Source organism: Seonamhaeicola sp. ABD4_175 (assembly GCF_056160885.1).
Genome location: NZ_JBSWYC010000004.1, coordinates 115,343 through 173,013 on the forward strand (window position 1 = coordinate 115,343; position 57,671 = coordinate 173,013).

The following is a 57,671-nucleotide window of genomic DNA, read 5'->3' on the forward strand; positions in this document are numbered from 1 at the left end:
CATTTCATCATACTTTGGGGTTTTATTTAGGTGTGTTCTAACGGTATAAATAGTATCACCAATAAAAACAGGTTTTATAAAGCGTAATTTATCATACCCATAACTAAATGTATTCACATTATTATTGGCCATTAAGCCTAAACCTAAACTAAAAACCATGGCTCCTGCAACTAGTCTTTTCCCAAATAGACCTTGTTCTTCGGCAAATTTTTGATCACCTACGTATGGGTGCATATCTAAAACTAGGCCATTAAACATCATAGCTTCGCCTTCTGATATTGTTCTACTTATTGATCGGTCTTTTTGCCCTATTATAAAATCTTCATACAACCAAGTTTCTGTATTATATAAAGGAATGTCTTTATGCTGCTCTAAAGGTGTGTTTTCTGGCATAACTATAATTTTTAATTTATTTTAAATACAAATGCGTGCTCACATGGTTTGGTATCTGGTAATTGAATACTAAGTGCATCTATGGTCTGCCTATGCTCTAATTTACCTTTATGACCTATTAATTCTACGGTTTTAATGTTTCCGTTATACTTACTAGTACTTAGGGATTTTATCGGTAAAACTCCAGATTCTGGCCAACCTAAAGCAATGGCGTATAATTGTCCATTACGAGTAGTAAATCGAATATCTTCATCACCGAAACCATCAAACTGCATATCGGCTAAATGGCCTGTTTTTGTTTCGGTTGGCCCCTCTCCATATATTAACCATGGACGGCTTTCGTAGATGGCTTCTCCATTTAGTTTTAACCATTTACCCATTGCTCTTAGGCGTTGTTTCTGTTCTTCTGGAATGGTACCATTAGGATGTGGGGCTACATTTAATAGTAGATTTCCGTTTTTGCTTACAATGTCAACCAAATCGTCTATTAAATTATTGGTTGGATAGCATTTTAAGTCTTTATGCCAAATCCATTTTTGTTTGGAAATAGAATTATCCGTTAACCAAGGTTCTGGATATATATCAGGCATTCTATTACGTTCTAAGTCAACCGTACCTGTTCCTAGAGGAAAATCTGGCCGCTTAAATGTTAACACAAATTCTTGTTCTTTTTTGGCAGCCTCATTGTATGCATACGCCATCATCTGTTTACGTATATCTTCTGAAAGTATTTGAATACGATTATCAAACCAAAGTAAATCTGGCGAATACCCATCTACTACCTCTTTTACTTTTTCAAGCCATACATGTTCAAATGCTTTACTAGGTATTGGGTTTACGGTGTACCAATTACTTCCTTTTTCTAATTGCCATGCGGTTTTTGGTACTTTTTCACCGTATAATGAAGCATACTTAGAATCTGCGCAATCTGTATTCTCATCCCAAGTTGGAAACCACCCCCATAACCAAGAATGGTGTAAGCTTACCATGTATTTTAATCCGCGTTTACGAATGGCCTTTTCTAATTCGGCCGTTATATCACGTTTAGGCCCCATATCAACAGAGTTCCAAGGATTCACATTAGAATTCCACATAGAGAAACCATCGGCATGTTCACCAGCAGGACCTGCAAATCGAGCACCTGATTCTACAAACAAATCTGCCCATTCATCTGCATTAAATTTTTCTGCTTTGAAAAGTGGCACTAAATCCTTGTATCCAAATTCTTTTTGGTCGCCATAAGTTTCCTTATGAGATTTATAATTTGGATGCGATTGATTATACATGTTTGTACCATACCAATCGGATGCAGTTTCTGGAACAGAGTAAACACCCCAATGGGTATAAATACCAAATTTGGCATCTTTAAACCATTCTGGGCATTCATACTGCTGTAAAGATTCCCATGTTGGTTTAAATGTATTATAAGAGTTCTGAGAATAGATACTTTGGCCAAGGTTAAAAAACATCAGCATCATTAAAGTTAATAAGCGTGCTTTCATTGTTTAGTTTTTAAAGTTTTATAATAGTCTCATATCCTGCCATTTTTCTTGAATAGAACTTTCTGGGTCTGTTCTTTGAAATTTTGCTACATAAGCCTGCCACTCCTCCTCACGCGGTAGTTTTTGCCATTTAGGACCAATTTCATCTAAATTAAAATCTGGTTTAGTATCCATTACCAAAATGGCTTGAGTCCCAGAAAGATAAATTTCCATATCTTTTACACCAACTGTTTTCATATTGTTGGTAATTTCAGGCCATGCTTTACCCATGCTGTGGACTTCTTTATACTCTTCTATAAGCGCTTCATCTTCTTGCAATAACAAGGTCCAGACAAAGCGCTTTTTATCCCCAACACTTCTTTTTAATTGTCCTTCACGGGCATTAAAAATTTCTTTTTGTTCGAATTTATAAATTCTTTCCAAAGGCGCGTTTTCAAATGAAAATGATGTGTTTTCTTTCTGAAAAACGTCTTGAAAATCTATTTCTGAAATTATGCTTTTTAATGCACTATCTATACTTAAACTATGCAGTATTGGTATAGTATCTATAAGTAAAAAAAAGTCTTTTCCTTTTTGATAAATTTCAAATGAAAGTATACCAACTTCAGTTAATTTTTCTTGAATTTTTTCTGAATTCAATGTATTACTGAATTGCGCCATGGCTTCTTTATCAGAAGTGATTAAATAGGTAAATCTTCTGAACTGATTTTTCATTTAATTAGGCTTTTATTTTTACTTTATATCCTTTAATTCCGAAGAATAATAAATACACATAACATATTAATGGCATTATAAAGGCGTATTTAATGCCTGCTGTATCTGAAATGTAGCCCATTAAAGGCGGTACAATAGCACCACCAACAATACCTAGCAGGAATACTGAAGAGCCCGTTTTGGTGTATTCCTTTAAATCTTTCATACTTAAACTAAAAATAATTGGGTAAATAATTGATGTAAAGAACCCAACAATTGATAAGCATGTTAATGAAAAATAGCCATTGGTAACTATAGCTAATGTTACCATTATAAACGCACTTATACTACAAAATACTAATACGTTTTGTGGCTTAAATTTCTTTAAAATATAGACTCCTAAAAGTCTTCCTAAAAGCACTAAGCCCATAAATGCTGTAATAAACTGCGCCGCTTTTTGCTCTGTTAATTCTGGCAAATTAAACCATTTGGCATATCTAATAATAAAACTAACAATACCTACCTCTGCGCCAACATAAAAGAATTCTGCGCCAACACCATATAGGGTGTGCTTAAACTTCAAAATATCTTTTAATGGTTTTTTACTTCCGCCCTGTTCTTCTTTAATTACTGGTAATTTTGTAAAAACTACAATTAAAGCAATAATTACTAAAATGGCTCCTAGCACAATGTAGGGTGGTTTTACTAAATCTGCTTCACCAGATAAAAAGGTTTCTAATTGGCTTGGTGTAAAAGCATCAATTGTGGTTTGTGGCACATCTTCTTCATGTAAAAGTAACAATGCGGCCAATGATGGCGCTACTGTAGCGCCTACTGAACCAATAGCAGCTGCCATACTTAAACGGCTTGAAGCGCCTTCGGGATTTCCTAATTTAGTAATATATGGTGATGCCGTTACTTCTAAAATAGCAAAACCAGCTGCCATTACAAACAACGCCAATAAGAAAAATGAATATACGCGTGTTTCGGCTGCTGGATAAAACAAAAATGCACCTATAGCTGCTATTAATAGCCCTACAATCATTCCCATTTTATAGCCTTTTTTCTGAATGTACCATCCTGCAGGTAACGCCATTACAAAGTAGGCACCAAAAAAGGCAGATTGTACTAATGAAGATTGAAAATCTGTGAGCTGGCAAGCTCTTTTTAAATGTGGAATTAATACATCGTTTATATTTCTACTTAAATTCCAAAAAAACATTAATGCCATTACTATAATTAGTGGCACCAGAAATTGTGAATAGTTGGCTTTTTTATCTTGCATTTAGTTTGAGTTTTAGTTTAGTTTTAAGTTTATTTGTAACAGTAACTTGCTACAGAATCATAAATTTTTATTAATGATGTAATGCTGAAACGAGTTTAGCATGACACTGCTTTCAATTTTATAATTCTATAATTGCTTTTATTAAATCTTTTTGTTCATAAAGTTTTTCAAATTCTGTGGGCACATCATCAAAATGTATTCTATGTGTTATAAATGACGAAGCATCTATTTTACCAGCTTCTATTAACCTGATAATTCTACCAAAATCTTCACTCATGGCCGCTCTACTAGCTTTAAGCGTTAATTCTTTTTTATGGAACGAAGGATCGTGAAAAACAACATCTCCCATAAACAACCCTATAAAGACTATTGTTCCTCCTGCGGCTGCATATTTAAAGGTATTCATCATTGAGGTTTTATTACCCGTGGCATCTAAAATTACGGTTGGTAAATCTCCTTTTAAAAGTGCCTCTAACTCTTCCTCTACATTTCCTAAAGCATTTATGGTATCTTTTACTTTAGTTATGTCCTTACACTTTTGTAGTTTAGCATCATCAACATCCATTGCAATCACTCGAGCACCCGTTAATTGAGCAAATTGAATGGTGCCTAAACCAATAGGCCCAACGCCAATTACCAAAACAATATCGTCTTCTTTAATATCGGCTCTATCAACGGCATGACAACCTATTGCTAAAGGTTCTATCATAGCCAATTGATCATCTGATAGCGAATTAGTAGCATGTAAAAATTTAGCCGGATACACAAAATACTCTTGCATTCCGCCATCAACATGCACACCTAAAACTTGTAAATGTTCGCCGCAGTTTGTCTTTCCTCTTCTAACTGCTTGACCAATAATATCATTATAATAAGGCTCTACAGAGCATTTATCGCCTACAGAAACATTTGTAACATCATCTGCTACGGCAACTACTTCAACGGCTAATTCATGCCCTAAAATTCTTGGGTAGTTAAAAAACGGTTGTTGTCCTTTAAACGCGTGTAAATCTGTTCCACAAACACCAATTTTATTTACTTTAACCAAAGCATTTCCTGATGTTAAAGTATCATTTGGTTTCGCAACATCTAGTTGCTTCCAAGTGCCCGGTTCTTTTAATTGTATTGCTTTCATTTAGTTTGAAGTTTTAATACAAGCTGTTACTTCGTTAAATAATTCTTCAGTAAGTTTTCCTGCATTCCAATCATCTACTGTTGCTTTAATTTGCTCTGGTGTTCTTGCTCCCATTACAACTCTATCGGCTTCTTTTATTGAAAATAAATAGCGTTGTGCTAATGTTGCTAATGGCATATTATGCTTGTCTGCTACTGCTTTAACTCTTGTTGCATTTTCTAAATCCAATTGAGTTATCCATTCTCCATCTACACCTTCAGTTTTATATTTTTCAAAACGATTTCCTAAAAGCGAAAAGTGCAAAGCAGAAGCTGCATAATATGCTATTCCTTCGTCATGATAACTTTGAATTTCGCCATTAAAAGCTGAAAGATTACAAGCATCCATATGCAAAAACCCAGAGACAACATCAAAATTTTCTTTAGTGATGAATGGTTTAAATGCCTCAGACGGATTTCCACCTACACCTAATGAACTTACTAAACCTTGGGCTTTAAATGCTTTTAAAGTATTCAAAACTTCGTCTATATTTTCCATTGGTACTAACTGTGGCTCATGTAAAAAAAGCAGATCAATTTTATCTAACCCTAAAGTTTTTAAACTGTTATCTAAACTACGCTTCATGCCATCGGTACTATAATCTAGTTTCACTTCAAAAGCATCCTTACCTTTTAACCGCCCAATTTTAGTGCTTACAAAAGGTTTAGCGCCTTTCCATTCTCTTAATGCCATTCCTACATAATATTCTGCATTGGCATAAGAAGGCGCAGTATCTAGAGCGGAAATTCCATTTTCAAAAGCATATAATAAAGCATCTATAGAATCACGCTGATCTACTTTTCCCCAAACGCCTCCTAAGCCTGATGTACCGTAAACTAAACGGGTTTGATTATTAAAAGCTGGACTTATTGCGTGGTCTCCTGTTATGTATGTTGGTTTCATAATTTACTTTCATTTGAGTGAGATACAAAATCCCACTTTGTGGGTTAAAAGTTTACGGTTGCACCGCCATCAACTGGTAAAATAACGCCGGTGATATATTTAGCGCCTTTTGAACTTAAAAATACTGCTGCATTACCAATATCTTCTGTGGTTCCAAAATGATCCATGGCAATTCTATTGGTTATTTGTTGTTTTCGTGCTTGATCTTTGTTAACTGCATTTAAAAACATATTAGACGTTATCCAGCCTGGAGCTATAGCGTTTACACGTACATTATCTTTGGCGTATTCAGTAGTTAAGCTGTTAACAAGACCTGTTAAAGCCGTTTTAGATGCGCTGTAAGCTATAACTCTATCTATACCAAACAAACCAGCCATTGAACCTATCATAATTATAGATCCGCTTTTACGTTCTATCATTTTTTTTGCGCATTCTCGGGTAAGCGCAAATACGCTTATTAAGTTGGTTTGAATGACGCGCTCAAAATCTTCATCTGTGGTGTCTTGAGCCCAAGCTTTATGGTGAATTCCAGCATTGTTTACTAAAATATCAATACCACCAATATTGTTTTCAATATCTTCAACTAAGACTGGGATTGATGCTCTATCTGTAATATCATTTACTCTATAAAAAGCATTATCTCCAAGTTCTTTAATTGCCTCTTGTAGCACAGCTTCTCTTCTACCCGTTATAACCACTTTTGCCCCTGCTTGAACAAATGCTTTGGCAATACCTAGACCAATGCCTGTACCTCCACCGGTTACAAGAGCTAGTTTATTTTTTAAAGAAAAAACGTTTAGACTCATTACAGCTTAATTTCGGTTAATGTATCATCAATAAAATTGAAGCCCCAACCCGGTAAATTATGAGGTTTAGCATAACCATCTTGAATCACCATAGGATTATCAATTAATGGGTCTACCCAATCAAACGATTCTGCGCCAACACCGTTAGAAATAGTGCATAACAATGGCACATCATAATCTTTATAATAGTGTGGTAATACAGGTAAATTGAAGCTTTGTGCTAATGCGGCACTTTCACGCCATTTTTCAACACCACCAATTCTTAAAATATCTGGTTGCCAAATATCTAAAGCATTTCTACTAGCCAATTCTCTTAATGGTAAGGTATCATATTCACGTTCTCCCATAGCTAAAGAAATTCCGGCCTGATTTTTTAATATTTCAAAGGCTTGAAAATTTTGATGATTAACAGGTTCTTCAAACCAATTGATATTTAATTCTTTTGCTTGACGTGATAATTTCATGGCCGATGGTAAATCCATACCCTGGTTAGCATCCATCATAATATCTACCTTATCACCTACAGCTTCACGAACTAAGCGCAAACGCTCAACATCTGTACTTACTTTTGACGAACCTACTTTTATTTTAACGGCTTTAAAACCTCTGTTGGCGTAATCGGTTACTTCTTCAATAAGTTCATCAATGGTGTAAGAAATCCATCCGCCACTACCATAAATGGATACTTTTTCTTTACACACTCCTAATATCTCGTGTACTGGTTGCCCTAAAGTTTTTCCCCAGGCGTCCCACATAGCAATATTTACAGCGGCTTGTGCCCAACGGTTAATGCCTTGGTTTCCAAAATATTCTCCTAAATGGTCTAGTTTATCATACACCAAGCCCATTTCATTGGTTTTATGCCCAATAATATGTGGTATAGCATCTTTTAATGCGCCTACTATGGCGTTAGGAGAATATTGAAATGATAATAAATAAGATTCTCCAACAACCCCATTTTCTAACTTAATTCTTAATACTAAAAATGAAATTTCAGTTAAGGTATGTGTAGCGTCTGATATTGGTTTTTTTAAAGTTGTTGCCGCTTTGTAAATTTTGGCGTCACTTATTTTTAGGTCTTTCATTTTAAATTATTTAAATAATTCTTTTTATTTAGTTTTACTTCTTATTCTTAAATTTTATCCAGTCTAATTCGATAACATCATCTCTATCAGTTTTAAACAGACAAACAATGTTGATTATACCTTTAGGCTTATATTTAGTTTTAGTTTCAATTATTTCCCATTGATTTTTAGTGTTTTTAATAGGGATTTTGGCAATTAACTTTCCATTAACTGAGTTCTCTCTAAGTTCAATAATTGCAGAATTAGTATTGCTCAAAACTTTAAGTGCTACACTATGTGTATTATTATCAAATTTAACTGTGTTATAAGTAACTGAAGCGTTAGGTTTTACCTTAGTTATTTTCCATTCTGGAATACCCACTTTTTTGGTAAAATCTACCTGAGCATTATTAATTTTACTATAACGATCTAATTGTATTGTTTTTAAAGCTGGTTGAATACCAACCCCTCGCAAGGTTGGTTTGACCTTTTTAATTGTTCCGTCCGCATTAAAAAATAAAGAGTCTACCGCAACTGACCTTAAGTTTCCTGCTTTTGAGATGTGGTTATAATGATAAAAAAAATACCATTGACCTTTATATTTAACTATAGAATGATGATTGGTCCACTGATCTTCAAACCTATCCATAATAGTGCCCTTAAATTCAAAAGGGCCTAATGGGTTGTCTCCGATGGCATAAGCTATTTCTTCTGTACTCTTATTAACATCGTAATTAAGCGGAAAGGTTAGGTAATATATTCCATTTCTTTTTAACATAAATGGACCTTCTTTATATTCTTGAGGTAAATTTTCAATAGCCATAACTTTACCTTTTACAGACTTCATATCATCAGAAAGTTTCACCACTTTTAATGAGTTGCCTTTTCCACCACCCCAATACATATATGCTTGTCCGTCATCATCTATAAAAGGGTTTGGGTCTATACCTTTTAAACCTTTTATGTAATTAGGTTCAATTTTAAACGGACCTTCTGGTTTCGTTGCTATAGCTAATCCAATCTGACGAAAACCACTATTATCAGCAGGTACATTAGGAAAATAATAATAGTAAGCTCCGTCTTTATAAGTAATACAAGGAGCCCACATTCCATATCCATTTTTTAACCCCCAAGGAACATCATTTTGAGCAACAATTACGCCGTGGTTTTTAAAATCCACCATGTCTTCAGTAGAAAATGCATGATAATCGGTCATTACATGACCGTGGCTTTCTTTTAGAGCACCAATTTTTTCCCATGTTGAATCTTTTACCACATCATGAGATGGATATATATATAATTTATTATTATATACTCTTGCCGTTGGGTCGGCAGTATATATGTCTGTAATAATTGGGTTTTGCGCCCACATGTAAAATGAAAGGCTGAAGAAACAAGTAAGTGCTATTAAGTTTTTCACTAAAATTGTATTTATACAAATATCATAAATTAATAAGTGTAAATTATACATGATTTTACAGTAGTTGTACACTATTTTGACATTTTCAACTTGCTATTTTATATATTGTTAAAATTTAATATATTTATTATTCTAAAAATGTTGAATGAAAGCACAGTTAAAAGAAGTTACTGCAACTCCTGGAAGTTCTTTAAAAGTAAAAGTATTTGAAGAAAAAGCCTTTGAACCGCTTTGGCATTTTCATCCGCAATATGAGCTTACCTATATGATACAAAGTACAGGTATTAGGTATGTAGGTGATTCTATGGAGACTTTTGAAAGTGGAGATTTAGTATTGGTGGGTAAAAATTTGCCGCATTCATGGAAAACTATAGATTCTAAAAGTGAAAATGTTAAATGTGTAATTGTACAATGGGATGAATCACTTTTAAAAGATTGGCTACATAAACCAGAATTCATTGGCGTAAAGCAATTATTAAAACAATCGTTTCGAGGAGTTTCTTTTGATTATCATACGGCTAGGGCTTTAGAGCCTTTGTTTTTAAAACTTAGTTACCAAGATTCTTTAGAAAAACTAATTACTTTTTTACAGATTTTAAATATATTAACCACAAAGGCAAAAACTACTTTATTGGCAGGACAAGGTTTTGAAAAAAACCTTTCTTCTAAAGAAAGCCATAGAGTTAATTTAATAAATAGCTATATACGTGATAATATTCATAACAGCCATTCTTTAGAAGAATTATCTGGTTTACTGTCTATTAGTAAAGAAGCGTTTTGTAGGTTTTTTAAAAAGACTTTTGATAAAACGTTTTCAAGTTACTTAAACGAATATAAAGTGGCCATTGCCAGTAAACTTCTTATTGAAACAGATTTATCTGTATCTGAAGTTGGTTATAGCTCTGGGTTTAATAACCTTTCTTTTTTCCACAGACAATTTCAAAAACACATGGGTATGTCTCCTTCAAAATACCGAAAAGCCTATAGGCGTATTCCTATTGCTTCAGTTTAAATACTCTAGTAGATACTTTTTCAGGTGTTGGAAAATCTTCAGGAATTGCAATGGTTACTTCTCCTGTAGCTGCCCACTCTGTTCCTCTTAACAAGGTTGTAATAAAGCCTACACATTCAAATGCTTTGGTATCATGCCCCAATGTGGTGTGAAATACGCGCCCTTTGTGATAATCAATAGTCATAAGCATAGGTTCTGCTCTATTAGATTTTGTACTTATGGCCGTACCAAGAATGGTAACATTTTCAGCAGGACCTCTAAGTTTAGCATAACACTCATCAAAGGCATGCATCCAAGTTTTAGGTAAACCATTGGTTATTGGGTGTTCAGTATTGTACATACTCACTAAAAATTCTTCAGCTTTACCATGCGCTCCGCCATAACCTTCAGAAATAGAATCTTTAACAACTTCACCCGCTTCATTTACATATAAATATGGGCCATGTTTTTTGTTTCTATCCCAACCACCAATACCTATGGCTTTATTGTACGCTTTCCATTCTGGAAAACAATTATCGGCGGCATGCACAGTTACAAATCCACCACCGTTTTTTAAATAAGTTTCAAACGCTTTTTTTGTAGCGTCGGGCCAAGGTGCTGTACGCCATCCAAAATTTGAAATGACCACATCATATTTTGAAAAATTTGGTTTAAAATTGGGATCTGTTTTAGCTTTTTCAGTTTCAACACCTTCACCTGCTTTTGCTAAAGGTAAGTACTTTGCCTCTCTGGTACTTTTCCATAAAAACTCAGTTCTTGCAATATCAACTTTAAACAGGTTGGTTTCTTCTAAATACTGCTTCATCATAATGGTAGATTTTGGCCATACCGCATGATTGTTTTGACCATCAATTATTAAGACTTTAATTTTTTTCTTAGGCAAAGCGTTGCAAGCTGTATTTATTGAAATTAATACAATTAGTAAAATAACGTGTTTAAGTTTCATTTGTTTAGTTTAATTTTTGTGTTGCTAATTTAGTTTAAGTTTTTGTAACCTAATATTGTTTTTTGGTTTGAAATGTGCAACAAATGATTAATACCGTAGCAGTTTTATTGATGCCCTATTGGGGATATTTTTACACAATGTTAACCACTAGCCTTCTCTTCAAATTCGGGGCAATCCAATCGTATTTCAGTGGTTTTTAATTCTTTTTGAAGTAGGTTACAGTAATCTGTTCCGTTATTTTTTTGATAAAATGTGCATCCATAACAAGTACGTTGTACGGTCAAAATACCACTTCTATTTAGTTTATAAATAAGTTGGCTTATTGTATTAAACAGACTTTTCAATTCGTTTTCATTGAATTTGTCTATCTGCTTTTTGAGAGGTTCAGCAAAATCATTTGTTTCTGTTACCAATTTTTTTCCCATTTCGGTCAGCTGTAGTGAGTAGCTTCGGCTATCCGAAGATGAAAAGTCTTTTGAAACCATTCCTTTTTTGTCCAAAACCCTAACCGCATCGCTAATAGTTGGCTTGGTAACATTAAACTCTTTGGCTAAATGACTTACATTACACAATTCCTGTTTGTGGAATGCTATGAAAATTAGTATTTGAATTTGAATTGGGCTTAAGCCTACCAATTTAGCTTTTTCCCACAACAACACCTTAAACACTTCTGAAATTCGTTCCAATCCTGTAACGATTTTGCTAGACGTATCTATTTCCTGTTGTTTTGGGTTAAATAAGCTGTTATCCATAAAAAAAGTCCCGTTTGTTTAACGGGACAAAGTTAGTAATCCTAATTAGATTAATCGCAATTTTCCATTTCAATGATTTGAAAGCCCACATTTTCAATAGATGAAATTATCTGTTTGGTAGCTTTTTCTATATGACAAAACCTGCATTCTTTTGCTGTTAGATCCTTTGTGGTGAACGGTTTTGCTTTTAGATATTGCTTTCCGAAACCAAAAATGGTTTCTTCATCAGTAATTTCATTTGGTACGAGAATGTCAAAATGCATTACTTTGCCGTCTTCTCGCTGAACGTAAGTATCCCAAACTGAAACTTTCATTTTATTGTTTTTAACGGTGTAAGGCAACGATAAATCACCACTTGCAATACCATACACTTCGTAAACGCCCAACATTGGCATATTCTCTTTGCTCGTGTTCACTTTCATAAATGCTGTAACACCATCATAGTTAAAATTTGATTGATTATTCATTCTGTAATTTGGAACAATGACTTTTATGGTATTTGCCATTGTGGTTACAGGAAATCCTGGTGAATCCATATACATGGGCATTCCTGGGTTGGTTGGTGGCAATACTACGGTTTTGTCTGTTTTTTTAAATTGTTTTACCGAAAGTCCACCTGTGACTCTTTCATCTTTGGTCAAGACCACCCAATGTGGATGCCAAACAAGGCCGTCATTATTAAAAATTCTGTCGTTGTTCTCATCCCAAAGTGGTGTATCGTCAAAATCGGGATGCGATGTCAGTGCAAGTGCAACAATACCATCGGTTTTACCAAAACCTACGTCTGTTGGGTTTAAACTAGTAGGGAACACATAACCCAAAACTGGCGCACCATCTAATTGTCCTGCTTTTTCAGGCGTTGTTTTTCCTGCCGTTCCGTTGACGTCCATTTCCCAAATGGTTATTCCCAAGTCAGATTTGTTCGTTACACGAACTTCTTTTATGGCGAAGTCGTCATTTTTATATCTGTTTTCCTGTGCACACGCCTTTGTAGTGCTCAAAAGTATTGTTGCCGAAAATAATAATAGTATTGTTTTCATAATTTTAGATTTTTTAAGTTAGGATTCCAATATAAAATAAGGAATCCTAACTATGTGGTTTAAAAAATTAGCCTTTTACATCTGTCATTGATGCACCAAAGTTGATGTGAAGGGTATTTCCATTTGGTGTTACCAAAGCCGGAACAGATTCCACACCTGCGTTTTCAGCTTCGGAAATTCTAGACCTGTCCTCGCCAATGTGAACGACTTCCACGTTGTTAGCTCCAATTAAGTTTACTATGTCCTGTTCTGCACTTACACAAACTGGACAACCTGCGTGATAAAAAATTGATTTGCTCATTTTCTGATTAAATTTAAATTGTTAATGCATTATTGCTTAGCAAATATAGTGAGGATTCCTAACTATTCAAATTAAATTTAAGATTTTTCATAGACCCAACTTTACTTTCAGAATAAAATGCAGCACTAACGCTTTTGTAATTATTGACTTATAAAAATCTGTTTGTATTCGGCCACTTTTGAAAATTCTTGAGGTTTTTCAGTTTGGTGCCCTTGCTAAATTAAGTGTTAAACCCCAATAAAAATTAAACGTTAACCATACTAGAACAATATAAACTACTAAAAATCAATATTTTATTTGTTTGCTTATGTTTTAATTGTATATTTAAACTCTTCCTTATTAATTAATACCATAGCACTTTTATTGATGCCCCTATTGGGGATATTTTTACTCGATTTTGAACGTATAAATACCTTATAGAATTCATGGTATAGTTTCCTTGAATTTTATGGTTTCTGTGTGTGCTAATAAAGGTTCTTTTTGGAGTATTAAACCTACCTATTTTTAAAGTGAAATTTAACTAAATAACAGCTTATGAAAGATTACAAACCAAAAAAGAGCATACTTATGAAACCATTCATTGTATCTATCTTGTTTTTATTAATGCAAAACATTCATGCTCAAGACATCAATATTAAAAAATCTTTACATGGATTTGACGCATATGTCTCTAAAGTTCTTAAAGATTGGAATGAACCCGGAGCTGGTGTAGCCATAGTATATAAGAATAAAGTTATTTACAAAAAAGGTTTTGGTTACAGGGACTATGGGAATAAATTGCCAGTAACAGAAAACACTTTATTCCAAATTGCATCAAACACTAAACTTTTTACAACTGTTGCCGCCGGATTATTAGTTGAAAAAGGCCTTTTTACCTGGGATAAACCCATGAAAGAATCTGTACCGGAATTGGAATTTTATAATAATCAATTAAATAATCAGGTTACTTTAAGAGATATGTTAGGTCATAAAACAGGTATTTCAAGACATGATATGATTTGGTTTCAATCAGACTTTACACGAAAAGAACTTTTTGAAAAAATTAAGTTTTTGGAGCCATCAAAACCTTTACGCCAAAGCTTTATTTATAACAATTTGATGTACTCGGCTGTAGGATACTCAATTGAATTAAGAACAGGAAAAACCTGGGAAGATTTTGTAACTGAAAACTTATTATCACCTCTTCAAATGAATAATACAGTTTTCTCAATTGCCAAGATGCAAAAAACAAATGATTATGGCGTTCCTTATAATGAAAAACGCGATACAACACTACTTTATAAAATACCTCTTAAAGAAGATGGCGCAGGTATTGGACCTGCAGGTTCTATGATTTCAAACCTGAACGACATGTCTCATTGGGTACTTGCCCTTATAAATGAAGGTAAATACAATGGTAAAGAAATAATTCCCTCTAAAATAATTAAGGAAAGCTTAGCACCAGGTATTGCTTTTAGAAATTCAGAACTTGAAGAAAAAGGATATAACGAAAGGCTAAACTCAATATATTGTATGGCCCGAGAAATTGAAATTTATAAAGGAAATGTACTAACAAAACATGGTGGCAATATGCCCGGTTTTCACTCACAGGTGGCTATTCTGCCTTATGATCATATTGGTATTGTTACTTTTGTTATTGGTGATCAGGGCGCTGCTTTAAGAGATATAATCATGTATAATGTAGTGGATAGATTACTAAATCTTGAACAAACTGACTGGAATGGAAGAAGGTTAGCTTATTATTTAGAAGGTAAAAACATCTCTAAAACTGCCAGAAGTCAATCTGGGTTTGATCAGGTAGAAGGAACCTCTCCAACACATCAATTACAAGAATATGCGGGAGCTTACTCGAATGATGCTTACGGAGCATTTACCATTGAACATAAAAATGATTCCTTATTTTTTAATTTTAGAAGAACTGTTTTACCTCTGTCTCATTATCACTATAACAGGTTTGACACTCCTGATGATGAAGACTTTGGAAAATGGAGTTTAAACTTTGAAATAACACCGCAAGGAGACATAGGTTCTGCTGTTGTTTCTTTAGACGAAGGACAAGTTAAATTTATTAAAAAGCCAGGTGATACATTAAAAGACCCCAAGATATTAGAACAATACACTGGTAAATATCAAATTGCAGGTACAGAATTTGAAATAATACTTAGAGATGGAAAACTGACAGCTTTAGGAACAACAGATGATGTTTTAATACCTTACAAAAAAAACATCTTTAAAATTGAAAAGTTTAATGATATGCAGGTTGAGTTTTTAAAGGAGAACGGCGTGGTCACAGGATTAAAATATAAAACGCCATCAGGTATATATGAATGTAAAAAGATAAATTGATTTTTAAAATATGAGGTGTCCGCCAATGGCATATACCTCATATTTTAATAGCTTTCCTTTTATTTTGTCTATTAAACTTTTAAACCTGCTGTTATAATTTAAGCTATAAGTATTACTGTAATTATATGGAAATGTTTGGCTATATAATGAATTATAAACAACACGCAAATACAATAACACAAAAAGTTATATAGTTATGACTATAATACTCCAAGAATATGCTTTGATAGCTGAAATTATATCGGCAATTACTGTGGTTATTTCACTAATATTTGTTGGCTTTCAGATTAGAGGAACACTTTTTCGGTTAACATTTTTTTATTTAATTAGCTGTTAACCGCATTGTTAACCAAATTAAATCATATTAATTCAATTGATAAGAACCCCTAAAAACCATAAAACCTTGTAAATCATATGACTTACAAGGTTTTAGTTTCTATTGGTATTTAATTTTGTCGGGGTGGCAGGATTCGAACCTGCGACCTCCGCGTCCCAAACGCGGCGCGATAACCGGGCTACGCTACACCCCGAAAATGGTTATCTTAAAAAAAGCGGAGAGACCGGGATTCGAACCCGGGCAACACTTACGCGTTGACAGATTAGCAATCTGCTCCATTACCACTCTGGCACCTCTCCTATTATATTCATTTATGAACGTTAGCAATTTAAAATTGCGGTTGCAAATGTAACTTTTACTTAACAAGCACGCAACTATTTTTTCATTTTTTTCAAAAAAATTATTCAGGATATTCTATTCTTAAATGGTAAATGTTTGCTAGCTTTTGTTTTAGCACTTTTTTTATTGATTGAATTTCTTTAAAAGTAATGTTTGCATTTAAAAATTGCTCTTCTTCTACCTGCTTATTTATAATATTTTCAACAAAGGCATCTATTTTTGTTGATGTAGGCTCTTTTAAACTTTTTGAAGCCGCCTCAATACTATCACACATCATTAAAATTGCGGTTTCTTTACTAAATGGTCTTGGGCCTGGGTAACTAAAATCTTTTTTATCTACAACTTCATAATCTTCTTTTTCCTTCATATAAAAATAATATACTACACTGGTACCGTGGTGTGTACGTATAAAATCTATTACCCTATCTGGTAGCTTATATTTTCTTGCAATTTCAATACCATCAATTACGTGGTTTACAATAATTTTGGCACTTTCTTTTGCTGAAAGCTCGTCATGTGGATTAATTCCGGTAGATTGGTTTTCAGTAAAATACGTAGGGCTTTTCATTTTACCAATATCATGATACAAAGCACCTACGCGCACCAACATGGCGTTAGCTCCTATTTCATTGGCTGAAGCTTCTGCTAAATTCGCTACATTTAATGAATGATGAAATGTACCTGGTGCTTTATTTGATAATTCTTTTAATAACTTTGAATTCGTATCGGATAACTCTAACAAAGAAACATCGGACACTAAACCGAATAGTTTTTCATAAGCATAAATTAATGGTTGTACAAAAAGTGTAGCTAAACCACATAATATAAACCATATAAATGTTTCCCATTGAATAGAATCTACACTGCCTTGATGTATTACAATAAAAGCAAAATAGGCTATAATGTAAATTAGGGTTATTTGCCCTACAGATATGAATAAATTGGCACGCTTATACAGTTCAGATACTGTTAAAATGGTTACAATACCTGTTATTATTTGTAAAAACATATACTCATAACTATTAGGCACTATAAACCCTAAAAGTAAAACTGTAAGCACATGTGTAAACAAGCCCAATCTAGCATCAAAAAAAGCTTTTAATATTAGTGGTAATACACAAATGGGCACCACATAAATAAACTTGGAATTGTAATTTACTACCAAAGTGGTTATAAAAATAAGTAACGCTACGTTAAAGAAAATAAAGGTTACTTTGGTGTTGTTTTCATAAACTTTATTTCGGTATTTTCTTAAAAACAATAATAGCATCAGCATGACCAATGACACTAATAATGCATAGGCAAATAGCACCCAATTGTAGTTTGAATCATTCCAAACTTGTGATTCGTATTCAGATTGTAATGATTTTAATTTCTGGTATTTATCGCCTTCAACAACTTCACCTTTTGAAACAATTAAAGTACCTTTTTCTACACCACCACGGGTGTAAGACATTTTACTTAAAGCCTCTTCAATAGCTTTATCGGTTAACGATTTATTATAGGTTAAATTGGGTGTAATAATATCAAAAAACAACGATGTTATTTGAGGTTTGTATTGTGTTAACGAGGCATTTTTTAAGGCATTATCTATAATGCTTGACACTTGATTTTGCTGAACTAAGTTTGAATAAAAAGCATCTTGCTTTTTGGTTCTATTATCTAAAATAACAACGGCCCTATCGGCTTTAAAATCATGATTTTCGCTTAAAATACCAAAGGCATAAAGCTTGTTTAAAACATTTGTACCAACTTTACGTAATTGCGTTAATGTACTGGGGTTTATAGTATCTTTAAACACAACTTTAAATCCATCATTAAAAGCTTTGTTTACGCGTGGTTTTACAGTGTTATCAATATTAAAATATAGTGCTACACTGCTGGTTAAAAACTGTTTTTCGGTGCTTATCTCTTCATCTGTTTTTTTAATTGCAAAATCAAAAGGTGCTAATAAATTTTCAGATTGCCATGGTTTTCCATTTTCAAAATCATACTTAAATTTTCCACTTTTTGGAAACAAGTATACTATTAAAAATGTGGTAGATACAAATAGAAGACATTTATAAATTAATGAGTGGTTTTTATATAGTTTGTTTATAAAGTCTTTCATTAAAAAGTGATATAAATTTAAATTGTGCAATTCATTAAAGTAAAGACTATAAGCAACAACCTGTTATAACCTATTAGTTTTCACTTTAAAAAATAGTATCCGTTTCAAATGTAGTAAATTATTGTGTTTTTAGTTTTTTATAATAATAGAAACGTACTAAAATCTATTAAAAATTGATTATTTTCGTTGCAATTATTTCAAATTTTCAAAAAAATGGGTAAAGAAGTCGTAATTGTTTCAGCAGCTAGAACACCAATAGGTAGTTTTTTAGGTGCACTATCTACAATTCCTGCCCCTAAATTAGGAGCTATTGCCATACAAGGCGCTTTAAATAAAATAAGCTTAAAACCAGAAATGGTTGAAGAAGTTATAATGGGTAACGTTGTACAAGCTGGTACAGGGCAAGCTCCCGCAAGACAAGCCGCTATTTATGCCGGCATACCAAATACTGTACCTTGTACTACAGTAAACAAAGTTTGTGCTTCTGGCATGAAAACTGTTATGCAAGCTGCACAAGCCATTGCACTTGGTGACGCCAATATTATTGTTGCTGGCGGTATGGAAAACATGAGCTTAATACCACACTATTTGTACGCACGTACTGGCACTAAATTTGGCACAACAGCATTAATTGATGGTATGCAAAAAGATGGTTTAGTTGATGCTTACGACCAAAATGCTATGGGTGTATGTGCCGATGCTTGCGCTACCGAATATAATTTCTCAAGAGAAGACCAAGATACATTTGCTATTCAATCATACCAAAGATCTGCAGCCGCTTGGGATGCAGGTAAATTTAACAATGAAGTAGTTTCTGTTGAAGTGCCTCAACGTCGTGGTGATGCTATTGTTGTATCTAAAGATGAAGAATACACAAATGTTAAAATTGAAAAAATACCTAATTTACGTCCTGCCTTTACAAAAGATGGCACTGTAACCGCCGCTAATGCTTCAACAATAAATGATGGTGCTGCTGCATTGGTTTTAATGAGTAAAGAAAAAGCTTTAGAGCTTGGTTTAAAACCATTAGCTACCATTAAAAGTTATGCCGATGCTGCACATGAACCTGAATGGTTTACAACGGCTCCCGCAAAAGCATTACCAAAAGCATTAGATAAAGCCAACGTTAAAATTGAAGATATTGAGTTCTTTGAGTTTAACGAAGCTTTTTCGGTTGTAGGGCTTGCCAATATGAAAATTTTAGGATTAAATGATAGCAATGTAAATGTAAATGGTGGCGCTGTTTCATTAGGGCATCCGTTAGGATGTTCTGGTGCCAGAATTATAGTTACATTATTAAACGTTTTAGAACAAAATAACGCAACATTAGGAGCTGCAGCTATTTGTAATGGTGGCGGTGGTGCTTCTGCTATTGTTTTAGAAAGAAATTAATACAATTTAATGCAGTACGGAATTTGTAGTTTAAGCGTTGTTCCTTTAAGAAATGAGCCTGCCGATACCAGTGAACTTGTTACTCAAGTACTTTATGGTGATTTTTTTAAAGTATTAGAACAACGAAAACATTGGAGTAAAATACGCTTAGATTTTGATGCTTATGAAGGTTGGATAGACAACAAGCAATACATTGAAATTTTAGAGGAAAACTACAAGCAATTACAAAGCCAAACCTTAAAACTATCATTAGATTTGGTTGAGTTTGTACAAGACACTAACAACCAACTTCACCCGGTTTTATTAGGTTCTTGCTTAAATGGTTTACAATTACTAAATCATACTTATGATGGTAATACCACAGAAGGCGAAATATCTAAAGAAAATATAATTAAAACCGCTTTTTCTTACTTAAATGCCCCGTATTTATGGGGTGGTAAAACTCCCTTTGGTATAGATTGCTCTGGGTTTACTCAAATGGTTTATAAACTAAATGGTTATAAACTTTTAAGAGACGCATCGCAACAAGCCACTCAAGGTGAAGCCTTAAGTTTTATTGAAGAAAGTGAACCTGGAGATTTAGCTTTTTTTGATAATAGTGAAGGTTTAATTACCCATGTAGGCATTATTATGAAAGATAATTACATTATTCATGCGCACGGTAAAGTTAGAATAGACCGATTAGATCATTCTGGTATTTATAACGTTGATAAACGTGCACACACACACAAACTTAGAGTAATAAAAAAGATTATATAATAAAAAAGCCGCTTTCTTTAAAAGCGGCTTTTTTTATGTTTTAAAAGAAACTGTTATTAGTTTCCAGACTCAATAGTATCTACAATTTCTTTCATTTCTTTTTGCTTAGCGGTTTCACCTAAAATACTATAAATATTCATAAGTGTTTTTGCTGCATTAAGATTTTCAGCATCCATTTCTAACGCTTTTGTTAAATAAGGAACAGCTTCTCTGTATAAATTTTGTCTTTCTTCTCTTAATTCATCATAACGTTTATCATCGGCAGCAGAACTTCCTAAACCGTTCATTTCTTTAATAATACCTTCTTCTTTACCTAAAATTAAAGCAGATAAGTTAATGTAAGCATTACTGTAACTTGGGTCTAACTCTATGGCTTTTTCATAGTAAGCTTTAGCAGCATCATTATCTCCAGATTCTGAAGCTATAACCCCTAAGTTATATTGTAACTCAGCATTATCAGGGTCCATTTGAGTTGCTTGCTCTAAAAGCTTTTTAAACTCTTCAGTATTTCCCATTTTAAAATGTACGTTAGCCTCAGACAATAATAGGTTAATATCATCAGGACTTTCGGCTCTTGCATCTTTCATAGCTTGTAATGCTTTTTCATCATCACCGTTACTCACATAAATTAATGCTATGTTTTTTACAATTTCTGGTTTTTTAGACTCAGTTGTTTTTTCAAAAGGCTTAATGTGTGTTTTAGCTGATTTTACAGATAAATCACGTAATTCTTTACTTTGAAAAACTTCTTCTTCTTGAGTAGTTTTGTTTACAGCATAATATTGCGTACCAATACCTGTATACCCTAAATCTCTTAATTGCTCATATAAATTTAAAGCTCTATCATATTCTTTTACATTAACCGCTGTAGCAGCTGCGTAATATAAATATGCTGTATCTTTTTTTGTTACATTGTAAGCTCTTTCAAAATATTTTGAGGCTGAAGAAAAATCATTCTTCTCATAAAACCCATTACCTTTTTGTAGTAAAGCGTTTGTAATGTCTTGTTTTAATTTAGCAATTTCACCAGGGTAAGCTGTTTTTACATTACTAAGGTTTTCTAGAGCTGCATCAAAATCTGCTAAACTAGCGGCGCCATTTGCATATAATGCTTGCCCTTTTAAATAGTAAAATTTGTCTTTTAACTTGTCATCCATTGCAGACATTAATGATTCTGCTTGATTAATTACAGTTTTAGCTTCTGCAAAATTGTTACTTTTAATAGCTTTTTCTGCTGCTTTTAATTCTTTTTTTTGAGCAAATGAAAAGCTGCAAATTGCTAAAGATAAAGCTACAAGAGTTTGTTTCTTCATTTTTAAAAATATTATTTATTAATTATCAGTGTTATCGTTATTAGTATTATCAATAGTTGTGCCATCATTGGTAACATCAGTGTTTTCAGCACCTTCAGCGTTTTCAACATCATCTTCATCATGCATTACTTTTGCTACAGCGGCAATAGAATCGTTTCCTTTTAAGTTTATTAATTTCACCCCTTGGGTAGCTCTACCCATGGTTCTTAAATTGGCTATTTCTAATCTAATGGCAATTCCAGATTTGTTAATAATCATTAAATCGTCATTATCTGTAACAGTTTTAATAGCTACTAAACTTCCTGTTTTTTCTGTAACAGAAATGGTTTTAACACCTTTACCACCTCTATTGGTAATTCGGTAAACAGCTTCTCCATCTTCTGGATCATCGATAAAAGTACGTTTTCCGTATCCATTTTCAGAAACCACTAAAACAGTTTCTTCTTGCGGATTATTGATTGTTACCATACCAATTACTTCGTCTTTATCATGTGCAAGGGTAATACCTCTTACACCTGATGCATTACGGCCCATTGGTCTGGTTTTAGCCTCTTCAAACCTTATGGCTTTACCAGATTTTAATGCTAACATTACTTGGCTATCGCCAGTAGTAAGTTTAGCTTCTAGAAGCTCATCTTCTTCTTTAATTGTAATGGCGTTTATACCATTTGTTCTTGGGCGTGAATACTGCTCTAGCGCTGTTTTTTTAACTTGCCCATTTTTGGTTGCCATTATTACAAAGTGACTGTTTATGTATTCTTCATCTTTTAAATCTTGAGTACAAATGAACGCTTTTACTTTATCATCTTGCTCAATATTTATAAGATTTTGAATTGCTCTCCCTTTGGATGTTTTGCTGCCTTCTGGAATTTCATAAACACGCATCCAGAAACATTTTCCTTTTTGAGTAAAGAATAACATGTATTGGTGGTTTGTACCAACAAATAAATGCTCTAGGAAATCTTCATTTCTGGTGGTTGACGCTTTTTGGCCAACACCACCTCTGTTTTGCGTTTTGTATTCCGTTAACGATGTGCGTTTGATATAACCAGCATGCGAAATGGTAATAACCACTTTTTCATTTGGTATCATATCTTCTATACTTAAATCGCCTCCTGCATATTCTATTGTAGATCTGCGCTCATCGCCGTATTTATCTCTTACGGTTTCAAGTTCATCTTTAATGATATCCATTCTACGTTCTTTTTTATCTAGGATATCTTTTAAATCTTCAATAGTTTTTAATAGTTCGTCATACTCTGCACGTAATTTATCTTGCTCTAAACCTGTAAGCTGGCGCAAACGCATTTCTACAATTGCTTTGGCTTGTATTTCGGTTAGTTTAAAGCGCTCCATTAACTTTTCTCTGGCTTCTTCAGCGTTTGATGATGCTCTAATTAAAGCTATAACTTCATCTATATTATCTGAAGCAATAATTAAACCTTCTAAAATATGTGCGCGTTCTTCTGCTTTTCTTAATTCATATTGTGTTCTTCTAACAACTACTTCGTGCCTATGTTCTACAAAATAATGTATTAAGTCTTTTAAGTTTAATAATTGCGGACGCCCGTTTACAAGTGCAATATTATTTACACTAAATGATGATTGTAATGCTGTGTACTTGTATAGTTTATTTAGTACAATATTTGGTATGGCATCACGCTTTAAAACGTATACAATACGCATACCTTTTCTATCAGATTCATCTCTAATAGTTGCTATACCTTCTAGCTTTTTATCATTAACAAGGTCGGCCGTTTTTTTAATCATGTCTGCCTTATTAACTTGGTAAGGTATTTCATTAACCACAATACACTCACGTCCGTTTACCTCTTCAATGTTTGCTTTTCCGCGCATTACAATACGACCTCTACCGGTGAGGAAAGCTTCTTTTACGCCATCATAACCATAAATGGTACCACCGGTTGGAAAATCGGGAGCTTTAATGTGCTGCATGAGCTCATCAATTTCAATGTTGTTATTTTCAATATATGCTATTGTGCCGTTAACAACTTCGGTTAGGTTATGTGGTGGCATATTTGTTGCCATACCAACGGCAATACCAGAGGCACCATTAACTAATAAGTTTGGTATTCTTGTTGGTAAAACGGTTGGTTCTTGTAAAGTATCGTCAAAATTTAATTTATGATCTACAGTTTCCTTTTCAATATCTGCCAACATGTCTTCAGATATTTTTTGCATACGCGCCTCTGTATAACGCATTGCTGCAGGACTATCGCCATCTATAGAACCAAAGTTTCCTTGGCCATCTACTAACAAATAGCGTAAGCTCCACTCTTGTGCCATACGCACCATAGTATCATACACTGATGTATCACCGTGTGGGTGATATTTACCTAAAACTTCTCCTACTATTCTTGCAGATTTTTTATGCGCACTGTTTGCTTTTACTCCAAGTTCATGCATACCATATAGTACACGCCTGTGAACTGGCTTTAAACCATCTCTTACATCTGGTAAAGCACGTGACACAATGACTGACATTGAATAATCAATGTAAGCCGATTTCATTTCATCTTCAATGTTAATAGGAATCAATTTCTCTCCTTCTGCCATAAATAATCTATTAATATTTTTATGAGTTTTTCAAAACATGCTAATATAAGTATTTCATGAGTGCTAATTACTGATTAATGTTAGTTTTTTAACACTATTTATTAACAATTTCACACCCTTTTTTAGTTAATAAGTTAAAGTTTGAAAATTTTGATTTTCTAAAGTTTTTTTTGTCAATTAGCATTCTACTTATTATTTAAGGTATAGTTTTTGCCTTTAATAACTATAATTAGTATTTTTAATGCAGAAAGGAAGTTAATTATGGATGATAATTTTTCACCAAGAGTAAAAGATGTAATTGCATATAGTAAAGAAGAAGCATTGCGCTTAGGCCATGATTTTATTGGTACTGAGCATTTAATGTTAGGGCTTTTGCGCGATGGCAATGGTAAAGCTATTAGTATTTTAAACGCTTTAGATATAGACTTGAATCATTTGAGACGTAAAGTTGAAATTTTAAGTCCGGCAAACCCCAATATTAGTATTGCTACCAATCAAAAAAAGAACTTACATCTTACAAGACAGGCAGAACGCGCCTTAAAAACAACGTTTTTAGAAGCCAAATTGTTTCAAAGTACCTCTATAAATACAGCTCATCTATTATTGTGTATTTTAAGAAACGAAAATGACCCCACTACCAAGCTTTTAAATAAGCTGAAAGTTGACTATGATAATGTTAAAGAACAATTTAAATTTATGATTACAAACGATAATGATTATATAGAGCCAAAAGCTGAATCTTTTCAAGATGATAGCTCAAGCCCTGAAGAAGAATCTTCAAAAGATATTTTTAATACCCCGTCTAACAAAACCAATAAAAAATCTAAAACACCTGTTTTAGATAATTTTGGACGCGATTTAACGGCTTTAGCCGAAGAAGGTAAACTAGACCCAGTTGTGGGGCGTGAAAAAGAAATACAACGCGTATCTCAAATTTTAAGTAGAAGAAAGAAAAACAATCCGCTTTTAATTGGTGAACCTGGTGTTGGTAAAAGTGCCATTGCCGAAGGTTTAGCCCTAAGAATTGTTAAACGTAAAGTTTCTAGAATACTCTTTAACAAACGTGTTGTAACCCTAGATTTAGCAAGCTTAGTAGCTGGAACTAAATACCGCGGACAGTTTGAAGAACGTATGAAAGCCGTAATGAATGAGCTTGAAAAAAATGATGACGTTATTCTTTTTATTGATGAAATTCATACCATTGTAGGTGCTGGTGGCGCTACCGGTAGCTTAGATGCTTCAAACATGTTTAAACCCGCCTTAGCACGTGGCGAAATTCAATGCATTGGTGCCACAACTTTAGATGAGTACAGACAATACATTGAAAAAGATGGCGCTTTAGAACGTCGTTTCCAAAAAGTAATTGTTGAGCCAACAAGTGTTGAAGAAACCATAGAGATACTCAATAACATTAAGGCTAAATACGAAGAACACCACAACGTTGACTACACACCTGAAGCCATTGAAGCTTGTGTGAAATTAACTAATAGGTACATGACAGAGCGTTTCTTACCAGACAAAGCTATTGATGCTCTAGATGAAGCCGGATCTCGTGTACACATTACTAACATTGATGTGCCTAAACAAATTATAGAGCTTGAAAAACAATTAGAAGGCATTAAAGAAACTAAAAATGCCGTTGTAAGAAAGCAAAAATATGAAGAGGCTGCTAAACTTAGAGATGATGAAAAACGCATTGAAAAAGAACTTGCTATAGCCCAAGAAAAATGGGAAGAAGACACCAAACAACATAGAGAAATTGTAACTGAAGACAATGTGGCAGATGTTATTTCTATGATGACAGGTGTTCCTGTAAACCGTATTGCACAAACCGAAATTAACAAGTTAGCGGAGTTACCAAACTTAATTAAAGGTAAAGTTATTGGTCAAGATGAAGCCGTTAGCAAAGTTGTAAAAGCCATACAGCGTAACCGTGCTGGTTTAAAAGACCCTAACAAACCTATTGGTTCGTTCATTTTCTTAGGGCAAACCGGTGTTGGTAAAACACAATTAGCTAAAATACTTTCAAAAGAATTATTTGATAGTGAAGATGCCCTTGTTAGAATTGATATGAGTGAATACATGGAAAAATTTGCCATTTCAAGATTAATTGGTGCACCTCCAGGATATGTTGGCTATGAAGAAGGCGGCCAGTTAACCGAAAAAGTACGCCGTAAACCATATGCCGTTATTCTGTTAGATGAAATAGAAAAAGCACACCCTGATGTATTTAACATGCTTTTACAAGTACTTGATGATGGCTATTTAACCGATAGTTTAGGTAGAAAAATAGACTTTAGAAATACCATTATTATCATGACATCAAACATTGGAGCCAGAAAACTTAAAGATTTTGGTACAGGTGTTGGTTTTGGTACCTCGGCACAAAAAGCACAAGAAGACGCCAATGCCCGAAGTGTTATTGAAAATGCTTTGAAAAAATCATTCGCTCCAGAGTTTTTAAATAGAATTGATGATGTTATTGTTTTCAACCCGCTTGAAAAAGAAGACATCAACAAAATTATTGATATTGAGTTAGAAAAACTTTTAGCAAGAATTAAAAATCTTGGTTATATTTTACAATTAACTAATGATGCTAAAGATTATATTGCCGATAAAGGTTTTGATAAACAATACGGTGCAAGACCTTTAAAGCGCGCTATTCAAAAATACATTGAAGATGCTTTAGCTGAAGAAATTGTATCAACCAACGTACAAGAAGGTGATAAAATAACTATTGATTTAGATACTGATTCTAATGAATTAAAAATTTCAGTTGAAAAAGCTGAAGAATCTGCAGAATCATAAATCTGAATAAAATAACTCTAAATAAAAAGAGCTAACTTTAACAGTTAGCTCTTTTTTATAAATATATGATTAAGCTTCTTCAGGCACTTTAAACAACAACACAATACCCACTAAAAAAAACACGAATAGAAACAAAATAGCTGAACGCATACTTTCTATTTGATCTACAACAGCAAAAATTGTCATACCAATTACAATCCCTATTTTTTCGGCCACATCAAAAAAGCTAAAATATGATGTAGTATCATCAGTTTCTGGTAAAAACTTTGAATAGGTAGACCTTGCTAAAGACTGCACACCTCCCATTACAAAACCAACTATTACTGCTGCAATGTAAAATTGTATGGGTGTTTTCATAAAAAAGGCATAAAAACACAGTGCCATCCAAATGACATTTATTACAATAAGTGTTTTTATGTTACCGTATTTTTTAGACATTCTAGATGTCATTACTGCGCCACCAACAGCCACTAATTGTATAACTAAAATACTTACTATTAAACCTTGCGTTTTTTCATCGTTATTAGCCCAAGCTATTTCTTTTTCACCAAAGTAAACAGCCATTAGCATTATGGTTTGCACCGCCATACTAAACACAAAAAAAGCATTTAAATATCGTTTTAGCCTTAAATTACCTTTTAGTTGTTGCCATACTAATTTTAATTCTTTAAAGCCATTAAAAACCACATCTTTAGTTACTTTATGTCCTTTTGAGCTTCCTTTAGGTAAGTAATAAAAAGTGTATTGGCTAAACAAAATCCACCAAAGACCTACAGTTACAAATGAATATTTCATCATTTGCATTTTAGCAGCCCCATCTGTTTGACTCATAACCATGGCTAAATTCACAATAAGCAAAATTACACTACCAACATAACCCCATGAAAAACCTTTAGCGCTTATACTATCTTGTTGTTCTGGAAAAGCAATATCTGGTAAATACGAGTTATAAAACACCAAACTCCCCCAGTAGCCCAACAGCCCCATAAAATAAAAAAGTACACTTGTGTGTATATAATTTAAGTTGAAAAAATATAAGCCTATACACCCAAAACCGCCCATATAGCAGAAAAATTTCATGAAATTCTTTTTATTACCAACGTAATCTGCAATACCCGATAATACTGGAGAAAGAAATGCTACTACTAAAAATGTAAATGCTGTTACTATAGATATTAAAACGGTTTGCTTCATTTCAAAACCAAAAGCATTTACTAATTGGTCTTTATTTTCAAATAAACTTGAATAAAATATTGGAAATATTGAGGATGCAATGGTTAGCGTATAAACCGAATTTGCCCAATCATAAAACGCCCATGCATTTAATAACTTTTTACTTCCTTTTTGCAGTGTAGCCATAATAAAAAAGCTGCTCTTTAGTGAGCAGCTTCTAAAGTAAAAAAATATTTTTATTGAACCCCAATTTAGAGCAGCTTTTGAGCAAACTTAAAATTGATGATATAAACAACCTCTCTAAATTGTGAGGTTTTATAACGTGTTACATTTTGATAACTATTTTCTAAAAGAAGTCACACCAAACTTTGCAGCTTCAGCCTTAGCTTGTGGTGCTAAAGCTTTTAGGTTAGCTATACGCGAATCGTTAGATGGGTGTGTGCTTAACATTTCAGGCGGTGCTTGTCCGCCGCTATTAGCTTTCATGCGCTCCCATAACTGCGATGCTTCATCTGGTGTGTAGCCTGCAATAGCCATTAAATAAATACCAATTTTGTCGGCTTCTGTTTCATGACTTCTACTAAAAGGTAACATAACACCAACTTGCGAACCTACACCATAATATTGGTTAAAAGCATTTCTAGATTTTTCATCTTTAATAGCAATGTTTCCTGCAACAGCAAGTCCTGCTTGTAAGTAACCAGCACTCATACGTTGTTGCCCATGGTTTGCTAATGCATGAGCTACCTCATGCCCCATAATGGCTGCAACACCTGCTTCATTTTTTGCTATGGGTAAAATACCTGTATAAAACACAATTTTACCTCCTGGCATACACCAAGCATTTACGGTTTTATCATCTACTAAATTGTATTCCCATTTATAATCATTTAAATAGCCTTGATGCCCATTGGCATTTAACCATCGCTCTGCAGCTACAGCTATTTTTTGGCCAACACGTTTAATCATTTCGGCATCTTTTGTACCTGTAATTACGTTGTTTTCAGTTAAAAACTGATCATATTGTGCAAAAGCCGTTGGAAACAACTGCGAATTTGGCACTAAAGCCAATGTTTTTTTTCCTGTAAATGGGTTGTGTGCACATGCTGTAACAATGGCTGCAACACCCAATAATGCTATTACGTTTTTTAGTTTCATTTTAGTTATTTTATTTCATTATAAAAATACAAAAATTGTTTTGCTGTAGTTTTTAGACACTCATTTTTTTTATTTGTCACATTAATTTTAAGTGTTTTATTTAATATACGTGTTATGAAATACTTTAGATACCGACTTACTATAAAAAACATTGATTTATGAAAAACCTACTTCTTTTATTATGTTTAAGCTTTTTGTTTAGTTGCAATGGTAATGCTCAAAAAAAAGAACAAAAAAAGGAAACATTTGAAATTACAAAAACTGATGCCGAATGGAAAACACAATTAACTGAACAAGAATATTATGTTTTAAGAAAAGCAGGTACAGAACGTGCATTTACTAGTGCGTTAAATAAAAATTACAAACCAGGTGTTTATGTTTGTAAAGCTTGTGAAACACCTTTGTTTAAAAGTGAACACAAATACGATTCTGGTAGTGGTTGGCCTAGTTTTGATAGAGAAATTAAAGGCAATGTAGCTTTTTCTACAGATTATAAAATTGGTTACGCCCGCACCGAAGAACATTGCGCCACTTGCGGTGGCCATTTAGGGCATGTGTTTAATGATGGCCCTAGAGACACCACAGGAAAAAGACACTGCATTAATGGTGTAGCACTTAAATTTATACCTAAGGAATAGGCATTTTAAACCTTGCATTGGTTATTTATTAGTAACTTGTTGGTAATAATTATGAATGTATTTACCAATGGAAAGTTACTTACCTAGTGTTATAAAACAATTTGAATACTACAAAAGTTTAGGTGATAAAACCTTTGAACAATTAACGTTTGATGAATTAAAGCATGCATTAGCCATTGATATTAATGCAATTACTGTTATCGTTAAGCACATGGTTGGTAATATGTTGAGCCGTTGGACTAACTTTTTAACTGAAGATGGTGAAAAAGCATGGCGCTACCGTGATACTGAGTTTGAAAATACTTACACCTCTAAAAAAGAACTAATTACTGAATGGGATAAGGGTTGGAATTGCTTGTTTGAAGCTGTTAAAGCGCTTAATGAAACTAATTTAGAACACATCATTTACATTAGAAATCAGGGGCATACGGTTACTGAAGCTATTAACCGGCAATTGGCACATTACGCGTACCATGTTGGGCAAATTGTATTTATAGGTAAACTTGTTAAAGGTGAACATTGGCAAAGTTTATCTATACCAAAAGGTGGTTCTAATGTGTATAACTTAGAAAAATTTAGTAAGAAAAAAACCAGACAACATTTTACTGATGATGTGTAAATTACTTTTACTGAGTAGCACCCGCAAGAAGGATTGAGGCATTTGTTGGAGCTCTCCCGGTTACGGGAAGCGACTGCCGAAAGCCTGTTTGCCCTAAGGCAACTTGCCCAAAAAATTGTTATTCTTCTTCTACTCTATGAATACTTTTAAAAGGCCTAATTATAAGGCGGGCTTCTCTATCAAAACGGATGTAATTATAAACCCAGTTTACAAATACTACCATGCGGTTTCTAAAACCTATTAAAAAGAAAAGGTGCACAAACATCCAAACATACCACGCAAATACGCCTTGAAATTTATACTTTTTTAGGTCTACTACGGCTTTATTTCGACCAATGGTTGCCATAGAGCCTTTATCTTTATATGTAAAGGGTTTCATGGGTTTTGTTTCAATTAGGTTTAATAAATTATTGCCTAATTGTTCGCCTTGTTGTATGGCGGGTTGCGCCATCATGGGTAAGCCGTTTGGGAAATCATCGGTTTTCATACAGGCAATATCTCCAATGGCAAAAATATGCTCAAAACCTTTTACTTGGTTGTATTGGTTTACGGCAATGCGGTTGCCGCGTGTTACAAAATCTGCGCTATCTAATCCGTTTATGGTTGCCCCTTTTACGCCGGCTGCCCATACTAGGGTTTGGGTTTCAAACGTTAAATCTGTATTAGTGGTAACGGTTTTACCATCATAATTGGTTACGCGTACGTTTTTCCAGATGTTAACACCTAGTTTTTCAAGAAAATCTTCGGCTTTGGCTGAGGCTTTGTTGCTCATGCCTTTTAAAATTCTGTCGCCAGATTGTATGATGTGTATTTGTGCTAAACGGGTATCTAAATCGGGGTAATCCTTGGGTAAAATGCCTTTTTTTATTTCGGCTAACGCACCGGCAAGTTCTACGCCTGTTGGCCCACCACCTACTATTACAAAATTCATTAGGGCGTTGCGCTCGTTTAAATCGGAGGTTAATAGTGCATCTTCAAAATTTTCTAGAATTAAACTGCGCAAATTTAATGATTGCGGTATGGTTTTCATGGCCATACTGTGCTTTTCAATTTCAGAATTACCAAAATAGTTAGTTGCAGATCCTGATGCTATTACAAGGTAATCAAATTTTAAATTGCCAATATTGGTTTTTACGGTATTGCACGTAGTATCAATATATTCCACATTTGCCAACCTAAAATAAAAATTTGGAAAATCTTGCAATACTTTTCTTATAGGGTATGCAATAGAATCGGGCTCTAAGCCACCAGTTGACACCTGATATAATAAAGGTTGAAAAGTATGGTAGTTATGCTTATCTAACAACACAACTTGTACTTCTTGTTTTGATAATTTTTTAGCTAAAGCTACGCCTGCAAAACCACCACCAATAATAATTACCCTTGGATAACTTGTTCTAGGAATATTCATATAATAACACTTGGTGTGCAAATGTAGTAAAAGATACAAATTTATAATGCTCTAAATTCTTTATTCAAAAAGCATTTTGTAAATTCGTAGCCTAAAATTTAACACATGAGTAAATACGATATTATAGTTCTTGGAAGTGGTCCTGGAGGGTATGTTGCAGCCATTAGAGCATCACAATTAGGTTTTAAAACAGCTATTGTTGAAAAAAGCGAACTTGGTGGCATATGCTTAAACTGGGGGTGTATTCCAACAAAAGCCCTTTTAAAATCTGCTCAAGTTTTTGAATACCTTAAGCATGCTGAAGATTATGGCTTAAAAGTTAAAGATGCTGAACATGACTTTGATGCTGTAGTAAAACGTAGCCGTGGCGTTGCAGATAGCATGAGTAAAGGTGTACAATTTTTAATGAAAAAAAATAAAATTGACATTATTGAAGGTTTTGGAAAACTAAAACCTGGTAAAAAAATTGATGTTGATGGTACCGAATACAGTGCCGATAATATTATTATTGCCACTGGTGCGCGCTCTAGAGAGTTACCAAGTTTACCACAAGATGGTGAAAAAGTAATTGGCTATAGAGAAGCTATGACATTGAAAAAACAACCTAAAAAGTTAGTAGTAGTTGGTTCTGGTGCTATTGGTGTTGAATTTGCTTATTTCTACAATTCTATTGGTACTGAAGTTACTATTGTAGAATATTTACCAAATATTGTACCTGTTGAAGATGAAGATGTATCTAAACAACTAGAACGCTCATTTAAAAAGAATGGCATTAAAGTAATGACATCTGCCGAAGTTACTAGTGTAGACTCTTCTGGCAAAGGTGTTAAAGCTACTGTAAAAACTAAAAAAGGCGAAGAAATTTTAGAAGCTGATGTTATTTTAAGTGCCGTAGGTATTAAAAGTAACATTGAAAACATTGGCTTAGAAGATGTTGGTATTGTTGTAGATAGAGATAAAATTTTAGTAAACGATTTTTACCAAACTAACATACCTGGTTATTATGCCATTGGTGATGTAATACCTGGGCAAGCATTAGCTCACGTAGCATCTGCCGAAGGTATTTTATGTGTTGAAAAATTAGCAGATATGCATGTTGAACCTATTGATTATGGTAATGTACCTGGTTGTACTTATTGTACGCCTGAAATTGCCAGCGTTGGTTTAACCGAAAAACAAGCCAAAGAAAAAGGTTTAGATATTAAAGTTGGTAAATTTCCATTTTCAGCTTCTGGAAAAGCTAAAGCTGGTGGAAATTACGAAGGTTTTGTAAAAGTAATTTTTGATGCTAAATATGGCGAATGGTTAGGTTGCCACATGATTGGTGCTGGTGTTACCGATATGATTGCCGAGGCTGTTGTAGCAAGAAAACTTGAAACCACAGGGCATGAAGTTTTAAAAGCAATTCACCCACACCCAACAATGAGTGAAGCTGTTATGGAAGCTGTTGCCGATGCTTATGATGAAGTAATTCATTTATAAAACAAACGATTTTTACAAATCAACATAAAAAAAAGCGGATAGAAAGCATATTTCTATTCGCTTTTTTCTTCTTCCTTATTTTTACTTTTTAGGTCTTTATATTGTTCTTTTTGTTTTGATAGTGCTTTAGTAGATTTAAACAGAAGAAACCCTAAAACAACACATACAAAACAAATAAGTACACAAACAAGTAGGTTTATTTGCATAATTTACTATTAATGATTTGGTATGCATTTAAGACCCTAATAAATCAAATAAGTCACAACCAATACAATGTTTTTACAAAAAGCTACTAATAGCCAACTCATAACTTTGTAAACCAAAACCTAAAATAACACCTTTAGCATGCGGTGAAATGTATGATTGATGCCTAAATGCCTCTCTACCAAATGTATTAGATATATGTACTTCAACAACCGGTGTTTCAATACCTTTTATAGCATCTCCAATACCAATTGATGTATGTGTATATGCTCCTGCATTTAAAACTACACCATCATAACTAAAACCAACCTCGTGAAGTTTATTAATTAACTCACCCTCTACATTTGTTTGGTAATACTCTAAATTAACATTTGGGTATTTGGTTTTTAAGGTTTTAAAATAATCTTCAAAAGTTAAACTGCCGTATATTTCTGGTTCACGTTTACCTAACAAGTTAAGGTTGGGTCCGTTTATAATTATAAGTTTTTTCATGCCGTAAATATATTTAAAAATGAAGCATAAAAAAAGGAAGCTTTTTCAGCTTCCTTTTAAATATTAATTTTATAATTTCTTTATTGAAACTTATAGCCAACACTTAATTGCACAGTACCCAAATTTGTATCAAAATCATCAAATTCAGATAAATTAGCAATTCCTAAATTATATCTTAGGTTAAAAAACAATGGTAAATCTGCTAGTTCATAACCAGCACCTAATGCTAAACCAAAGTCAAAACTTTTAGTAGCATCTTCAATTCCAGAATCTGCAGATATTCTCACACCAAATTGTGGTCCAGCTTCTAAACTTAAACCTTCTGCTGCATAATATTTAGCTATTCCTAAAATTCTAATAAAGTTTGCTTCTAAATCTTCAGACCCTTCACCAGAAAAAAGAACTTCAGGTTGAATTGCAAATGTCTCATTAATATTAAAATCTGCTATAGCACCAATATGAAAGGATGTTCTACCATCTGCATCGGCATCTTGTCCAAACTTTGAAAAATTCAAACCAGCCTTTACTCCAAAAACAGGTTCTTGTGCTTGCATTGACACTGTGAATACTACAGCTACTAAAACTGTAAAAATAGTTTTTTTCATTATAGATTATTTTTAATTAGCATCTACAAAAGTAAGATAATTACTATTTTAAAGTTTTGGCTTTGCATTATGATTTTGTTATTAGAATATTACTTAAAACAAAAAAAGGAAGCTGAAAAGCTTCCTTTTTTTGTTTATTAATATTACATACTAAAGTTTGTAACCAACTCCAACAAAAAATCCGCTTAACTTAGAAGAATAACCATCTGGTGCATCCTCAATTAAGTTTGATAAACCTAGGTTATATCTAGCTTCAACAAAAAACTTTTCAGAAATATCATAAGCAACTCCAGCTTCGGCTCCAATATTCAATGATTTCATACCTTCTTCTGTGTCAAGTAATATTCCTAAACTTGGTCCAGCTAAAACGCTAAACTTTTCAGCAACAGGAAACTTAGCCATTAAAGGTATAGCTATTTGATCTAATTCATCAACAGAAACATACATTACACTTGGTTGAAATGTAAAAGATTCTGAAATTTCAATATCGGCAAAAGCTCCAATGTAAAAGCCAGTTTCCGAACCAGTAGCACTTATTCCTTCAAATTCAACTTTATTCGAAGCAAAATCTACACCAGCTTTTAATCCAAAGTCTTGTGCACTTACGTTACACATTGCGAATACTGCAACTGCAACACTTAATAAAATTTTTTTCATTTTTAAATAATTTAAAGATTAGTTGTAGCAAACGTAAATCTAAATTTTGACTTAACCAAATTAATTTTACCGTTAATCAGAATAAAATTGCATTTCATCGATAAAAAACAACATTTCACCTATACTAAAACGTTAAATTTCATACACTTATGAAAGAAAATAATTTCAATAAATTATAAGCGTTATTTTAAGTATTTTTACAAGTATGAAATGGAATAACGCTTTAACAGACTATAAATTGTACTTAAAAATAGAACGTGGCTTATCGGCCAATTCTATTGAAAATTATGCTAGAGATGTACAAAAATTAATTACATTTTTAGAAGATAATGCTATTACGATATCGCCTATTGCTATTTCTTCTGACATTATAAAACAATTTATTTACACCATTGCTAAACACGTTAATGCGCGTTCGCAATCTAGAATTATTTCTGGTTTACGTAGCTTTTTTGGGTACTTGGTATTTGAAGATTATAGAAGTGATAACCCTTTAGAACTTATAGAAGCACCTAAAATTGGCAGAAAATTACCCGATACACTCACCGAAGAAGAAATTGATAGCATAATTACGGCCATAGATTTAAGCAAACCCGAAGGTGAACGCAACCGCGCAATGCTTGAAACCCTTTACGGTTGCGGCTTGCGTGTAAGCGAACTTGTTAATTTAAAATTATCAGATTTATTTTTTGATGAAGGTTTTATAAAAGTTACTGGTAAAGGTGATAAGCAGCGTTTTGTACCCATTGTTGAAACCACACAACATTATATTAACATCTATAAAAACCAAGTTAGAAACCACTTAGCTATTAAACCCGGTTTTGAAGATACTTTATTTTTAAACAGGCGTGGTAAACAACTCACCAGAGCTATGGTATTTACTATTGTGAAGCAATTAGCTGAAAAAATAGGTTTAAAAAAGAATATTTCACCCCACACGTTTAGGCATTCTTTTGCTACACATTTACTTCAAAATGATGCCGATTTACGCTCAATACAACTTATGCTTGGGCATGAAAGCATTACCACTACCGAAATTTATGTGCATGTAGACAAAAGCCATTTAGCCAAAGTGGTTGAAACGTATCATCCTAGAAAATAGTTGCCATTAATATAAAAAACACTCATGCTCAAAAAAATTTTAGTTCTTGCTATGTTTTCATTTCTTTTTGCTAATGGACAAAAAAAGACAGAAAATTATATTGATTTAGGAAAGTTAATAATCGAAGTAAATGATAAAAATCAAATTAAATCATTAGAAAAGAAAATAGATGATTATTCTAAAGACAGAAATACCGTTTTCAAAGGTCAAGAGTACTACTATGATACCTCGGACAAGAAAAAATATGTAGCACGAGGTGGAGGGAAATTTATAGAATCAATTATTCATTGGTTGCTTATGATTGACAATTTTAATTCAAATGATTATTTATTCGAATTCGATTGGAAGCCTGATTTCGAAACAATAAAATGGGGAATCGAAAAACTAGCAAATAAAAAAGGTTATAAAATTCCTGAATTTAACCTTAATGCTGACTATTCTGGATTAGATACTGGAGGTGTACTAAAAAAATACAATGAAATTCTTGTAAAAAAAGGTTATACATTAATCTATCTAGATATTGACAGTGACTCTTATGTTACTGCATTAATACAAAGTAAGAATATGTCTAAGGTAATAGATAGGGGCAATGAACTGAATCACAAAATAAGAAAATACTAATGCCAACAAAGTGTAAAAATAATTGCTTGGTTCTTGCCTACTCGGAAAATCCTTCGGATTTTACTCTGGTTCGTTCCATTTTTGTTAAGTTAGTTGCTTAATCACGCAACTATCCTTACATAAACCGTTGTTAGTTGTTAGTTGTTAGTTGTTAGTTGTTAGTTGTTAGTTGTTAGTTGTTAGTTGTTAGAAACTATAAAATATAGCGAAACCAACTTTTAACTTTTAACTTTTAACAAAACTAATTACTTAGCAATATTAACGGCTCTGGTTTCTCTAATAACAGTTACTTTAACCTGCCCAGGATATGTCATGTCTGTTTGTATTTTTTGTGAAATATTAAACGATAAATCTGCTGCTTTATCATCATTCACTTTTTCACTTTCAACAATTACACGTAACTCTCTACCTGCTTGAATGGCATAGGCTTTTTTAACACCGCTAAAACCAAAAGCAATATCTTCTAAATCTTTTAAACGTTGAATATAACTATCTAAAACCTGACGGCGCGCTCCTGGGCGTGCACCTGAAATAGCATCACACACCTGAATAATTGGTGCTAATAATGATTTCATTTCTATTTCATCGTGATGAGCTCCAATGGCGTTACAAACATCAGGCTTTTCACCAAATTTTTCGGCCCATTGCATACCTAAAATGGCGTGTGGTGTTTCCATATCAGCTTCAGCATCTGGCACTTTACCAATATCATGTAATAAACCAGCACGTTTGGCTAGTTTAGGGTTTAAGCCTAATTCGGCAGCCATTACGCCACAAAGTTTGGCTACTTCACGCGAGTGTTGTAATAAGTTTTGCCCGTATGAAGAGCGGTATTTCATGCGCCCTACCATTTTAATTAACTCTGGGTTTAGGTTATGAATACCTAAATCTATAACGGTGCGTTTACCAACTTCAATAATTTCTTGGTCTATTTGCTTTCTTGTTTTTCTAACAACTTCTTCAATTCTTGCAGGATGTATACGGCCGTCTGTTACTAAACGGTGTAATGATAAACGTGCCACTTCTCTTCTTACAGAATCAAAACAAGATAAAATAATTGCTTCTGGTGTATCATCTACAATAATTTCAACACCTGTGGCGGCTTCAATAGCTCTAATATTTCTACCTTCTCTACCAATAATGCGTCCTTTAACATCATCAGATTCTATATTGAAAACAGACACACAGTTATCAACTGCTTCTTCAGTACCTATGCGTTGTATGGTATTTATAATAACTTTTTTAGCCTCTTGTTCTGCCGTTAATTTAGCTTCTTCTAGAGCACTTTGTATAAATGCCATTGCATCGTTTTTAGCTTCACCTTTTAAAGATTCTACTAATTGTTCTTTAGCTTCTTCTGCAGATAAACTTGAAATAACCTCAAGTTGCTGTACTTGGCTTTTGTGAAGGCGGTCTAGCTCTTCTTGTTTTTTGTCAATTACATCAAGCCTGTGGTTGTAATCTTTTATTTTGTCTTCTAAACTCTGACTTAATTTTTTGTTTTTTGAAAGCTCGCTAGATACTTGAGATTCTTTATCTCTAGTTCTTTTTTCGGCTTCGGCCATTTTCTTGTCTCTAGACAAAATTACTTTTTCATGCTCTGCCTTTAGCTCAATAAATTTTTCTTTGGCCTGTAATATTTTGTCTTTTTTAATGCTTTCGCCTTCACTTTTGGCTTCTTTTAGAACCAAACCAGCACTTTTTTGGGCCTCTTTAATTATTTTTGATGCTTTATTTTTTTCTAAAACTTTAGCTATAATAAAGCCAATAGCTAAGCCTAAAACTATTCCTCCTATTGCAAATATGATTGCGTTATCCATTATTAATTAGTTGTTTATATGTATAAAAAAAGCCTACATCAGTTGAAAGTTTTGTATAAACTCCTTAAAAACAAGTTTAGGGCTAACAAGCTGATCAAGGATCCACCCAAGATACTAAAACACGTTTAGTACTAGTGGCCTGCTTTTACAACTTAAACTCACCCTTTTTAAAGAATTAACGTTGAGTTTATCAAAAAATAATAACTAATGTAGGCAGTAACTTTTAGTTTATTTTAAAGAACGTGATTAAGAGTTTAAATATGAACTTAATAATGTATCTAAAGCTTTTAGCTTATCTTCAACATGTTCATTCACATTATTTTTATCTATAGATTTCTGTTCAACTTGAGACGCAAATTGTAGAGCACACATGGCTAATACATCTTGTTTATCTCTAACAGAATAACTTTGCTCAAACTGTTTTATCATATAATCAATGTTTTTAGCGGCTCTTCTCAAGCCTTCTTCTTGGCTTGGTTCTATAGTTAAAGGATATACTCTATTAGCTATAGAAAGGCGTATTTTAAGCTTTTCTGACATTGATTTTATGTTACATTAATCTGATAATTGGGCTATACAATAGTCTAAATCTCTAATTAATGCGTTTATTTTAAGCTTAGTTTCTCTTTTATTATTGTCACTACCAAGTATTGAATTTGCCATTTTAAGCGCGTGATATTTTTCTTCCCACTGTGTTAATAACACTTTTTGGTTTTGAATTTTTGTTTTTGAAGCGTTTAATTCTTCAGTTAATTTAGCGTTAGCTTGTTTTAAAAGCTCTAATTTGTGTAATACCTTGCTAGTTTTATTCTCTAAAGAATCTACAATATCTTCAATATTACTCATTTACAAAAATCAATACTTATCTCACAAAGTTAATACACCTTGCTATAAATTACAATTGTTTTTCAATAAAATTTTAAAATCGTCTTTTAAGGGTATTTTAGTTAAAACTGTGGCTTGATTTTTGTTTTACCTTTGCGTTTTAACTTCAATTTAATATTTTAGCTACAAGTACTTTTTTATGAGATTTTTACTAATTGCCCTATTTATTTTTCCAAGTTTTGTTGTTGCGCAAAACCCGTATCCGCAAGATTATTTTAGCAACCCGCTAGAAATACCTTTAATACTATCGGGTACATTTGCAGAGTTACGTTCTAACCATTTTCATTCTGGTATAGACATAAAAACACAGCAACGTGTTGGGTTAAAAGTAAAAGCTTCGGCTAGTGGTTATGTTAGTCGTATAAAAGTATCGCATTACGGTTACGGTAAAGCACTTTATATTACACACCCTAACGGCTATACAACTGTTTATGCGCATTTGCAAAAGTTTTCGCCAGCAATTGAAGCTTATGTAAAAAAGCAACAGTACAAAAAAGAATCTTATGAAATTGAATTATTTCCAAGTGCCGAAACATTACTTGTTAAAAAAGACAGTTTAATTGCCTACAGCGGCAATTCGGGCGGTTCTGGTGGCCCACATTTGCATTATGAAATTAGAGATAACCTTGAGCGCCCAATAAATCCCATGCTTTTTGGTATTGATATTGCCGATACTTCTGGGCCTTACGTAAAATCTGTTTACGCTTACCCTTTAGATAAAAATGCTTTTATTAATAACAGTAATGAAAAGCAAAAACTACGCTTAATACCTTTAAAAAATGGCGATTATACTGTTGAAAACATTCACGCTATTGGTAATATTGGTATTGGTATTGAAACTAATGATAGGCAAAATTACGCACCAAACTCAAATGGTGTTTACAATATTCAAACCTTTTTTAATGGTAACAGAAATTTTGAGCTAGATTTTAAACGCTTTTCTTTTGCTGAAACCAAACACATCAATGAGCTTATAGATTATGAACATTATGCTACTAAAAGGCAGCGCATTCAAAAATTATTCAAAAAAAATAATCCGTTAAGTATTTTTAAATCGGTTGTAAATAATGGTGTTTTACACATAAAAGATAGTGCCTACGCGGTTTATAAAATTAGAATTGCCGATTTTAAAAACAATGAAACATGGGTTACACTAAATATTAAAGGTGAAAAAAGCCCAACAGCAAAACCTGCCGAAACCAAAACAACACCTTATTATATAAAAGCCAACCAAACTACTAATTTAAAAGAAGGTATGGTATCTGTAGATTTTTATAAAGATACATTTTATGATGATTTTTATTTAGATTTTGAATTACGCAATGATACACTAAAACTCCATAAAGATGTTATAGCTGCAAAAACATATTTTAATATTACCTATAATATTAGCCATTACAACACCACCGACAAAAGCAAACTTTACATTGCACGCTTAGTGGGCAGCAAGCAATACCCTGCATACACATCTACAAAGCGAACAGAAAACACTTTAACCGCAAGAACCAAAACTTTAGGTACGTATGCCTTAGCTACAGATACTACGCCACCAACCATTAGAGCCATTAATTTTAAAAACAAACAATGGATAAGCAATTACCATTACCTAAAAATTAAAATTGATGATGCAGGTTCTGGCATTTCAAACTACAGAGCCACTGTAAACGGCAAGTGGATTTTAATGGAGTATGATTATAAAACAAAAACACTAACACATAGTTTTAGTGATGGCGTTGTTACAGACACTAAAAACAATTTAAAAGTAATTGTTACAGATAATGTTGGAAATAATTCTACTTTTGAAACGTTGTTTTACAGAAAATAAACTTTAACCACCATTGAAATCAAAACATCTTTTTTTAGTAACGGTATTTTTTTTAATTACAAGCCTTAGTTTTTCACAAACGGCAACCTTAAAAGGTGTTATTTTAAATGACAACAACACCCCTATTGAAGGTGTAAACATTACAACAAATAATGGCAATGGTACACAAACAAACAGCAATGGATTTTACACGTTAAATATTGCTGCAAGCACTAACGTAATTGTAAGTTTTACGCACATTTCTTATAAGAAAGTAGTAGCTACATTCAACCTAAAAAACGGCGAAACTTTTGAGTTTAACCCAGTTATAAAAACAGCTGTAGAGCAAATTGCAACCGTAGTTGTTAGCTCTAAAAAACGAAAAGATGTTGAAGGTATTATAACGCTTCAACCAGAAACTATTAGAAAAATTCCTGGAGCAAATGCTGGTGTTGAAAACTTATTAATGTCGCTTCCTGGGGTTAATAACAACAATGAGTTAAGTACACAATACGCCGTTAGAGGTGGTAATTTTGATGAAAACCTTGTGTATGTAAATGATATTGAAGTTTACAGACCTTTTTTAATACGCTCTGGGCAACAAGAAGGTTTAAGCTTTGTAAACTCTAATTTGGTACAAAATGTAGAGTTTTCGGCAGGTGGTTTTCAAGCTAAATATGGCGATAAGCTTTCCTCGGTATTAGACATTACCTACAAAACACCTTATCAGTTTGAAATTAATGCCGATTTAAGTCTTTTGGGTGGTAGTGTATCTTATGAAGATGTTAGTAAAGATTCAAAATTCACAAGTATTGTTGGCGCACGCTACAGAGACAACAGTTTGTTTGTAAACGCCAAGGAAACAGAAACCAACTTTACCCCTACTTTTGCCGATTTACAGGCCTACTTCACCTATAAATTCACTAGTAAATTTCATTTAAGTTTTTTAGGAAATGCTTCTATAAACAAGTATAACTATCAGCCCCAAACACGACAAACCAATTTTGGTACTTTAAGTGATCCCATAGCACTTTTGGTATTTTATGAAGGGCAAGAAAAAGATCAATACCAAACCTATTTTGGTGCTTTTAAAGGTTCGTATTTTGTGAATGATGATTTAACCCTAAAGCTTATTGCTTCAACATATCATACAACCGAAGAAGAGTATTTTGATATTTTAGCCCAATACCGCTTAGGCGAAGTAAATACCAATATTGGCGAAGAAGATTTGGGTGAAGTTGAATTTAGCGAAGGTATTGGAAGCCAATTAAATCATGGTAGAAATGATTTGGATGCGTTAATAACGAATATTGAACACAAAGGCGATTTTAAACTGAACGATAACCGCTTTGAATGGTCTGTAAAATACACCCACGAAGATATAAGAGACCGCTTGGTTGAATGGGAAGTTATTGACTCTGCTGGGTTTTCCATTCGTCCACCAAAAACTATACCTATAAACGAACAACCTTACAACGCCTACACAGGCCCTTTAGAGCCTTTTTCTAATGTTAGAGCAACAAATAGCACCCAAATAAATAGGTTTCAAGCTTATTTACAATGGAGCAAACGTTCAACTATAGGCAATAGTGATGTTTGGTACAATGCTGGTATTAGAGCACACAACTGGTCTGTTAGCGGTACCGGAATTAGTACATCAAACCAAACGGTTTTTAGCCCCAGAGCGCAATTTGCCATTAAACCACACTGGAAAAAAGACATGCTTTTTAGGGCAGCTGCGGGTTTATACTATCAACCACCGTTTTACAGAGCATTGCGCGATGCCACAGGCACTGTACAACCACATGTTAAAGCCCAAAAATCTATGCACGTGGTTTTAGGTAATGATTATAGTTTTAAAATGTGGAACCGCCCTTTTAAATTAACTTCAGAAGTATATTATAAACATTTAACCCAAGTAAACCCATACACCATTGAAAACGTACGTATACGCTACAGAGCCAATAACAGTGCCAAAGCCTATGCTTATGGTTTAGATATGCGTTTGAATGGTGAATTTGTACCTGGTACCGAATCTTGGTTTAGTTTTGGCTACTTAAAAACCGAAGAAAACATTGAAAACCAAGGCTATATTGCTAGACCAACAGACCAACGTTTAAAATTTGCTGCCTTGTTTCAAGATTACGTGCCAAACATGCCACATTTAAAAATGTATTTAAATTTGGTTTATAATACGGGCGTTCCGGGTGGCTCACCTAGTTATGCAGACCCTTATGTGTACCAAAACAGACTACCAGATTATAAACGAGCCGATTTTGGCTTACAATTAGTTTTGGTTGATGCTAAAAAACAATTTAACAGCGGTTGGAAGAAACCATTTAAAGAACTCTCTTTAGGTTTTGAAATATTTAATATTTTTGATGTGCAAAACTCTATTACAAACACTTGGGTTAGAGATGTATATAGCAAACGCCAATACGCCATACCAAACTACTTAACACCACGAGTGTTTAATGTAAGAACTACTATGAAGTTTTAATTATTTTATACTTACGTTCTCTGAAAACACGATTAAATTATCTGTACCTGAGCCAGTTAAACGTTGTGCATAAACTTGAATAGCTTCACCATTAATTAAGCTAGTATTGGTATTTATAGATACATTTTGAATTTGACTATCGTTATCAATATATATCACAGCATTAGATTCTGGAATTACAACGCCCTCTTTTGCTATATAAAACGCATAAAAATTTCCTGCAGCCCCAGTTACCCTAACAGATAAAGACGCATTTATTTGAAACTGTCTTGTTTTAACACCATCATATTCAAGCTCATTATCACCACCTGTACTAGTAAATCTAAATAAATTATTAGCAACCCAAGATCCGTTTCCTTGAACTTCAACTGCAGTTCCGTTATTTATTGTTTGAGTAAACCCAGTAGTTACCACGCCATCATAATAAAAATTTCCACCAGCAACACCATCGGTTTCAACAGGTATTCCTGGGCAATTCACATCCCAGTCTCTGGTAAAACTATAACCTGTGTATGGTGATGGGCCATTAATATAATTACCACCACCATAAAAGGCCACGGCTGCTAAAGTTCCGCCGCCACTAAGAGATGTAATACCTGTAACATCAAAACCCACATTAACACCAGTAACCTCGCTAAAACCACCTTGTTTGGCAATAACTTCAAAATCGCCCGTCATAGTTTGGTATGTACCACCATTTGAACCATCCCAACCTTCAGAATTCAATAATAACTGATGAATATCTGTATATGTAATACCAGCAGTATTACCAACAAACTGTAAAATACTTGTAAATACTAAATTAAAATCTGAAATAGTACCAACGCTCCCTGAGTTTACAATAAAGCCATCTCTTAATATTAAATTTTCTGCCCCTGTACCTGTTAAATTAAAAATAGTGCCTCCAGGCGCAGTAAGCGTTAAACTTCTTATTGAACCACTAGTGCTTCCTTGAAATAAAGTACCTCCAGAGCGTACCAGCACATCTTCATTGGTGTCTCTACCTGTAACGTAAGCACTATTTAAATTAATAGGCGCTGCTAATAATATTGTTCCGTTTATTTCGTAAAGCGTATTAGTTGATAATAAGTACTCGGTACCACCACCAGCAGCAAGTTCATCGGCTAAATCGGCGGCGCTTTTTACTAATTTATAATTATCTCTTTGTTGGTTTGAAAGCGGCAACCATGCAGATCCGCTGTAATAATAAAACAAATTTTCATCTGTATCAAACACTAAAAGGCCCTGTGCAGGTGTTGCAATGGCATTTCTTTGTGCAGTTGTCATTCTTGGCGTTAACATACCTTGTGTGGTAGATTCAACATCTAGAATTGAAGTAGGATTAGGTGTTACTGTACCAATACCAACTTGGGCGTGCACATGCCATTGTAATGCTAATAAAATTAGGAAAGAAAAATAAATATTGTAGACTCTCATACAATTAAATTTAGATTTGGGTAAATAAAATGTGAGAGACTTATAGATTAAAAGTACAAAATCAACCTTAAAAAACAAAGAAATTACTAAAAATAAGCACAAAAACTACTTATTTAATAAAGGTTTTAAGAGTTTTAATAACATAATCTACTTCTTCTTTGGTATTATAGCTACTAAATGAAAAGCGTAAAGACGGTTTTTTAACATCATTACTATTTAAAATTTCGGCCAAAACATGCGATGCTTTTGTGCTACCACTTTGGCAAGCACTACCTCTTGAGCAAGCAATACCTTTTAAATCTAACTGAAATAAAATCATAGCCGTACTTTCGGGTGGCAGTGGCAAGCAAACATTCACTAAATTGTATGCGCTTGTTTTTATGTTTCCGGAAAGTCCGTTAAATGTTACTTGAGGTATTTCCTCTGAAATTTTATCAATAAAATACTGTTTAATTGATGTAATATATGCCCTTTCGGTATCAATATTATTGTAAGCCATTTTAATGGCGGTTTCCATACCCACAATATTGTGCACACTCTCGGTGCCTGCTCTTAAACCGCGTTCTTGTTCGCCACCAGTTATTATTGGTTTTAAGCCCGTATTTTTACGTATAAAAGCAAAACCTACACCTTTGGGGCCATGAAATTTATGTGCCGATGCCGCTAAAAAATCTACAGCAATATCCTGTAAATTTATATTGTAATGCCCTATTGCTTGTACCGCATCACTATGAAACAAAGCGCCATATTGCTTACACAAGGTGGCTACACGTGCAACATCTAAAATATTACCAATTTCATTGTTAATATACATGAGGCTTACCAAGGTCTTTGCCTCTGTTTTTAGGGCGTTTTCTAAGGCTTCAAAACTTATGTTTCCGCGTGCATCAACATCTAAAAATGTTAATTTAATGTTTGCTGTTTCTTCTAAATTTAACAAGGTATTTAAAACCGCATGATGCTCTATTTTTGTTGAAATAATATGAGTAACATGTAAACTATTTACCGCACTTTTCAATATTAAATTATCGGCTTCTGTACCGCCCGAAGTAAAAATAATTTCACCTTCAGAAACATTAAAAATAGTGGCAATGGTTTTTCTAGCCTTTTCTATTAAAACCTTTGAGGCTCTGCCCAAACTGTATGAAGATGATGGGTTTCCGTAGTTATTTTGCATAACTGTTGCCATAGAGGTAACTACTTCATCGCGTAGTTTTGTTGTAGCAGCGTTATCAAAATACACAGTTTTCATTTGTAATACAATTGAAGCGTTTTAGGTGGCAAAAATACTTGAAATAAAATTATTTTCAATAACATACGTTATAAATAACAATTCTATTATTTTTGCTGTAAAATTAACACCTATGCGCCACGTATTTTTAGTTTTATTTTCATTGTGTTTAACCACTATTTATTCATGTGATGATGGTGATGTTATTACCGTAAGTCTTGATTTTGAAGACACTTTTCAGGCTTGTAATGGTGTTAGTGGCATTGTACTTTATAAAACTAAGAATGACCCATCTGAATCTCTTTCAGTATTCATTAGCAATTACACCGTAGATGCTATGCTAAATGTAGCCGATGATAATACCTTTGAAGAAACTAAAACCGGTACTTTTAACTACAGAACTTACAGTAATGCCTCAATTTCTGGTGGCGATTTATTTTGTAATGACGTTCCGCCTGCTGACATTGAAATTACAAATGATGATGAAAGTGCTTGTTCTGTATTTTTTAGAACTGTTTTAACTGAAGATGATAACGATGGCGTACCTACAGAACTTGAAAACCCAGACCCAAACGGCGATGGTATTTTTGATGATGCGCAAGATACTGACGGGGATGGTATACCCGATTATATTGATTTTGATGATGATGGCGATAATGTGCCAACCGCTAATGAAAACCCAGACCCTAATGGCGATGGCGATTTAAGCGATGCGCAAGACACCGATGGCGATGGCACACCCGATTATTTAGACAATGATGATGATGGTGATGGTACATTAACTAGAGACGAAGAAAAAGGTGTACAAGACCAAAACCCTGAAAACGACGAAACTAATGAAGCTGTTGGACCAGATTATTTAAATCCAGATGTTAGTGATGTTTTACCTGCTACAGCTTACAGACAACACAGTTATACGAAAGCATTTTTAGTTACGGCTACCATTTTAAATTTAGACCTTACAAACCTAACACAAGACGCGTTGTTTTTTGGTAATTTAACCGGTGATAGCAAAACATCAAAAACTGAAACTTTAACGCCCGCTTTTAATTAAGGTGCTAAGTTTTGGTAAATGTAAACTTCGGTAGCGCCTAAACCGTATTTTTGGTAATTGGCATCATAAAACTTTATATGATTGTAGCGTCCAAAAAGGTATTCTAACTCAAGTTTTAAAACACCTGCACCTACACCGTGTATAAAAACAACTTTTTGTATGCGTTTATTTATAGCAAATTCTAATTGTCTTTTTGCCGTATCAAGTTGTAGTGTTAACATCTCGTGATTACTCATGCCTTTCGCATTTTTCACTAACTGATGTATATGCAAATCTACTTCCATGGTTGACTGAAAACGTTCTTTAGCCTTTACTTTTGGCTGTTTATGTCGTTTTTTTTCTTCTTTTTCAGAAACTACGGCATTTAAGCTTTTGTGTGTGAAAACAGATTTTTTTAATGCTGAAACATCTTCTTTAACCAAAGCATTGGCTTCAAAATTTAATAAAAAACCATCTTCAGTTTCAATAGTAATTGTTGTACCCGCAATATTTGTAACAATACCCGATAAATTTTCATCTAAAACCGCAACTGTATCGCCCTTTTTAAAACTCATTTAATCATTAGTATTATCAAATTCATCTTTATCTTTTTTGCTAGGTATGGTTGTTGAAACCCTGTAAACACCTAACATAAGCATAACAATGCCAATTATAAGCACAAACACATTTTGCGTTTTACTACTGTTAGCATATAACGCTACCATGGCGCCTAAAATTATGAGTATATAGTTTAGATATTTCATTTTAAATTTTTAACAAAATTATAATGAATACGTGTAAAAAGTGTAAACAATAGGCAGCTATTTTCAATTTAACAAAAAAAATTGTACTTTAGTACTATTCATTTACCCCAAATTATGAAACATACTACTTTAATATTAAGCTTACTAGCTTGTTTTTCTAACGTTTTTGCACAAGATTTATACGTTGGCAACAATACTGAATTATACGCACTTGATGTGCCCGTTTTTGTAACTAATGACATTAGGTTAGAGTCTGCCACTTCCAATTTTTACTTAAGAGGCGATGCGCAGTTAGTACAAGATGTTGATATAAAAAACTCTGATGCAGGTGAAATTTCAGTTTACCAAAACCAAACCACCAATGTATATGAATACAACTTTTGGTGCTCTCCAGTTGGTGTTAGTGATAATACTTCAAACCAAAACGTAGATTTTAACGGTACCAACATACACGACCCTGATGATGACACTGATGTTAGCAATGTAACTTCTGTACCTTACGCATATACAACCAGTTATGAAGGCACTGCTACAGAACTTGCAAACTACTGGATTTACAGCATGCGCGATGGCGAAGGATACTACAGTTGGCAGCAAGAGTTAGATGCCGGCAATATTGAAACTGGTTATGGTTTTACTTTAAAAGGAAGCCCTAATACTGATAATGTGTTAGATTTTAGAGGGCGCCCAAATAACGGAACTATTTTAGTAAGCTGTAGGTTTGATGGTGTTGATGATCAACCATCGGGAATACCAAATAGTGCACAAACGTTAACAGGTAACCCATACCCTTCTGCACTAGATTTAAAATTGTTTTTTGTAGAATCAGTAACCAATCAAGCTATCCTTTTAAATGAAATTTATTTCTGGGAACAAAAAGAAAACAACTCACATTATCTAGCAGATTATGAAGGTGGTTACGGTGAATATATTCCTGGTGATTTAACAGATTTAGGCGATAATGGCACCTACAATGTGGCTCCTTTTGAAAACTATAATGGCGATGGTACTACAAATGGAACTACTTCTGGAAATACAACTGATTTTACCGGAAATAACCGAAGACGTTTTGCTGCCATAGGGCAAGGTTTTATAATAGCCAGTGACCCTATTGGCCTTGGTGGTGATGCCGAATTTACCAACGCTATGCGTGTTTCTTTTGCAGAAGACTCAACACCGCTTGGTCATGGTTCTATTTTTGCAAAAAACAGTAAAAAAACAGAAAAGAACACACAAACAAAAAACTACCCCATGTCTCATAACGGTGTAGATTATAAAAAGATTATTGATAACCCTACAATAATACCTGAAATAAGACTACACACACACGTTAATAATGCGTTTTACAAAGAAAATGTTATTGCTTTTAGAAAAGGCACACCAGATAACAATACCTATAATAAAGGTTTTGATGGTTCAAATGTAAACACCCTAAGTAGTGATGCGTATTTAATTTCTGAAGATAAAAATTTATCTATAAAATCTATTAACTATTCTGAAAGCACCAGATTAAAATTTGGTTTTAAAACCAACCAAAACAATACGCCTTTTAGCGTTACCGTAAATCAACTTAACAACATACCTAGTGATGTAGATGTATATATGTTTGATAACGAAACCAACACATACACCAATATTAAAGACGGTAGTTTTAATACCGTTTTAAATAAAGGCGTTTATAATGACAGGTTTGAAATTACGTTTGCTAAAAACACCTTAAACACTACTGAAGAAACTTTTAAAAACTTTAAAATATACCAAAATAACGCTCAAGCACAGGTTGTAATCAACAACCCCAATAGTTTAAAGCTAAAAACATTAAACATGTTTGATGTTAGCGGTAAACAGGTGTTATTTAAAACTATAAACTCTAATAGTAATACACTTTCGTTTTCTACAAAAAACCTAAGTACTGGTGTTTACGTTGCAAAAGTAACTGCAGATAACAATACTACAAAAACCCAAAAAATTGTAATTAACAACCAAAAGTAATACGTTTATTATTTATTACATTAGCATAAATTTTTAAATAGCTATTGCTTTATGGAAGAATACATGCTTCCTTGTTTAAACAAAAAGTTGTTTGGTGTAGAATGTTTTGGTTGCGGTATGCAACGCTCAATTGCATTAATTTTTAAAGGAGAATTTGTTGATGCTTTCTACATGTATCCTGCTATCTATACTTTACTTCCTTTATTTTTTATAATTTTAATTAATATTTTCTTTACATTTAAAAACGCAAATAAAATCAAATCAGTTTTAGCTATTCTATCAATAATAATAATCATTGTAAGCTACTTAATCAAAATAATCAAATAAAAAGAACTTTATGGAACAACAAAAACTTAATCCCACACTTGTATACGTTTTAGCAATTATTGGCTTTTTATGCTGCTGTTTTGGTGGCTTAGGATTTATCCTTGCTGGTATTGCTTTTTTTATAGCTCAATCTAAATTAAAAGAAGCAAAATTAAACCCAAAAAACTTTGATTCAAATAGTATTAAAACAATGAATACCGCTAAAACTGTTGCTTTGGTAAGTTTAATTATCAATGTATTATATTTTTGCTACGCTATTTTTAATATTTATAGTATGGGAGGATGGGATGCTTATATGGAAAATGTTCAACAAATACTAGAACAATACCAACAAGCTCAATAAAAAAATTCCTTTTTCAAATGTTCAAATAAATAAAAAGCGACCATTTTTAGTAAAACGGTCGCTTTTTTTATACTTTATTTTCTTTTTTTAAAATATTGAAGCGCCTACGGCTACTCCTATTATAATTAAAATATACAGTGAAATTAACACTATAGAAAAAATGCCTAAAAACTTGTAATGCGATTTTAAACTTGAAAACGCTTTAGCAAAATCGTTATTATTTTCTTGTTTTAAAGCACTTTTCATACTTTTTGAAAATCTGAACAAATACAGTACAGGAAAAAAATAAACAGCGGCAATAATAATATAAAACAACGCTACACCCGATGCGTAACCTGCCCCATAAGCTGAAGCCAAACCACTAGAAGCAGCGCCTGTTATTCCCATTATTATACCACCAAGCACCATAAAACCAATGCCTACAAAGCCTAGTATTGCTAAAAAGGAGGACCATTTGGCGGTTTCAGTTAAATAGTCTTTAATTTCTGTGTTAATACCAAGTTCAAAACTTTCAAAAGCAGATGTTTCTTCCATAAATTAATTTTCAAATTGTTTAAATGTTTCTGTTATTATGCGCACACAGTCTAATAACTGTTCTTTATTCATAACTAATGGTGGTGCAAACCTAATAATATTTCCGTGTGTTGGTTTTGCTATTAAGCCATTATCTCTTAAAGCTAAACACATGTTCCAAGCAGTGTCACTATCTTCAGTATCATTTACAACAACAGCATTTAATAATCCTTTACCACGCACTTTGGTAATTATATTACTAGTTTGAATGTATTTGTTCATTTCGCTTCTAAAAAGTTCGCCTAAAACACGGGCATTTTCAGCTAGATTTTCTTCTTTAACCACCTCTAAAGCAGCAATAGCAATAACGGCTGCCAAAGGGTTTCCGCCAAAAGTACTTCCGTGTGTTCCGGGTGTCATTACATCCATAATATTATTGTTGGCTAACACGGCACTAATTGGGTACGCGCCACCACTTATGGCCTTTCCTAAAATTAAAATATCGGGTTGTACGTTTTCGTGGTGTACGGCTAAAAGTTTTCCTGTTCTGGCAATACCTGTTTGAATTTCATCTGCAATAAATAATACATTATGCGCTTCGCACAAGGCTTTTGCTTTGGCTAAATAGCCTTCGGAAGGCACGTATACACCTGCTTCGCCTTGTATAGGCTCCACTAAAAAACCTGCAATGTTGTTATTGTTTTTTAAGGCTTCTTCTAAAGCGTCTAAATTATCATATTCAATATTAATAAAAGCATCGGCATACGGACCAAAGTTTTTATTTGCGGTACTATCACTTGAAAATGATACAATGGTAGTAGTACGTCCATGAAAATTGTTTTTGCAAACTATAATTTGCGCTTGGTTTTCAGCAATACCTTTTACCTCGTAAGCCCATTTACGGCATACTTTCATAGCCGCTTCTACGGCTTCGGCACCAGAGTTCATTGGTAATAATTTATCAAAACCAAAATACTCACAGGCATACTTTTCGTATACACCTAATTTATCATTGTAAAAAGCTCTAGATGTTAGGGTTAAGGTTTTTGCTTGCTCAACCATAGCATTAATAATTTTGGGGTGGCAATGTCCTTGGTTTACCGCAGAATAAGCCGATAGAAAATCGTAATAACGTTTTCCATCTACATCCCAAACATATACACCTTCCCCTTTGCTTAATACTACAGGTAACGGGTGGTATGTGTTAGAGCCATACGTTTTTTCTAATTCAATTGCTTGCTGTGACGTTAATTTTTGTAAAACAGCCATTTTAAAAAGTTTTAATTGTTAATAAAATAACCATTCCTACTCTACCTTTATCCTTTCAGAAAAGATTCTGAAAATTCAGCGTGGGAGAGAAATCATCCCTAGATAAGTACTGCAAGTTACAAATATTATTTGTTTATCTATTTTTTTAGTAAAAATGGTAGAAACTTTAATTTAAATAAATAACCTTTTATTTGTTGCTATTATTATTTTTGCAGCATGCCTAGAAGAGAACGAAACAAATTTGTAAAACGCGGTGAAATAATTGAACTGCTTATTGAAGATTACGCCTTTGGTGGAAAAGGAATTGGACGTATAAGAAATGAACACGGCGAGTTTGTTGTGTTTGTACCCAACACCATACCCGGGCAAACGGTTAAAACGCAAATTAAAAAATCTAGTAAAAAGTATGCTGAAGGCAAATTGCTTGATGTTATTACTAGAGCCGAAAACGAAACCACTATACCATACCAAGATATACCCGGTGCGCCTTATATTTACTTACCTATTGAAAAGCAACATGAATATAAACAAACCAGCACTTTAGAGCTTTTTAAACGCATTGGTAAAGTACCCAACATTGAAAGTTTGTTTGATGAATTTGTAAGCTCACCAAACACTTTTCATTACAGAAATAAAATGGAATACGGTTTTTCGGCCATTGGATATGATAGAACAGAAAAAACCGATATTGACGCTTTTACATTAGGCTTTAAAAAACGAGGTACATGGTGGTGTGCCGAAAATTTAAATAACGATAGTGGCTTATTTGATGCCCAGGTTGAAAACAACCTAAAACACATTAGAAATTACTGCCAACAAACAGGTTTAGCGCCATGGCACGCTCCAAGAAAAGAAGGTTTTTTTAGGTATTTTATTGTTAGAAAATCGTACAAAACCAATAAACTACTTTTTAATTTGGTAACCACATCATATGATTTGCCTAAATTTAACCTAACTACATTTGCCAATTATTTGGTAGAATTATTTGGAGATAGAGTTGCTGGCTTTCTTCACACTATTAATGATGAAATTGGAGACCGCACCATTGCAACCACCGGTAGCATTAAACTTATTTATGGTGAAGATAAAATTGTTGAAGAACTACTTGGTTTAAATTTTGAAATTAGCATAAAAAGTTTTTTTCAAACCAACCCAAAATGCGCCGAAAAACTATATACCAAGGTTATTGATTATGCACTAGAAAACAAAGAAGCTATTGATAATACAGTGGTTTTAGATTTGTTTTGTGGCACCGGAACCATTGGGCAAATTTTAGCTTCAAAAAGTAAAAACACTAAAATTGTTGGTGTGGATATTGTGGCATCGGCAATTGAAGATGCTAAAGAAAACGCCAAAAGAAATAGCATTGATGGTTTGAAATTTTACGCCGCCGATGTTGGTAAATTCCTTACCGAACACCCGCAGTACAAAAACAAAATACGCACTATTATTTTAGACCCTGCACGTGCAGGTATTGCACCAAAAACACTTAAAAAAATAATAAACCTAAATGCAGAACGTTTGGTTTATGTATCTTGTAACCCTGCCACCCAAGCCCGAGATACCGAGCAATTAATGGCCGAAGGTTACACCATAAAAAAAATGAGTTTAGTAGATCAATTTCCGCATACAGCACATATAGAAACTGTTGTATTGTTTGAAAAACACTAACAATTTTCAATAAACAAAACGTATAAACGTATACGCAAAAACTAATGAAACACTTAAAATTAATTATACTACCTCTTGTAATTTTCACAGTAGCTTTTATAAGTTGTGAAAGAGATGATATTTGTCCGGAAAGCACACAAACAACACCATCATTACTTATAGATTTATATGATTTCACAAATCAGGAAAACCGTAAAAATGTATTTAACTTAGTTGTTGTTGGGGTTGATAATGACGTTATTTTATCTGGTTATGAATTTGTAACAGCCGATGATTTTATATTACCCTTAAAAACCGATGCCAATACCACCCAATACAACCTTATAAAAGACGCTACCATAAACAATAATGGTACACCAGATAATAGTAGTGATGATTTTATTGAAGGAAACATAGACACCATTACCATTAACTATACCACCGAAGAAGTTTATGTATCTAGAGCCTGTGGGTATAAAACCATTTTTAACAACGTTGAAGTGGTAATAACAGATGATGGTAATAACTGGCTTTTAGGCAACCCCATAAAATTAACTAATAACCAACCTGTAGAAAATGAAAACGCAACACATTTTAACTTATTTCACTAGTATAGCTTTAATAATTGCGTTTAGCACCACTACCTTTGCCCAAAATGATAGTATTGTAAACGTAACCGATTCTTTAAAAGTTAAACAAAAATACGGGCTAAGAGTTGCTGGCGATGTTGGTAAATTAATACGTTCTTTTTTAGATGAAGATTATACAGGCTTTGAAGTTGCGGCAGATTTTAGACTGAAAAAAAACATGTATATAGCTGGAGAAATTGGTTTTGAAGAAAAAAACACCATTACAGATTATATGGATATTACTACCAATGGCTCATACTTTAAAGCCGGTATAGATTTAAATATGTATGAAAATTGGCTAGATATGGATAATATGGTTTACGCAGGTTTTAGAATTGGTGCCAGTAGTTTTTCGCACGATTTAAATAGCTTTTCGGTTTACAGCACTAATCAATATTGGAATCCGCAATTTACATCAACAGACACCCAAGAATTTAGTGGCTTAACTGCATTTTGGGGTGAACTTATTTTAGGTATGAAAGTTGAATTATTTAACAACCTTTACATGGGTTTAAATGTGCAGTTAAAAATATTAGCTAGTGAAACTGATCCTGATAATTTTGAAAACGTTTACATACCTGGATACGGCCGCACCTATGATAGCACTGGTTTAGGCACCAGTTACAGTTACACTATAGGCTATAGAATACCTTTGTATAAAAAGGCTAAAAAGTAATTATTTAGCTTTTACACAACCTTATACTTTCAGTTAAAAAATTAAGTAAGATTGGTTAATTTTTTAAAGTTGGCAACAAGCTGAAAAAAACGCACAACAAACTATGTCAATGACATTAATAAATTTTGTTCAGAAAGATAAACTTCCGACAAAAATTGAACTTGAAAATAAAATTAAAGAGTTAGGTTATGATTTTAAATTCTTAACTGACTTTGAAAAATTTGAAAATCTTAATCTAATTGACTCAATAGATTGTGTTCTGAACGGAAATCAAACCTTTCTTGAAATTTATTTTAATCCCGCAACACAAATTCTTTCCGATTTTACCAACCTAAAAAAAGATTTAACGAATAAAGATTTTGGAATTTCATTCACGTTTGGTGCTGACGAATTAGTAAGTGCTTGCATAAATATTATTTCAATCGGACTTATTGACTTAAGTCAATCTGTTGTTTTATACGCAGACGAGGAAATATTCTATTCCCGAAAAATGTTAATTCAGGACATTGAAAATTGTTTAGAACATAACGGAGAAGAAACATTCAGCATTCCACAAGAAGCCATTGAAGAAAATTTAAGGTTTGACCAAAAAAAGAATAAAGAGAAAAGAAATAAAAAAGTAACAGATATTGTGCTTTGGAGTTTGTTAATTTTCGCTATGATTTTAATGAACAGAAAAATCATTTCTTGGTATTTTCCTTATTCACTTTTAGCTATAGTGCTTATTAAAAGTGTTATTGAACATAATAAAAAAAGAAAATATAAACCGAAATAAAGCCAGTTCCCAACAATGTATAACCGCAATTACGGTGGATTCGACTACGTCCGAATCCACCCGGAATTGCTAACTTCAGTGCTAAACCGAAAAACTTCGTATATTTATCCGTAAATGACGGTTATACGAGACCGATAATAGTATAAAAAAACCTTTTTAGCTTTCACTAAAAAAAACTTCTTTTAAAATATCTATTCTTAGTTTTAGTAACTCTGCGTTTTCAAAAGTAGGATCTATTGGTACCGGAAAAGAGTTTTCAAGTGAATTTTCGTTTAATACATTTTCAACCCAATCATACATTAATTTGCAATATATATCAACAGCTTCATGCGCAGATTTAATAGATTTATCTAGATAAACAAAAGGCAAATCGCCAGCAATTACCCAAATAAAATCATCAACATCTTTATTAATGGGTTCTATTTCAAATAGAAATACACCTAATAAATCATAAGAACTGAATTCAAAATCATACCAAGATTTTTTTACTTCAATACACCACTCATGACTTTCTAAATAGGCTTGTGCCTCTTTTTCTAAACTCAAAATGGTTTGTAATTCTTCGGTTTGAATTAAACCATTTAAAACA

52 protein-coding genes, 2 tRNA genes and 1 other RNA gene (2 of these 55 running past the window's edge) are annotated in these 57,671 nt (G+C 33.4%); 20 read left to right on the top strand and 35 right to left on the bottom strand.

The window, feature by feature from the left end; translation table 11 throughout:
- The 9 genes from ACXAG4_RS13135 to ACXAG4_RS13175 form a co-directional block, all read right to left on the bottom strand.
- On the bottom strand, positions 1-393 hold the 5' portion of the coding sequence (locus tag ACXAG4_RS13135) for a MaoC/PaaZ C-terminal domain-containing protein (RefSeq protein WP_475296539.1). 111 nt of this gene lie to the left of the window's left edge; 393 of the gene's 504 nt are visible here — the first part of the coding sequence; the start codon lies at positions 391-393; its stop codon lies off the left edge, out of view.
- Positions 394-404: 11 nt separating this feature from the next.
- Positions 405-1,895, bottom strand: coding sequence for an alpha-L-fucosidase (locus ACXAG4_RS13140; protein WP_475296540.1), 1,491 nt, complete (start codon positions 1,893-1,895; stop codon positions 405-407).
- Positions 1,896-1,913: 18 nt separating this feature from the next.
- The gene (locus ACXAG4_RS13145; RefSeq protein WP_475296541.1) at positions 1,914-2,609 is read right to left on the bottom strand and encodes an L-rhamnose mutarotase; all 696 of its coding nucleotides are present in this window, start codon (positions 2,607-2,609) and stop codon (positions 1,914-1,916) included.
- A 4-nt stretch (positions 2,610-2,613) separates the two neighbouring features.
- A complete protein-coding gene (gene fucP / locus ACXAG4_RS13150) occupies positions 2,614-3,873 on the bottom strand; it encodes an L-fucose:H+ symporter permease (protein ID WP_475296542.1) in 1,260 nt (419 codons plus the stop codon).
- A gap of 118 nt (positions 3,874-3,991) precedes the next feature.
- Entirely contained in the window at positions 3,992-5,008 is a 1,017-nt protein-coding gene (locus ACXAG4_RS13155) for a zinc-binding alcohol dehydrogenase family protein (protein ID WP_475296543.1), read from the bottom strand.
- Complete coding sequence (locus tag ACXAG4_RS13160) at positions 5,009-5,950, bottom strand: aldo/keto reductase (RefSeq protein ID WP_475296544.1); 942 nt, start codon at positions 5,948-5,950, stop codon at positions 5,009-5,011.
- Between the two features lie 44 nt (positions 5,951-5,994).
- The gene (locus tag ACXAG4_RS13165) at positions 5,995-6,756 is read right to left on the bottom strand and encodes an SDR family NAD(P)-dependent oxidoreductase (protein WP_475296545.1); all 762 of its coding nucleotides are present in this window, start codon (positions 6,754-6,756) and stop codon (positions 5,995-5,997) included.
- Positions 6,756-7,841, bottom strand: coding sequence for a mandelate racemase/muconate lactonizing enzyme family protein (locus tag ACXAG4_RS13170; RefSeq protein WP_475296546.1), 1,086 nt, complete (start codon positions 7,839-7,841; stop codon positions 6,756-6,758). Before ACXAG4_RS13170 ends, ACXAG4_RS13165 begins: the two co-directional genes overlap by 1 nt.
- Before the next feature lie 34 nt (positions 7,842-7,875).
- Positions 7,876-9,312, bottom strand: a complete 1,437-nt coding sequence (locus ACXAG4_RS13175) for a family 43 glycosylhydrolase (protein ID WP_475296547.1) — start codon at positions 9,310-9,312, stop codon at positions 7,876-7,878.
- Positions 9,313-9,385: 73 nt separating this feature from the next.
- Here ACXAG4_RS13175 and ACXAG4_RS13180 point away from each other — a divergent pair, with 73 nt between their 5' ends.
- A complete protein-coding gene (locus tag ACXAG4_RS13180; protein ID WP_475296548.1) occupies positions 9,386-10,252 on the top strand; it encodes an AraC family transcriptional regulator in 867 nt (288 codons plus the stop codon).
- Here the strand turns inward: ACXAG4_RS13180 and ACXAG4_RS13185 are convergent.
- From ACXAG4_RS13185 to ACXAG4_RS13200, 4 genes are all read right to left on the bottom strand, one after another.
- Positions 10,236-11,198 (bottom strand): ThuA domain-containing protein, encoded by a 963-nt coding sequence (locus tag ACXAG4_RS13185; RefSeq protein ID WP_475296549.1) that lies wholly within the window; start codon positions 11,196-11,198, stop codon positions 10,236-10,238. The two genes, ACXAG4_RS13180 and ACXAG4_RS13185, sit on opposite strands and share 17 nt — an antisense overlap.
- A gap of 140 nt (positions 11,199-11,338) precedes the next feature.
- A complete protein-coding gene (locus tag ACXAG4_RS13190) occupies positions 11,339-11,950 on the bottom strand; it encodes a MarR family winged helix-turn-helix transcriptional regulator (protein WP_475296550.1) in 612 nt (203 codons plus the stop codon).
- A gap of 50 nt (positions 11,951-12,000) precedes the next feature.
- On the bottom strand, positions 12,001-12,861 hold the full coding sequence (locus ACXAG4_RS13195; protein ID WP_475296551.1) for a DUF2024 family protein: 861 nt from the start codon (positions 12,859-12,861) through the stop codon (positions 12,001-12,003).
- A 196-nt stretch (positions 12,862-13,057) separates the two neighbouring features.
- Positions 13,058-13,291, bottom strand: coding sequence for a thioredoxin family protein (locus tag ACXAG4_RS13200; protein ID WP_475296552.1), 234 nt, complete (start codon positions 13,289-13,291; stop codon positions 13,058-13,060).
- A 534-nt stretch (positions 13,292-13,825) separates the two neighbouring features.
- Between ACXAG4_RS13200 and ACXAG4_RS13205 the strand changes: the two genes are divergently transcribed.
- Positions 13,826-15,637, top strand: a complete 1,812-nt coding sequence (locus tag ACXAG4_RS13205; RefSeq protein WP_475296553.1) for a serine hydrolase — start codon at positions 13,826-13,828, stop codon at positions 15,635-15,637.
- A 455-nt stretch (positions 15,638-16,092) separates the two neighbouring features.
- Here the strand turns inward: ACXAG4_RS13205 and ACXAG4_RS13210 are convergent.
- The 3 genes from ACXAG4_RS13210 to ACXAG4_RS13220 form a co-directional block, all read right to left on the bottom strand.
- Positions 16,093-16,167, bottom strand: a tRNA-Pro gene (locus tag ACXAG4_RS13210).
- 22 nt (positions 16,168-16,189) lie between these two features.
- Positions 16,190-16,273: transfer RNA gene (locus tag ACXAG4_RS13215), tRNA-Ser, on the bottom strand.
- Positions 16,274-16,374: 101 nt separating this feature from the next.
- Positions 16,375-18,423: an HD family phosphohydrolase gene (locus tag ACXAG4_RS13220; protein WP_475296554.1), complete on the bottom strand. Its 2,049-nt coding sequence runs from the start codon at positions 18,421-18,423 to the stop codon at positions 16,375-16,377.
- 213 nt (positions 18,424-18,636) lie between these two features.
- Here ACXAG4_RS13220 and ACXAG4_RS13225 point away from each other — a divergent pair, with 213 nt between their 5' ends.
- Positions 18,637-19,815, top strand: a complete 1,179-nt coding sequence (locus ACXAG4_RS13225; protein WP_475296555.1) for an acetyl-CoA C-acyltransferase — start codon at positions 18,637-18,639, stop codon at positions 19,813-19,815.
- A gap of 9 nt (positions 19,816-19,824) precedes the next feature.
- Positions 19,825-20,574: a C40 family peptidase gene (locus ACXAG4_RS13230; protein WP_475296556.1), complete on the top strand. Its 750-nt coding sequence runs from the start codon at positions 19,825-19,827 to the stop codon at positions 20,572-20,574.
- Between the two features lie 56 nt (positions 20,575-20,630).
- On the opposite strand, the gene ACXAG4_RS13235 is transcribed toward ACXAG4_RS13230, so the two are convergent.
- Positions 20,631-21,887, bottom strand: a complete 1,257-nt coding sequence (locus tag ACXAG4_RS13235) for a tetratricopeptide repeat protein (RefSeq protein ID WP_475296557.1) — start codon at positions 21,885-21,887, stop codon at positions 20,631-20,633.
- Between the two features lie 18 nt (positions 21,888-21,905).
- The gene (gene gyrA, locus ACXAG4_RS13240) at positions 21,906-24,464 is read right to left on the bottom strand and encodes a DNA gyrase subunit A (protein ID WP_475296558.1); all 2,559 of its coding nucleotides are present in this window, start codon (positions 24,462-24,464) and stop codon (positions 21,906-21,908) included.
- Positions 24,465-24,725: 261 nt separating this feature from the next.
- Here gyrA and ACXAG4_RS13245 point away from each other — a divergent pair, with 261 nt between their 5' ends.
- On the top strand, positions 24,726-27,272 hold the full coding sequence (locus tag ACXAG4_RS13245) for an ATP-dependent Clp protease ATP-binding subunit (RefSeq protein WP_475296559.1): 2,547 nt from the start codon (positions 24,726-24,728) through the stop codon (positions 27,270-27,272).
- 69 nt (positions 27,273-27,341) lie between these two features.
- On the opposite strand, the gene ACXAG4_RS13250 is transcribed toward ACXAG4_RS13245, so the two are convergent.
- Positions 27,342-28,631, bottom strand: a complete 1,290-nt coding sequence (locus ACXAG4_RS13250; protein WP_475296560.1) for an MFS transporter — start codon at positions 28,629-28,631, stop codon at positions 27,342-27,344.
- 153 nt (positions 28,632-28,784) lie between these two features.
- On the bottom strand, positions 28,785-29,603 hold the full coding sequence (locus ACXAG4_RS13255) for a M48 family metallopeptidase (protein WP_475296561.1): 819 nt from the start codon (positions 29,601-29,603) through the stop codon (positions 28,785-28,787).
- A 158-nt stretch (positions 29,604-29,761) separates the two neighbouring features.
- Between ACXAG4_RS13255 and msrB the strand changes: the two genes are divergently transcribed.
- Together msrB and ACXAG4_RS13265 are read left to right on the top strand one after the other, a co-directional pair.
- A complete protein-coding gene (gene msrB, locus ACXAG4_RS13260; protein WP_475296562.1) occupies positions 29,762-30,241 on the top strand; it encodes a peptide-methionine (R)-S-oxide reductase MsrB in 480 nt (159 codons plus the stop codon).
- Between the two features lie 67 nt (positions 30,242-30,308).
- Positions 30,309-30,860, top strand: a complete 552-nt coding sequence (locus ACXAG4_RS13265; protein WP_475296563.1) for a DUF1572 family protein — start codon at positions 30,309-30,311, stop codon at positions 30,858-30,860.
- A gap of 118 nt (positions 30,861-30,978) precedes the next feature.
- Here ACXAG4_RS13265 and ACXAG4_RS13270 read toward each other — a convergent pair whose 3' ends face one another.
- Positions 30,979-32,271, bottom strand: a complete 1,293-nt coding sequence (locus ACXAG4_RS13270) for an NAD(P)/FAD-dependent oxidoreductase (protein ID WP_475296564.1) — start codon at positions 32,269-32,271, stop codon at positions 30,979-30,981.
- A gap of 105 nt (positions 32,272-32,376) precedes the next feature.
- Here ACXAG4_RS13270 and lpdA point away from each other — a divergent pair, with 105 nt between their 5' ends.
- Positions 32,377-33,753, top strand: coding sequence for a dihydrolipoyl dehydrogenase (gene lpdA, locus ACXAG4_RS13275; protein WP_475296565.1), 1,377 nt, complete (start codon positions 32,377-32,379; stop codon positions 33,751-33,753).
- Between the two features lie 279 nt (positions 33,754-34,032).
- Here lpdA and aroQ read toward each other — a convergent pair whose 3' ends face one another.
- The 3 genes from aroQ to ACXAG4_RS13290 all read right to left on the bottom strand — a co-directional run bounded on the left by aroQ (position 34,033) and on the right by ACXAG4_RS13290 (position 35,711).
- Entirely contained in the window at positions 34,033-34,449 is a 417-nt protein-coding gene (gene aroQ, locus ACXAG4_RS13280; protein WP_475296566.1) for a type II 3-dehydroquinate dehydratase, read from the bottom strand.
- Positions 34,450-34,529: 80 nt separating this feature from the next.
- Positions 34,530-35,054: a porin family protein gene (locus tag ACXAG4_RS13285; RefSeq protein WP_475296567.1), complete on the bottom strand. Its 525-nt coding sequence runs from the start codon at positions 35,052-35,054 to the stop codon at positions 34,530-34,532.
- A 150-nt stretch (positions 35,055-35,204) separates the two neighbouring features.
- Complete coding sequence (locus ACXAG4_RS13290; protein ID WP_475296568.1) at positions 35,205-35,711, bottom strand: porin family protein; 507 nt, start codon at positions 35,709-35,711, stop codon at positions 35,205-35,207.
- Positions 35,712-35,916: 205 nt separating this feature from the next.
- On the opposite strand from ACXAG4_RS13290, the gene xerD reads away from it, so the two are divergent.
- The gene (gene xerD / locus ACXAG4_RS13295) at positions 35,917-36,813 is read left to right on the top strand and encodes a site-specific tyrosine recombinase XerD (RefSeq protein WP_475296569.1); all 897 of its coding nucleotides are present in this window, start codon (positions 35,917-35,919) and stop codon (positions 36,811-36,813) included.
- Between the two features lie 24 nt (positions 36,814-36,837).
- Positions 36,838-37,434: a DUF6630 family protein gene (locus ACXAG4_RS13300; protein ID WP_475296570.1), complete on the top strand. Its 597-nt coding sequence runs from the start codon at positions 36,838-36,840 to the stop codon at positions 37,432-37,434.
- Between the two features lie 245 nt (positions 37,435-37,679).
- Here ACXAG4_RS13300 and rny read toward each other — a convergent pair whose 3' ends face one another.
- The 4 genes from rny to ACXAG4_RS13320 form a co-directional block, all read right to left on the bottom strand.
- Positions 37,680-39,254: a ribonuclease Y gene (rny, locus tag ACXAG4_RS13305; protein WP_475296571.1), complete on the bottom strand. Its 1,575-nt coding sequence runs from the start codon at positions 39,252-39,254 to the stop codon at positions 37,680-37,682.
- A gap of 57 nt (positions 39,255-39,311) precedes the next feature.
- Positions 39,312-39,441, bottom strand: a non-coding RNA gene (gene ssrS / locus ACXAG4_RS13310) — 6S RNA.
- Positions 39,442-39,500: 59 nt separating this feature from the next.
- Entirely contained in the window at positions 39,501-39,794 is a 294-nt protein-coding gene (locus tag ACXAG4_RS13315) for a cell division protein ZapA (protein WP_475296573.1), read from the bottom strand.
- Between the two features lie 15 nt (positions 39,795-39,809).
- Entirely contained in the window at positions 39,810-40,100 is a 291-nt protein-coding gene (locus ACXAG4_RS13320) for a hypothetical protein (protein ID WP_475296574.1), read from the bottom strand.
- 178 nt (positions 40,101-40,278) lie between these two features.
- Here ACXAG4_RS13320 and ACXAG4_RS13325 point away from each other — a divergent pair, with 178 nt between their 5' ends.
- Both ACXAG4_RS13325 and ACXAG4_RS13330 read left to right on the top strand, forming a co-directional pair.
- Positions 40,279-41,964 (top strand): M23 family metallopeptidase, encoded by a 1,686-nt coding sequence (locus ACXAG4_RS13325; RefSeq protein ID WP_475296575.1) that lies wholly within the window; start codon positions 40,279-40,281, stop codon positions 41,962-41,964.
- A gap of 13 nt (positions 41,965-41,977) precedes the next feature.
- Positions 41,978-44,443, top strand: a complete 2,466-nt coding sequence (locus tag ACXAG4_RS13330; RefSeq protein WP_475296576.1) for a carboxypeptidase-like regulatory domain-containing protein — start codon at positions 41,978-41,980, stop codon at positions 44,441-44,443.
- On the opposite strand, the gene ACXAG4_RS13335 is transcribed toward ACXAG4_RS13330, so the two are convergent.
- Positions 44,444-45,880 carry a cell wall anchor protein gene (locus tag ACXAG4_RS13335; protein WP_475296577.1) on the bottom strand — a complete coding sequence of 479 codons (1,437 nt, stop codon included), beginning with the start codon at positions 45,878-45,880 and terminating at the stop codon, positions 44,444-44,446.
- Between the two features lie 109 nt (positions 45,881-45,989).
- Positions 45,990-47,132 (bottom strand): cysteine desulfurase family protein, encoded by a 1,143-nt coding sequence (locus ACXAG4_RS13340; protein WP_475296578.1) that lies wholly within the window; start codon positions 47,130-47,132, stop codon positions 45,990-45,992.
- A gap of 25 nt (positions 47,133-47,157) precedes the next feature.
- Here ACXAG4_RS13340 and ACXAG4_RS13345 point away from each other — a divergent pair, with 25 nt between their 5' ends.
- Positions 47,158-48,165 (top strand): hypothetical protein, encoded by a 1,008-nt coding sequence (locus tag ACXAG4_RS13345; RefSeq protein ID WP_475296579.1) that lies wholly within the window; start codon positions 47,158-47,160, stop codon positions 48,163-48,165.
- Here ACXAG4_RS13345 and ACXAG4_RS13350 read toward each other — a convergent pair.
- Positions 48,162-48,719, bottom strand: coding sequence for a Smr/MutS family protein (locus ACXAG4_RS13350; protein ID WP_475296580.1), 558 nt, complete (start codon positions 48,717-48,719; stop codon positions 48,162-48,164). The genes ACXAG4_RS13345 and ACXAG4_RS13350 overlap by 4 nt on opposite strands.
- A complete protein-coding gene (locus ACXAG4_RS13355; protein WP_475296581.1) occupies positions 48,720-48,908 on the bottom strand; it encodes a hypothetical protein in 189 nt (62 codons plus the stop codon).
- A gap of 114 nt (positions 48,909-49,022) precedes the next feature.
- Here ACXAG4_RS13355 and ACXAG4_RS13360 point away from each other — a divergent pair, with 114 nt between their 5' ends.
- The 3 genes from ACXAG4_RS13360 to ACXAG4_RS13370 are packed head-to-tail and all read left to right on the top strand — an operon-like array spanning position 49,023 to position 51,570.
- Positions 49,023-50,900: a T9SS type A sorting domain-containing protein gene (locus tag ACXAG4_RS13360; protein WP_475296582.1), complete on the top strand. Its 1,878-nt coding sequence runs from the start codon at positions 49,023-49,025 to the stop codon at positions 50,898-50,900.
- A 51-nt stretch (positions 50,901-50,951) separates the two neighbouring features.
- On the top strand, positions 50,952-51,227 hold the full coding sequence (locus ACXAG4_RS13365) for a DUF2752 domain-containing protein (protein WP_475296583.1): 276 nt from the start codon (positions 50,952-50,954) through the stop codon (positions 51,225-51,227).
- A 10-nt stretch (positions 51,228-51,237) separates the two neighbouring features.
- Entirely contained in the window at positions 51,238-51,570 is a 333-nt protein-coding gene (locus ACXAG4_RS13370) for a CCC motif membrane protein (RefSeq protein ID WP_475296584.1), read from the top strand.
- Positions 51,571-51,657: 87 nt separating this feature from the next.
- Here ACXAG4_RS13370 and ACXAG4_RS13375 read toward each other — a convergent pair whose 3' ends face one another.
- Together ACXAG4_RS13375 and rocD are read right to left on the bottom strand one after the other, a co-directional pair.
- A complete protein-coding gene (locus tag ACXAG4_RS13375; protein WP_475296585.1) occupies positions 51,658-52,104 on the bottom strand; it encodes a DUF5362 family protein in 447 nt (148 codons plus the stop codon).
- A gap of 3 nt (positions 52,105-52,107) precedes the next feature.
- Positions 52,108-53,352, bottom strand: a complete 1,245-nt coding sequence (rocD, locus tag ACXAG4_RS13380) for an ornithine--oxo-acid transaminase (RefSeq protein WP_475296586.1) — start codon at positions 53,350-53,352, stop codon at positions 52,108-52,110.
- Positions 53,353-53,568: 216 nt separating this feature from the next.
- Between rocD and rlmD the strand changes: the two genes are divergently transcribed.
- The 4 genes from rlmD (at position 53,569) to ACXAG4_RS13400 (ending at position 57,082) form a co-directional block, all read left to right on the top strand.
- A complete protein-coding gene (rlmD, locus tag ACXAG4_RS13385) occupies positions 53,569-55,023 on the top strand; it encodes a 23S rRNA (uracil(1939)-C(5))-methyltransferase RlmD (RefSeq protein WP_475296587.1) in 1,455 nt (484 codons plus the stop codon).
- 44 nt (positions 55,024-55,067) lie between these two features.
- Positions 55,068-55,613 carry a DUF6452 family protein gene (locus ACXAG4_RS13390; protein WP_475296588.1) on the top strand — a complete coding sequence of 182 codons (546 nt, stop codon included), beginning with the start codon at positions 55,068-55,070 and terminating at the stop codon, positions 55,611-55,613.
- Positions 55,579-56,307 carry a DUF6048 family protein gene (locus ACXAG4_RS13395; RefSeq protein WP_475296589.1) on the top strand — a complete coding sequence of 243 codons (729 nt, stop codon included), beginning with the start codon at positions 55,579-55,581 and terminating at the stop codon, positions 56,305-56,307. The genes ACXAG4_RS13390 and ACXAG4_RS13395 overlap by 35 nt, the downstream gene beginning before the upstream one ends.
- Before the next feature lie 109 nt (positions 56,308-56,416).
- The gene (locus ACXAG4_RS13400) at positions 56,417-57,082 is read left to right on the top strand and encodes a hypothetical protein (protein WP_475296590.1); all 666 of its coding nucleotides are present in this window, start codon (positions 56,417-56,419) and stop codon (positions 57,080-57,082) included.
- A gap of 156 nt (positions 57,083-57,238) precedes the next feature.
- Here ACXAG4_RS13400 and ACXAG4_RS13405 read toward each other — a convergent pair whose 3' ends face one another.
- Positions 57,239-57,671, bottom strand: the 3' portion of a protein-coding gene (locus tag ACXAG4_RS13405) for a hypothetical protein (protein WP_475296591.1). 11 nt of this gene lie beyond the right edge of the window; 433 of the gene's 444 nt are visible here — the last part of the coding sequence; the start codon falls outside the window, past its right edge; it ends in the stop codon at positions 57,239-57,241.

What these genes read in the sequence shown, in the direction of transcription:
- ACXAG4_RS13140 (WP_475296540.1), bottom strand. Translation starts at nt 1,895, where the DNA reads ATGAAAGCACGCTTATTAACTTTAATGATGCTGATGTTTTTTAACCTT.
- ACXAG4_RS13145 (WP_475296541.1), bottom strand. Translation starts at nt 2,609, where the DNA reads ATGAAAAATCAGTTCAGAAGATTTACCTATTTAATCACTTCTGATAAA.
- fucP (WP_475296542.1), bottom strand. Translation starts at nt 3,873, where the DNA reads ATGCAAGATAAAAAAGCCAACTATTCACAATTTCTGGTGCCACTAATT.
- ACXAG4_RS13155 (WP_475296543.1), bottom strand. Translation starts at nt 5,008, where the DNA reads ATGAAAGCAATACAATTAAAAGAACCGGGCACTTGGAAGCAACTAGAT.
- ACXAG4_RS13160 (WP_475296544.1), bottom strand. Translation starts at nt 5,950, where the DNA reads ATGAAACCAACATACATAACAGGAGACCACGCAATAAGTCCAGCTTTT.
- ACXAG4_RS13165 (WP_475296545.1), bottom strand. Translation starts at nt 6,756, where the DNA reads ATGAGTCTAAACGTTTTTTCTTTAAAAAATAAACTAGCTCTTGTAACC.
- ACXAG4_RS13170 (WP_475296546.1), bottom strand. Translation starts at nt 7,841, where the DNA reads ATGAAAGACCTAAAAATAAGTGACGCCAAAATTTACAAAGCGGCAACA.
- ACXAG4_RS13180 (WP_475296548.1), top strand. Translation starts at nt 9,386, where the DNA reads ATGAAAGCACAGTTAAAAGAAGTTACTGCAACTCCTGGAAGTTCTTTA.
- ACXAG4_RS13185 (WP_475296549.1), bottom strand. Translation starts at nt 11,198, where the DNA reads ATGAAACTTAAACACGTTATTTTACTAATTGTATTAATTTCAATAAAT.
- ACXAG4_RS13190 (WP_475296550.1), bottom strand. Translation starts at nt 11,950, where the DNA reads ATGGATAACAGCTTATTTAACCCAAAACAACAGGAAATAGATACGTCT.
- ACXAG4_RS13200 (WP_475296552.1), bottom strand. Translation starts at nt 13,291, where the DNA reads ATGAGCAAATCAATTTTTTATCACGCAGGTTGTCCAGTTTGTGTAAGT.
- ACXAG4_RS13205 (WP_475296553.1), top strand. Translation starts at nt 13,826, where the DNA reads ATGAAAGATTACAAACCAAAAAAGAGCATACTTATGAAACCATTCATT.
- ACXAG4_RS13220 (WP_475296554.1), bottom strand. Translation starts at nt 18,423, where the DNA reads ATGAAAGACTTTATAAACAAACTATATAAAAACCACTCATTAATTTAT.
- ACXAG4_RS13225 (WP_475296555.1), top strand. Translation starts at nt 18,637, where the DNA reads ATGGGTAAAGAAGTCGTAATTGTTTCAGCAGCTAGAACACCAATAGGT.
- ACXAG4_RS13230 (WP_475296556.1), top strand. Translation starts at nt 19,825, where the DNA reads ATGCAGTACGGAATTTGTAGTTTAAGCGTTGTTCCTTTAAGAAATGAG.
- ACXAG4_RS13235 (WP_475296557.1), bottom strand. Translation starts at nt 21,887, where the DNA reads ATGAAGAAACAAACTCTTGTAGCTTTATCTTTAGCAATTTGCAGCTTT.
- gyrA (WP_475296558.1), bottom strand. Translation starts at nt 24,464, where the DNA reads ATGGCAGAAGGAGAGAAATTGATTCCTATTAACATTGAAGATGAAATG.
- ACXAG4_RS13245 (WP_475296559.1), top strand. Translation starts at nt 24,726, where the DNA reads ATGGATGATAATTTTTCACCAAGAGTAAAAGATGTAATTGCATATAGT.
- ACXAG4_RS13250 (WP_475296560.1), bottom strand. Translation starts at nt 28,631, where the DNA reads ATGGCTACACTGCAAAAAGGAAGTAAAAAGTTATTAAATGCATGGGCG.
- ACXAG4_RS13255 (WP_475296561.1), bottom strand. Translation starts at nt 29,603, where the DNA reads ATGAAACTAAAAAACGTAATAGCATTATTGGGTGTTGCAGCCATTGTT.
- msrB (WP_475296562.1), top strand. Translation starts at nt 29,762, where the DNA reads ATGAAAAACCTACTTCTTTTATTATGTTTAAGCTTTTTGTTTAGTTGC.
- ACXAG4_RS13265 (WP_475296563.1), top strand. Translation starts at nt 30,309, where the DNA reads ATGGAAAGTTACTTACCTAGTGTTATAAAACAATTTGAATACTACAAA.
- ACXAG4_RS13270 (WP_475296564.1), bottom strand. Translation starts at nt 32,271, where the DNA reads ATGAATATTCCTAGAACAAGTTATCCAAGGGTAATTATTATTGGTGGT.
- lpdA (WP_475296565.1), top strand. Translation starts at nt 32,377, where the DNA reads ATGAGTAAATACGATATTATAGTTCTTGGAAGTGGTCCTGGAGGGTAT.
- aroQ (WP_475296566.1), bottom strand. Translation starts at nt 34,449, where the DNA reads ATGAAAAAACTTATAATTATAAACGGACCCAACCTTAACTTGTTAGGT.
- ACXAG4_RS13285 (WP_475296567.1), bottom strand. Translation starts at nt 35,054, where the DNA reads ATGAAAAAAACTATTTTTACAGTTTTAGTAGCTGTAGTATTCACAGTG.
- ACXAG4_RS13290 (WP_475296568.1), bottom strand. Translation starts at nt 35,711, where the DNA reads ATGAAAAAAATTTTATTAAGTGTTGCAGTTGCAGTATTCGCAATGTGT.
- xerD (WP_475296569.1), top strand. Translation starts at nt 35,917, where the DNA reads ATGAAATGGAATAACGCTTTAACAGACTATAAATTGTACTTAAAAATA.
- ACXAG4_RS13300 (WP_475296570.1), top strand. Translation starts at nt 36,838, where the DNA reads ATGCTCAAAAAAATTTTAGTTCTTGCTATGTTTTCATTTCTTTTTGCT.
- rny (WP_475296571.1), bottom strand. Translation starts at nt 39,254, where the DNA reads ATGGATAACGCAATCATATTTGCAATAGGAGGAATAGTTTTAGGCTTA.
- ACXAG4_RS13315 (WP_475296573.1), bottom strand. Translation starts at nt 39,794, where the DNA reads ATGTCAGAAAAGCTTAAAATACGCCTTTCTATAGCTAATAGAGTATAT.
- ACXAG4_RS13320 (WP_475296574.1), bottom strand. Translation starts at nt 40,100, where the DNA reads ATGAGTAATATTGAAGATATTGTAGATTCTTTAGAGAATAAAACTAGC.
- ACXAG4_RS13325 (WP_475296575.1), top strand. Translation starts at nt 40,279, where the DNA reads ATGAGATTTTTACTAATTGCCCTATTTATTTTTCCAAGTTTTGTTGTT.
- ACXAG4_RS13335 (WP_475296577.1), bottom strand. Translation starts at nt 45,880, where the DNA reads ATGAGAGTCTACAATATTTATTTTTCTTTCCTAATTTTATTAGCATTA.
- ACXAG4_RS13340 (WP_475296578.1), bottom strand. Translation starts at nt 47,132, where the DNA reads ATGAAAACTGTGTATTTTGATAACGCTGCTACAACAAAACTACGCGAT.
- ACXAG4_RS13350 (WP_475296580.1), bottom strand. Translation starts at nt 48,719, where the DNA reads ATGAGTTTTAAAAAGGGCGATACAGTTGCGGTTTTAGATGAAAATTTA.
- ACXAG4_RS13355 (WP_475296581.1), bottom strand. Translation starts at nt 48,908, where the DNA reads ATGAAATATCTAAACTATATACTCATAATTTTAGGCGCCATGGTAGCG.
- ACXAG4_RS13360 (WP_475296582.1), top strand. Translation starts at nt 49,023, where the DNA reads ATGAAACATACTACTTTAATATTAAGCTTACTAGCTTGTTTTTCTAAC.
- ACXAG4_RS13365 (WP_475296583.1), top strand. Translation starts at nt 50,952, where the DNA reads ATGGAAGAATACATGCTTCCTTGTTTAAACAAAAAGTTGTTTGGTGTA.
- ACXAG4_RS13370 (WP_475296584.1), top strand. Translation starts at nt 51,238, where the DNA reads ATGGAACAACAAAAACTTAATCCCACACTTGTATACGTTTTAGCAATT.
- ACXAG4_RS13375 (WP_475296585.1), bottom strand. Translation starts at nt 52,104, where the DNA reads ATGGAAGAAACATCTGCTTTTGAAAGTTTTGAACTTGGTATTAACACA.
- rocD (WP_475296586.1), bottom strand. Translation starts at nt 53,352, where the DNA reads ATGGCTGTTTTACAAAAATTAACGTCACAGCAAGCAATTGAATTAGAA.
- rlmD (WP_475296587.1), top strand. Translation starts at nt 53,569, where the DNA reads ATGCCTAGAAGAGAACGAAACAAATTTGTAAAACGCGGTGAAATAATT.
- ACXAG4_RS13390 (WP_475296588.1), top strand. Translation starts at nt 55,068, where the DNA reads ATGAAACACTTAAAATTAATTATACTACCTCTTGTAATTTTCACAGTA.
- ACXAG4_RS13395 (WP_475296589.1), top strand. Translation starts at nt 55,579, where the DNA reads ATGAAAACGCAACACATTTTAACTTATTTCACTAGTATAGCTTTAATA.
- ACXAG4_RS13400 (WP_475296590.1), top strand. Translation starts at nt 56,417, where the DNA reads ATGACATTAATAAATTTTGTTCAGAAAGATAAACTTCCGACAAAAATT.